Genomic DNA, 57,671 nt, shown 5'->3' with positions numbered 1-57,671 from the left:
TTCAGCAATTTAAGTGCAATCACTTAAAAGAATAGCACTTAGTGCAAAACAGACCCTTGATGCGATCGCCACTTCCCTGAAACTATAGCAGTTCCTAATCAGATAAAGTACATCATCATAGCCCCCTCCTCGCTTGCGGGGAGGGGGTTGGGGGTGGGGTTCTTATAACTTACAAAAACCGAGAAGCGCTATAGATTAACCTGAGAGCAACCCCTTTAAAACCTTTGCCAAATACTCATACTGCTCAAAAGTATTGTAAATCTGCGCCGAAATCCTTACCAACAGCCGAGGTTTTTCCTGCCCGGCATCACCTGCACTTGAATACCAAACTTATCAAACAACTCATCATGTAAAGCCAAAAAATCGCGGTTTTCCAATATCGTAGGCATTGGCACAACCGCCATTGAACCAATCATTTCCTTTGGACAAGGCGGTTGCACTTCCAGCCCTTCACAAAGTAGCCGTCTTCCCTGCAACACTAGCTGATGATTTTGCTGCATTAATTCTGTCCACCCACCAGGTAGCAACGAACCCATAAAAGCGATCGCTTCTGGCACACACATATAAGCTGTAGGATCGTCTGTACCTGTCCAGTCAAATTCCAACTGAAAGCGGCTTTTATCAGTGCGTGGCGAATTTGTCCCGTGGCTAATTGTCAGAGGACGAATTTCTGACTGTTTATCTCGTCGCACATACAAAAATGCTGCCCCCTTGGGCGCACACAGCCATTTATGACAATTCCCCGTGTAATAAGTTGCGTCAATCTCTCGCAAATCGAGAGAAATCATTCCAGGCGCATGTGCCCCATCGACCAATGTATCTACACCCCGTTGTTGCAACTCCTTCGCCAACTCTTGAATCGGGAAAATTAGCCCTGTCTGGCTGGTAACATGATCCAAAAGTGCTAATCGGGTTTTTGGTGAAACTCGCTCAATTACTGCTGCGATTACTTGCTGTGGCGAGTCAATAGGGAAAGGAACTTTTGCCACCACCACCCGCGCACCAGTGCGACTGGCAATAAAATCAAGTGCATTGCGGCAAGCATTATATTCGTGGTTAGTTGTAAGTATTTCGTCCTCTGGTGAAAACGTCAGCGACCTTAACACCGAATTAACGCCAGTCGTCGCATTGGGGACAAATACCAAATCCTGCACATCAGCACCTACAAAGGCCGCTAGCTTACTTCTGGCATCGTCTAGCAGAGGTTCCCATTCCCTAACAAAAAAGCGCAAAGGTTCATGTTCGAGTTGCGATCGCAAACGTTGTTGAAACTCCAGCACTTGTTTAGGACAAGCACCAAAAGACCCATGATTCAGAAACGTCACAGTCGAGTCAAGCGACCATAAGTCTCTCATGGATAATCTAGAATCCAAAATTTAAAATCCAAAATTGCTAAACTCCCCAGGCTGGATTCGAACCAGCGACCAATCGATTAACAGTCGATCGCTCTACCACTGAGCTACTGAGGAACGCTCACGATTTATAATCTTAGGGCTAAAAATAGTATTTGGCAAGTACTTTCGCCAATATTTTTTTTTAGATAGTTAATTTATAGAAATTTTGCAGCCAAAATCTATTCAAGAATTTAAGCAGAGACTCTTAGATACTAAATATCTACTACAATCCCATTCGTAATTCAGCCAGACGCTGCCGCGCCTTAGCATCAATGCCATTAGCTAAAAACCGACTCTTAGATTGTTTGCGCGTATGATACTTCTGTCGCATCCGGCAGACAGTGGCTTCCACTTCGCCACAGAGTTGTTGTGCTGACAACCATTCAGCCCCATACCCTTGTATCATCAACTGCTGTGCCCGATCTGATGTAGCAACAATCACACGAGAAATCAAAGATTGGGCTATTTGGTGGCGAAAAGAAGCGCAGGATTTTTCAATATAAGTATCTGCGGTTTGCCCAAAATCAGTGTAATAAACAGATAAAAGCTCAGTAATAATTTCTTTATTACTAGAGGTGTTTTGATATTGGGCATCAAAAACTATCTGAGTTGTGTAACCTTGAAACGCACTATAACCAGTCATTGCTTCCACAAGTTCGCCCCGTGCGGCCTCTAATCCAACGCTATCACGCGTTTTTTTAAGGCAAGGCCAAGCGCCTATTATATTGTAGCCGTCCACTAACAAAACGGCTTGGAGTAAGGAACGGGGCATGGTTTTTAATCACAATTTTCTAGAGTTAACAAAATTCATTCATAAGTTTTATAATAATTGATGCATAGTCTGTAACACTATGTTACATAAAACAAAAAATACGGCAGCCTCACAAAACTCAAACTTCAGATAGACGCACCAACTTAAAACGCGCCTTTATTTAAAAGGCGCGTTAGAGTTCTAGTTAGTATTATTCAGGAATGCGAAATGCAATGAATTTTACTTAGCACTCAGCACTTAATTAAGAGGCTTCGCTGTGTACCTCCATCAGACGTTGTTTGAGACGTTCGGCTTCACCACTATCTACCAGAGAGCCTTTTTCTAGCAAGAAAGCGCCGTCACAATAATTCAACTCATCTAATCGATGTGTCACCCATAGGGCTGTAATACCTCGACTTTTGACAAGGCGGCGGACACCAGCAACTAAATCCAGCTGGCTATCTGGATCTAGTAAGGCAGTGGGTTCATCTAATAATAAGACTTCACAGCGACGGGCGATCGCACCGGCGATCGCGACTCGCTGTTTTTGTCCCCCAGAGAGTGCATAAATAGGGCGTCGTTGCAATGTAAGCAAATTCACCGCTCCAAGCGCCTCCTCAACTCTTGCTCTGGTAGCAGCAGGCGGCAACTTTTCTTCCACCAATCCAAAAGCCACATCAGCACCAACAGTTGGCATCACCAGTTGATGATCTGGATTTTGGAAGACAAAGCCAACGGGTTGCAAAACCCGAATTTCGCCAGATTCAGGAGCTAATAACCCCGCCAGCAGTCTCAGTAAAGTAGATTTTCCGCTGCCATTTGTACCTAAGAGCATCCAAAACTCACCCTTGGGTACTTCTAAAGAGCAAGATTTGATAACTTTTTCTCCATTCGGCCAACTGAAATTTAAATCCTTGACCTCAATGCCCACTTGAGCCATTTGTCAACCTTGGTTACTCAGCAGCTACGGCAAAAAAGCCAGGTGGTCTGCCACCACCTGGGGTTGTACCATCTTTCTGAACAATCTGCACCCCAGAAATTTCACTAGCGCGGACAGCAATTTTTTTCTCTGTCTTGCCTTCGCATTTGAGTTCTACAATGTCAGGGTTCCCAGAACGGATTGCTGCCAAAATTAGCTGATAGACAGCCTCAGCATCCTCTGCTGACTTACGTTGTACTGAGATTGGGAAAGCAGTGTTTCTGATGCTTAAATCGATGGTAAACATTTAGCAATAATCAAATTTAACTGTGGACTCATTTTAGCGTCAGCTGAGTGATTCTAGGGAAATGAGGATTGGGCATCCCTTCTCTGCGAGACGCTACGCGAACGACTCCGCTTAGGACAAGTGGGCATTGGGCATTAGTTATTTCTTCGATCCATTGCTCCTTTGCCTCTCTGCCTCTCTGCTTCTGATTCCCTATTCCCTACTCCCCATTTATCACCTCATCTGAATCAAAAAATAAATTTTATGAGAAAACCCCTAGAAAAATTAGCAATTTACACCTAATATAATTAAAGGTGTGTAAAAAATTGTAAACTTGGTTAACAACCTGGTTAACTTTCTGCTTATGGAAGGCCTTAATATCGCCATCTATAATACAGATACAACCTGTACTTATAAACATTTGGAGATTTGCTCTAATGACCATCGCAGTTGGACGTGCGCCCAGTAGAGGGTGGTTTGACGTTCTAGACGACTGGCTCAAGCGCGATCGCTTCGTATTCGTAGGTTGGTCAGGGATACTATTATTCCCCTGCGCCTTCCTAGCACTAGGCGGTTGGCTGACCGGCACCACCTTCGTCACCTCTTGGTACACCCACGGATTAGCCTCTTCCTACTTAGAAGGCTGTAATTTCCTAACAGTAGCAGTATCCACCCCCGCCGACAGCATGGGACATTCCCTACTGCTGTTGTGGGGTCCAGAAGCCCAAGGCGACCTCACCCGTTGGTTCCAACTGGGTGGGTTGTGGCCATTCGTTGCCCTACACGGAGCCTTCGGTTTGATCGGCTTCATGTTGCGGCAATTTGAAATTGCCCGTTTAGTAGGAATACGTCCTTACAACGCTCTGGCTTTCTCAGCTCCGATTGCAGTATTCGTCAGCGTATTTCTGATGTACCCCTTGGGACAATCTAGCTGGTTCTTTGCACCCAGCTTTGGGGTGGCTGCAATTTTCCGGTTCCTACTATTCCTGCAAGGGTTCCACAACTGGACACTCAACCCCTTCCACATGATGGGTGTTGCGGGTGTATTGGGTGGTGCGCTACTGTGCGCCATTCACGGTGCCACAGTCGAAAATACCTTGTTTGAAGACGGTGATGGTGCTAACACCTTCCGCGCCTTCAATCCAACCCAGTCGGAAGAAACCTACTCAATGGTGACAGCAAACCGTTTCTGGTCACAGATTTTCGGGATTGCTTTCTCTAACAAGCGCTGGTTGCACTTCTTTATGTTGTTCGTGCCAGTTACAGGCTTGTGGATGAGTGCCGTCGGCATCGTCGGTTTAGCACTCAACCTGCGGGCTTACGATTTCGTCTCCCAAGAATTACGGGCGGCGGAAGACCCGGAGTTTGAAACCTTCTATACCAAAAACATTTTGCTCAACGAGGGTATCCGCGCTTGGATGGCTCCTCAAGATCAACCCCACGAACAATTTGTATTCCCTGAAGAAGTTCTACCTCGCGGTAACGCTCTCTAAGAATTCAAATTTGACCATGACCTCAGTTAAGGTTGTGGTTGGCGAAAATTGGCACACCCAGATAAAATAATCTCCTTGTAATCAACCAATAAAGTGTCAATTTTCACTATCTCTAGTAATCTCCCATCAAAAAGGTGGGAGATTTTTTATATATTGGTTAATATCTCTAAATTTATGTGTTATGTTAGATGAAGGTTATAAACCCAGAGTAAATTCTCTGCCCTTTTGAGACTAAGACCGCTTAGGCAACAAGGAGGTGATGCCCATGATAGAAAGTAGTATACGCATGGGTCATCAGGTTGCAGTTAGCCGGCTGTGTGCCGGGGCTGTTCTCTAAAAGTTAGCCTTAGTTATCTTTGAGATACTAAGTTAGCTCAAGTAGCTAGGCAAGCTCGGAGTTCCTTCCGGCAGTCTGGTTGCAACCTGAAGACCCGCTAGACCGCTCTGACTTAGATCACCCGATCTAAATCAGGGCGGATAGTTTTTTATAAGTGATTTTTGTTTTATCAATGCTTACTTTTAAAAGAGAGATAGGGATGGCTGCCACGAACAAAGCCAACCTATTTAAGTTTTCTTAAAAAGCATAAATATCTTGGTTAAACCTTGGAGTTTGACCAAATATGAGAAATAGCGTCTATCTGCCAAGTCTGATTGAAATCTAGACACACGAATTCTGACTGAATTTATTCTCCCATATTTTCTGTGTGGAGAATAAAGGAGTTTGTCTTTGTCAGATCCAAAATGTTGTAACAAATATAAAAGTAGGAATTTCTTGATATGGCACAACTACTCACCGAAGCCCAAATTCAAGAACAGGCAAAGATTTTGTCAGATTGGACTATTCAAGATTCCAAGTTGCAGATTACCCGTACATTTAAAGATTTTATTGAAGCAATGGAGTTTGTCAATAAACTAGTTGAACCGGCTGAGTCAGCCCGACATCATCCAGATATAGAGATTTCCTACAATAAAGTAAAGATTACACTTACAACACATGATGTAGGCGGATTGACGCAGCCAGACTTTGATGTAGCACGGGTGATTTCCCAGATTAACTAAGTGATTTCTTTTAATATCTTGTACCAAACTATAAGAAGTCACTACAATATACGGTTTATATAGCCGAGCCAGTATGTTTTAACTGGGGTGAGATTTATACTAGGAGCGAGTGGAAGAAGCGATTTTCGCTCGCAAACTCTAAGTGTCTAAAACTTCAGTAATTTAGCTTGTGTAGAGAGCGAATGACCCAAACTCTACTCCCTGCTTAGATATTTAGATAAGTATGTGTGACAGTTATTAAGGCGATCGCTCCAATATTGCCATCTAGATCGGATGTTTTATAATGTTATGATATAAAGATATGTTTTTGCATAAGTTAATCACATCAGTTTTTAACCCAAAGTTAATCGTTTATTAGCTTTGCAAAAACTAGAATTGTAGTAGAGACAACTATGCCTCATCCATAGGTTTCAATGAGATGTCGCATTTTCGAGAATTAGGTGTAACGAAACCAATTATCTAAACAAGGTGTGAGGAGTAAAGGAAAAATGTCTAATCTATTATGGAAATCCTTAGTGGTTAGCCCAGCAGTTTTGGGAGCAACATTGTTAGTTTCGGCAACAGCAATGGCGGCCCCAAGCAAAACCACAGAAGTATCACCAGCCAAGCAACTAGGTGTAACTGAAGTTGCCCAACAGCCAGAAATACTAGCTCAAACAACCATAGATCAAGTTAATCGCTACAGCAACGAAGGCAACCAAGGCAATTCTCAGTCTCAAGTAACATCGGTTTCTCAATTTTCCGATGTACAACCTACTGACTGGGCATTCCAAGCATTGCAGTCCTTGGTTGAGCGCTATGGTTGTATTGCAGGTTATCCGAATTCCACATATCGCGGTAATCGTGCTTTGACCCGTTATGAATTTGCTGCTGGTTTGAATGCCTGTTTGGATCGGGTTAACGAATTGATTGCCACAGCAACAGCTGACTTGGTGACAAAACAAGATTTAGCTACCTTACAACGGTTACAAGAAGAATTTTCCGCAGAATTGGCAACCCTACGCGGTCGCGTAGATTCCCTAGAAGCGCGGACTGCTGAATTGGAAGCAAACCAGTTCTCTACTACCACAAAACTAGTCGGTGAAGCCGTTTTCGCCGTTAGTGATGTATTTGGAGGTAACACTGGTGACGCTAACAATACTGTCTTCCAAGATCGGGTACGTTTAGACTTGCAAACCAGCTTCACTGGTAGAGATGTTTTGCATACACGTCTGGCAGCAGGTAATGCACAAGCCTTTTCAATAAGGGATGACGTTAATAATCCGATCGGTACTGCTGAAGGCACACAAACATATCAAGTTGGTATAGGCAATGGTAACAACAGTGTCAGAATTGACCGCTTGACTTATGAAGCTCCCATCGGGCCAGCCCAAGTTTACCTCGCAGCTAGTGGCGGTCGTCATAGCCAGTATGCTGCTGTCAACAATCCTTACTTTTTTGACAACACTGACGACGGTGGTAACGGCGCTTTATCTACCTTTGCTTCTGAAAGTCCTATCTATCGGATTGGTGGCGGTGCTGGTATAGCACTCAATGTACCCCTTGGTAAAGGTGGCGGTATCCTGGGAAATAGCTCAATCACTGCGGGTTACTTGGCATCACAAGCTAATAATCCTGGTCTTAGTACAGGCCTGACCAACGGTGACTATGCAGCTCTCGGACAGTTGAACTTTAGTGTTGGCGATCGCTTGGCTTTAGCTGCTACCTATGTCCACGCATATAGTGCCAGTGGTGCTTTATTTGACTCTGGTACAGACGGAACAACTGGAGCTTTTGATGTAGGTACTGGACAAGCTAACTTTTTAGGTAATGCAGCAGGTGTAACCCGATCTAACAGCAACTCCTACGGTGTGTCGGCTGCGTTTAGACCTAGCGACAAACTCTCCGTTAGTGGATTCGTCTCTTACCATGATGTTACAGGTGCAGGTGCAGGTGATGATTATCAAGCTTGGAGCTACGGTTTAGGGGTAGCCTTACCTGATTTCGGTAAAAAAGGTAACGTTTTAGGTGTTTTTGCTGGTGCAGAACCCTATTCCTTTAACCGCCCAGGTTTTGGTGGCAACAATGATATACCCTACCACTTTGAAGGCTTCTACAAGTATCGTGTGTCGGATAACATCTCTGTAACCCCTGGTGTCATCTGGTTGACCTCTCCTGGTCAAAATAGCGATAACGATGATGCTATTATCGGTACGCTCAGAACAACTTTCACCTTCTAGAGTGTTGATTATCTGCTGACAAATTTGAACTCTATTTATCCCCGCCATTAGGCGGGGTTTTTTGTTTTCGGTAATAATAATGGATAAACCCCAGTAGTTAACCGGAGTATAATAGAAAAGTTAGAAGTTATGAGTTATGGCGGGTTTGATATGAATAGACTAGAGTAATGCCTACTCTACAAGTGACTTACGCCGTGAGTAACTTTTTCTGAGCGAGCTTTTTGAGTAGAAGTTGGCGGTATAAAGCTACATATTGCGTAGTATCTTAACTCTACCAATTTGAGATTTTGAACTTTGGATTTGAGATTGAAGAAAAAATCTCAAATTCAAATTGAATGAGTTCTAACTCCTAACTCCTAATTCCTAACTAATTTTTACCCCTAACTTATTGCTGCTTGTGGAACTATCCTGTAAATCGGAATACGCAATTCTCGCCTTATTAGAGATGGCCGCTCATTACGAAAGCGGCGAACCTCTGCAAATTCGACAAATTGCAGCACAACAAAATATACCCGATCGCTATCTGGAACAGCTACTAGCAACCTTGAGGCGTGGCGGTATAGTTAAAAGTCAGCGTGGGTCAAAAGGTGGCTATCTGTTAACGCGAGAACCCCGAAAAATCATCCTTTTTGAGATTTTGGAATGTTTAGAAGGCTTAGAGGCGCGGGCTGGCGAAGAAAACGTTAATTCCAAAAGCATAGACAGTTCAGTTATAGAAGAAATTTGGCAAGAAGCAAGTCGCGCGGCAAATTCAGTCTTGCAAAAATATACGCTCCAGGATCTTTGTGAAAAACGAGATTCGCGGCAGCAATTAGATATCATGTACTACATTTAGTCAAGAGTCATTTGTCATTAGTCATTGGTCATTTGTTGATGACTAATGACCAATAACAAATAATTAATAATCAAGGACTAATTTATGCGAATAGCTCGTAACATTACAGAACTTGTTGGTCGTACACCCCTAGTGCAGTTGAACCGGATTCCTCAAACAGAAGGATGTGTTGCAGAAATTGTGGTGAAACTGGAAAGTATGAACCCATCGGCATCAGTTAAAGACCGGATTGGGGTAAGTATGATTAACGCTGCCCAAGAGGAGGGGCTAATTACTCCTGGGAAGACAGTATTGGTAGAACCCACTTCTGGAAACACTGGTATTGCCCTAGCAATGGCAGCAGCAGCAAAGGGTTATCGATTAATTTTGACAATGCCAGAGACCATGAGTGGAGAGCGTCGGGCAATGTTGCGAGCTTATGGAGCAGAACTGGAACTAACACCAGGAATGGAAGGTATGAGTGGGGCAATTCAACGAGCGCAGCAAATAGTTAATACTACACCAAATACCTACATGTTACAGCAGTTCCGCAATCCAGCTAATGCAAAAGTGCATCGGGAAACTACAGCGCTTGAAATCTGGGAAGATACCGATGGACAAGTCGATATCATTGTGGCAGGAGTGGGTACAGGTGGTACGATCGCTGGTGTAGCAGAAGTGATTAAAGCACGTAAGCCTAATTCTAAGGCGATCGCAGTTGAACCAGCCAATAGCCCCGTTTTATCTGGGGGACGACCAGGCCCCCACAAAATTCAGGGAATTGGTGCTGGGTTTATTCCCCAAGTACTCAAGATAAAATTAATTGATGAAGTGATTACCGTCACCGATGAAGATGCGATCGCCTACAGTCGGCGTTTGGCAAAAGAAGAAGGGCTACTATCTGGTATTTCCAGTGGAGCAGCTTTATGTGCAGCAATTCGCGTTGCTCAACGTCAAGAAAATCAGGGACGTTTAATTGTAATGATTCAGCCCAGTTTTGGTGAGAGGTATTTGAGTACACCGTTGTTCCAAGACCTAGAGGCAAGATTGGCCGCTAGCGTAAGTTAACGATACATTGAATCAATGGTCAATTATAACCGCGTTTCTAACCATTACGAAACTCTCAAAGTTAGTCCAAGTGCAAGCCTTGCGGAGATTAAACAAGCTTATCGCCGCTTGGTTAAATTGTTTCATCCTGACAGTAATCAGGAAAGTGCCGATCGCGAGCAAATTATCCGCATCAATGCAGCTTATGAAGTCTTAGGCGACAATCAAAATCGCCGCAATTATGACCAAGAACTGCAAGATGACTCCCAAAAATTAAATAGCGATCGCCAACAGCGTACAGCATCAGCCCAAAAGCATTACCAGACAACACGAAAAACTGGACGCGATGTTGACGAGCAAGTTGAAGAATGGCTGCGCCAAGTTTATCAACCAGTAAATCGCTTGCTTTGTACGATTCTTTATTCGTTAGAAGAACAAATGGAGCAATTAGCTGCCGATCCCTTTGATGATGAGTTGTTAGATGAATTTCAGGAATACTTAAAAACTTGTCGAGATGACCTCAAGCAGGCACAAACTACTTTTCGCTCCCTGCCAAATCCCCCTAGTTTAGCAAGAACAGCGGCTCACCTCTACTACAGCCTCGATCAAGTAGGAGATGGACTTGATGAATTAGGTTACTTTCCTTTGAACTACGATGAGCGTTATTTACACACAGGTCATGAACTATTCCGCATAGCTTCGAGATTACACTGTGAAGCACAAGCTTCTGTTACATAATTATTGGGCACTGGGCATTGGGCATTAGGTATAAGTCAATATCGCTAGATGTCAAAGGACAGATGACAAATGACTAATGATTAATGACACATAACTTAGGAATTAGTTTATGCTGGAAGCAGAAAAAGATTAAGAAATTTTAAATTCTGCTGATAGTGTACTCATGCAATGCATTGTTAATCGCCGCGCCCAGTTTGCAGCAAGTCATCGTTATTGGTTGCCAGAACTGAGTGAAGCCGAGAATATTGAGAAATTTGGTGCTGGTACTAGATTTCCGGGACACGGGCATAACTATGTCTTATTCATCTCCCTAGCTGGGGAATTAGATGACTATGGTATGGTGCTGAACTTGTCTGATGTGAAACACGTAATTCAACGGGAAGTTACCAGTCAATTGGACTTCTCTTATCTCAATGATGTGTGGGCAGAATTTCAACAAACTCTGCCTACCACTGAGAATATTGCACGGATTATCTGGCAGCGACTAGCACCGCACTTGCCTTTAGTCCGCGTGCAGTTATTTGAACATCCTGAACTTTGGGCAGATTATATGGGAAATGCAATGGAAGCCTACCTTACTATCAGTACTCACTTTAGCGCCGCGCATCGGCTAGCTCATCCTAAACTCAGTAACGAAGAAAACACGCTTGTTTATGGTAAGTGCGCTCGTCCCAACGGTCACGGACACAATTATCATCTAGAAGTTACCGTGAAAGGGGAAATTGATCCACGTACTGGGATGATTGTTGATTTAGGTGCCCTGAATAAAGTGGTAGAAGATTATGTGGTGGAGCCATTCGATCACACCTTTTTAAACAAAGATATTCCCTACTTTGCCGAAGTTGTGCCGACTGCTGAAAATATCGCACTTTACATTAGTAATTTACTGCGATCGCCTATTCAAGAATTGGGAGCTAAACTTTACAAAGTGAAACTGATTGAAAGTCCCAATAACTCCTGCGAAATCTACTGTACTGAATCTGAATCAAATTCAGTCAGCGCAGCCGCGAGTCAGCCAGTATTAACAAGCGTTTAGGTAATTGAAAATTTAGTTAGGCATAGGACATAGGGAACTGATATCATCCCAATGCCCAATGCCCAATACTTCGACTACGCTCAGTACAAGTGCCCAATGCCCACTTAAAAAAGTTTACTTACTAAGCAGTTAAAACCAGGTAGCAAAGGACTTGTCAATTCATCTTGATTAAATAAAGTAGCTGCTAACTTTAATACAGCCTGTTCGCGTCGATAAACCTCAACTTTTTTCTGTATAGAATCGCAAATCCAATATTCCTGAACTCCTTGCACCGAGTACAGCTTTAGCTTTGTTTCCTTGTCGCGTTTCTCGTTTTTTTCGCCGGGAGATAAAACTTCTACTACTAACTCTGGTGCGCCCGTGAGATGTCCAGCTTCATCTAGTAAGTTTTTTAAGCGTTCATGACTTGCCCATACCACATCAGGGATCACATTGTCCGAATCTGAGAAAATAATTCCAGGTGCGATCGCAGCTTTACCTAAACCAGTTTCATCTGACCAAATTTTGAGAACTGTACCAATATTGACACAACTTGATTGATGATCCCAGTGAGGTGCTTTGGTCACAAATAGTTCTCCATCAATAATCTCATAGCGATTTCTGCGATCGCTAGCAAATAGCTCTAGGTCAGCAGTCGTCCAACGCACTGGAGTTGTTTGCATAGAAACCCCCTAGCCTTTTCCTAAATCATATTTTAAAAATACCGACGGCGGGCAGAATGTCGCAAATAGCGATAAATGCCCCACGCTAAAACTCCAAAAAAGAGATTTAGTAAAAAGCGGCTAAATATAAACCATAAAATATAAGTGTCAAAAAGCTTTGACGGACTCAAAGGACTAATTTTCCTGATTAAGAGAAACAGCCCAAAAATAGCATTTCCACCCAGCACAAGGGCAAACAGCACTAAACTCCTCTGCCAGTAACGGCGCTGGATTGTACGGTCACAAATCAGGGTAATTACAGGTTTACCTTGTACTTTTCGCAGTAATTGTTCCAGGCGCCAAAACATCCATAACAGAAAAGGAAATAAACCATAACTCAGGAAACGTAGAGGTAATGAGTAACCCCAAGCACTAGATAGAACATTCACTAGGGCATGACAGTTGACAGAATTTAGCCAAGCCCTAAAAATAAACTTTTTGTCGCGATTTAACCGATTTTTAGAGGAAATATAGGTTCCTAATGCATATCCCCAAGGTGCAGAGAACATAGCATGGACTGGCGTGCCGATAGTACGTTCAAAAACTGATGCTGTACCGTGGAAAAAGTAAATCCAGTTCTCTTCAGCAGTGAATCCCAAGGAAACGGCGATCGCGAAGAGGAAAACTGTAGAGTTAAATAATCGATACTTGCGTTGCAGATAGGAGATTGGGATAACAACCGCAGCCAACTTGCAGCCTTCTTCAATTGGGCCTATTTCCACAAGCTGCCGCAAGGCTGTACCAGGAAGCCAACGTTTCATTTGCTGCCAGTCTACAAACCAGTTGGCTATAATTTCAAAAACCCATTCGAGGCTAAGGGCTAAAAAACCAGATATTGCCCCAATGATAAAGAACATGAGTAACTTTAACAGAGGTGGGGCAAATGGCACTCGACAGTAGTAGTAGCCAAGCAGCAGTAAGGGTGGTATTGCTGCCCACAACAATAGAGATAAATCAACCACTCACCTGAGCAATTACTGTACGGTGACGGTGGGTATTGTTGGTAATAGTGGGAGCTTGGAAACCCGCCTCAACAATAGCTTGCTCAATGTCCAAAGCAAAATATTCATCTAAATACGGTTCAGTACTTTTGAGCAAAGTCAAAATGTAGGCTGGCATTTTCTTGTAAACTTCAGATTTGGGATTCATATCCATAATTGCCAAGTAGCCACCCGGACGCAACAGACGCCGCATTTCAGTTAAAATCTGTCGGGTTGCTGATTGGGGTAATTCGTGGCACATCAGGAAAATGGAAACTAAATCAAACGAGGCATCAGGTAGCCCGGTAGATTCAGCTTGGGCATGAAGCCAGTTAATTTTAGCTTGACGTTGCCCAGCCCGGTAATTGGCAACGGCTAAAAAGTAGGGAGATAAGTCTAAGCCTGTAATTTTGGTATGGGGATAAATTTCTTGTAGGGCAAAACTACTCAAGCCCACACTACATCCTACATCTAAGATGTCTTGCGGCTCATTGGGGATTTGACTTTTCAGGATATTGTGGTAACTTTGGCGCAGCATTGGATCGCCTTGCGCTTCTTCAGCGCTCTGCCAAATCTTAGCGTGGACAGCGTAAGCAGCAGGTTCTACCTCAAAAGCCGCTTGCCAACTGAGATTTCCGGTTTCGTAGGCATGGAATGAGGTGACGTAGTAATCGGGGTAGGAAAGCTGAGGATTTTGTACTTGAGCGAGATCGTTCTTCCAATCACGCGCTTGTAGTGTTTCGACTTCTTGCGTCCAAGGCACACCAATTCTCTCGGCACGTTTAATCATCATTTGTCTAGCTTGATGCTTGGCTAAGTTAGCTAAAGGCTGAATTGCCAGTATGCCATTCACCAAGCGGGAAGCTAAACCAGGATTAGTGTTTACAGCAGCAGTCATAAATTAGTTTGGATTTAACAGCCTTTTCTACTTATGACATACTTGCTAGACAGCAGTCTAGAAATGAATTGAATTGTATAACGGTAGTCTTCCTCCTTTGGCTTGCCCCAAGCAACAAATATTATAGAAAGTTTACATTTTGAGAACAGCAAAGTTCCGAGAAACTGTGAATTATGCCAGTTTACAATTTATATTTTATTCAGAGAATTTTATTTAAGACTGGTAAAATTTTGATTCTTAGCAACATCTGTCTCAACAGAGATGGCAAAAAACTGAGTGGCATTTATGAAGAAAATTACAAAAATTTCAGCTTATTGAGAGTCAAGTATGGCCAGAGCAAGAAGAAGAGCAAGTGGCTTTTTAAAAGATTTTCAAGATTTTGCCCTTAAAGGCAATATAGTTGACTTGGCGATCGCTGTGATCGTTGCTGGTGCTTTTGGCAAGATTGTCACTTCCTTTGTTGAAGATGTAATCATGCCATTGATTAATCCCTTGGTTAGTTTTGCTGGCACAGACTGGAGAACAATCGCCATTGGCCCGGGAATCAAGATTGGTCACTTTCTTGGCGCAATAGTTGACTTTGTAATCATTGCCTTAGTTTTATTTGTGGCAATTCGAGCCTTACAAAAATTCAAGAGACAAGAAGAAGTCGCCGATGAACCCCTAGCAGACCGTAACCTTGTAGCCCAAGAAAGATTGACTGGCGCGTTGGATAGACTCAACCAAACCTTGGAAACTCGGAATAATCAAGTTTTGTAGTGGGGAGTGGGAGAGCAGGGGAGCAGGAAAGAATAATCAATACGCAATACCCAATGCCCAATGCCCCATGCCCAATGCCCCATACCCAATGCCCTACTTTGCAGCAGGCTTAAGAGCTAATAACATTTCTAATTCACTAGTAGATTTATCAGGGCTAATAGCGGTAAAACCAACACCGCGAATGGAATTCAAAATGGTGAGGGTATCGGCGTTAGATGATACCAAACTATTGATTAGGGGCACAGTTTTAGTTTTGTCCATATCTAGGTAGAAATAGCCACCGTTGGGCTTTTGCAAAGAACCAGTCACGGCTTTGAAAGCGTCGCTAGTGTCAAGAGATGGATTTTTGCGATCGCTAACTGCGTCAGCAATGGGGCCACCAAGAGCTACAAATACAGTATCTTGGTCTAGCCAACCATGTGCTAATAAAGCTCCTTGTCGGGGAATTTGCCACTCAGTTACGTCTTTACCACCAATATTTCTATTGGCGACGTTGATTTGTTGGGTTTTGGCAAGGGTATCCAATTTTGTTAAAGTGGCTTCGGCAGTTTTGCGATCGCTAGTATCAAATACTAAAGCACCTCCAAAACCAACACTCGCTAATACTCCTTGATTTGATGGAATCGCACCAAAGGCGAATTCCCCATTCATCCAACCAAAAACATCCTTATCCAGGTCTATATTGACAGTTTTCAACTGTCCTCGCGCTTGTTCCAGAGCTTGCTTCATTTCTGGATAATCTTTTGACTGCTCTACTAGCACTTCCCAACCACGGCTGATGCCATTTCCGCTAATCAGAGCAAAGGTATCAGCAGGAAATTGCCCGACTATATTCCCAGGACTTGATTGATACTGAAATTTATTTAATTGTGGATCTAAATTAGCGATCGCTTTTACCCGCACTCCCGCATCATCAACTCCAACACCCGCTACCACAGATTTTATCTGCTTCAGTTGTGTCAGGGTTTGTGGCGGTAACTGCTTTGCCTGCGGATTTCCAGCAGTTAATTGCTGTATCATCTCGGCATAGTCTGGTACATAAATTTGGGCGAGGCTGTTTTTAACATCCACTCCTTTAAGAATGCTGCTAGCACCTTCTTTACTGGCAAAAGAAGACTGTCCCTTAAAGGTGTCAATTGCTTTTTCTACAGCTTGCTTTTCAGGGGCTAATACCAACTGACTATCATTTAAAACTACGCTATACGTTGGCTTGCCATTTTGTGTAGTTTCGACAATTTTTTGACCTTGATAGTCAGATTCCTGTAATTTCACCCCTTTTTGTGACTTCAATTTGTTAGCAAAATTCAAGGCGCTGAGTTTGTCCTTGATTCCCACCACTATCAGGATATTTGATTCCTCCTGTAAATTTGTTGGTACATTAGGTGCCCCAGAGGGTACCTTTAACTGTGCTGGTTTGACGGGATTTGGTGGCAATACAGCAATCATCACACCACCAGCCCAAGGCTTTATGTCTTGTTCATAAGAAACGTTACTGTCACTGAACATTTGCTTATTGAAATCTTCCAGACCTTTTGCCACTAACTTTTGTGCTTCTGGAGTGCCAAACTGCTGTAATTTTGCCCAGGCTTGAGAGTCAGTAGTAATATAAGTTGCCATCAGTGCTGTTGAAGGTACTACTTTAGCACTACCTAGAGCGTCTGATGTACCTACTGGTGAGCCTTTAAAGTACGTATAAGCCGCTATACTTCCTACGACAACGACGGCAGCACCAACAGCAGGAATGAGAAATTTTGATTTACTTTCAGGCATTTTGTTATCCTCTTTTGCTCAGATTGTCACCGAGATTTATACAAGTGTCACTGTAGAGTTTTCGGATTTATAATAATTTCCGCTAATCCATCGCTAGACTAACCCATGACAAAAGGATTCAGCAGCACGCTGATTGACAAGCTGCACATCTATCTCCTACTTGCAGACAATTATTGCTTTTGACATCTATTATTAATCGGATATTAATTATAAAGATTCTCAGTTAAACGTGACGTCTCAATCAGCAAACATCCAACTTAAAAGTGATTTTTCACTACAAATGGGTTTTTGCAAATTAAATACATAGCAATCCTATCTGATTTGTAAAAATTGCAAAGGTAAGATTCCCGACAACTCTTATGAAGTTGAGAATCTCAATTGTTTACGAATGATTTCAGATTGCGATCGCACTTGGATCTCACAGTTCATCTATGCAGCAAACAAGCTAGCGATGTCTACGACGGGCTATTCGGCGTCGCCAATTTGTTAAAGAGGTTAACAGGATTTGGGAAGCGCAACGTCAATCTACAAGCGTTCTCTCTGAGCGACTTTTACGGGCACTCGCCAATACAAGAGTTTTTACGGAGACAGAAATCGGTTATTGTACTCTCGCACAACTGGTATCCTGCATTTATGGTATTTACTGATAAAATTAGTAATCCTACAAATTAGCGGTCTAAAATTACTCTCAAAAATACTTCAACCAGATGAGGAGCGAATCTGCAAATGATATGCTGTTCATTTTAAACAAAATAGCGTGTTTAGCAGCAAGCTATCCTAAAGTTATAAAAATAATTAGGAGTATTTGTACTTAATGAGAATCTATCGAGGTGCAAGAGACTCTTGACTCAATACCAAATGCAGAACATCAGCAAAAGTAAATGCGGCAGGGATATGGAAAAAATCCCACGATCGGTTGCCGATCTTTGGAAATTCGGGTGAGATTAATTTCAATCTCCCAATCCCAAGGTGAGAAGTCACCTCCATAATGCCCTGTTGAGGGAAATACATCAGATACCGCTATTTTACTTAACTACATCCAACCAAGCCAGACTTTTCAGGATTACAAGGTCAGTAAGCATCAATGTCGCAGTCTTATTTTGATACAGATAATAACGGACACAAACCTTTTGAGTTACCGGGAGCAAGACCACACTACAACCCCGATCGCCCCGGACAGGTAGAGCATATTTTTCTCGATCTCAGCCTGGATATCCCCAAGCAAAGCTATCAGGGCAGTTGTAGCATTCGCCTCTTGCCAATCCGTAATGGTATTGATCGTTTGACTTTGGATGCTGTCAATCTAAATATCAAGTCTGTGCAGGTGGACGAAGTGCCACAAAATTTTGACCATGACGGGGAACAGCTTTCTATTCAACTTTCTCAGGGAACCCAGATTGGTCAAGGCTTGCTGATTGCGATCGCTTACTCGGTGACAAAACCGCAACGCGGTATTTATTTTATTCAACCAGATAAGCACTACCCTAACAAACCTACTCAAGTGTGGACTCAAGGGGAAGACGAAGACTCTCGCTTTTGGTTCCCCTGCTTTGACTATCCAGGACAACTGTCTACTTCGGAAATTCGTATCCGCGTTCCCAACCCTCTCGTGGCGATTTCCAACGGCGAATTGATTAACACCACAGAAGATGGCGATCATAAAATCTACCATTGGTTACAGCAACAAGTTCATCCTACCTACTTGATGACTTTAGCAGTAGGTGATTTTGCTGAAATTCGAGATGAGTGGAACGGTAAAGCTGTCACCTACTATGTAGAAAAGGGACGGGAGGAAGATGCTAAACGCAGCATGGAAAAAACTCCCCGAATGATCGAATTTTTGAGCCAAAAGTATGGTTATCCATATCCTTTTCCGAAATACGCCCAAGTTTGCGTTGACGACTTCATCTTTGGCGGCATGGAAAACACTTCCACAACACTGTTAACAGACAGATGTTTGCTAGATGAACGTGCCGCCTTAGATAACCGCAACACTGAAAGTTTAGTCGTCCACGAACTCGCGCACCAGTGGTTTGGCGATCTGGTGGTGATTAAGCATTGGTCTCATGCTTGGATTAAAGAAGGGATGGCTTCTTACTCTGAGGTAATGTGGACAGAACAGGAATATAGTTTAGAAGAAGCAGCTTACTATCGTTTATTGGAAGCTCGTCGTTACTTAAGCGAAGATAGCAGTCGTTATCGCCGTCCAATGGTAACGCACGTTTACCGAGAAGCTATTGAACTTTACGATCGCCACATCTACGAAAAAGGATCTTGTGTCTATCACATGATTCGGGCCCAATTGGGAGATGAGTTATTTTGGCAGGCAATTCAAACATTTGTCCGAGATAATGCCCACAAAACTGTAGAAACAGTAGACTTACTTAGGGCGATTGAAAAGGCAACCGGACGTAATCTTTTGTTCCTGTTTGACCAATACGTTTATCGTGGTGGTCATCCCGATTTTAAAGTAGCTTACTCTTGGGATGGAGATGCTAATTTAGCAAAAATTACAGTCACTCAAACCCAAGCTGATGAAGGTAAAAATGGCAGTAAGGATTTGTTTGATTTAAAAATACCTATTGGTTTTGGCTATACCCAACAAGAAAAAGTGAGGAGTGAGGAGTTAGGAGTTAAAAATAATTCCAAACTCATAACTCCTAACTCACAACTCAAAAATTTTACTGTCCGGGTGAATGAACGCGAACAAAGCTTCTACTTTCCTCTAGAAAATAAGCCCCAATTTATCAGCTTTGATGTTGGAAATAATTACCTAAAAACAGTAGCTTTAGAATATCCAATCGCGGAGTTAAAAGCACAGTTAGAATTCGATCCCGACCCAATTTCGCGTAGTTATGCAGCAGCAGCTTTGGCGAAAAAAGGTGGATTAGAAGCGATCGTTGCACTGTCTGCATCGCTAAAAAATGACCCATTGTGGGGCGTGCGCGTGGAAGTGGCGAAACAACTAGCCCAAATCAATTTAGATCAAGCCTTTGATGGTTTAATTCCTGGGTTAAAAGATAAAAATGCTTACGTGCGACGAGCTGTAGTGGAAGCACTTACTCAATTCAAAACTGCTGAAAGCTATAAAGTTGTCAGAGGGTTAGTGCAAAAGGGCGATCCCAGTTATTACGTGGAAGCAGCAGCTTCTCGTGTTATCGGGGCGATCGCCTCATCAAACTTAGAAGAAAAACCCAAGGAAGACAAGGTGTTAAAGCTGCTGAAAGGCGTTTTAGAAGAAAAGGCGGGTTGGAATGAAGTCGTACGGAGTGGGGCTGTTGCTGGTTTAGCTGAATTCAAAACCTCGGAAGCAGCTTTAAATCTGCTGCTAGAATACACCAAACTCGGTGTGCCACAACCCCTACGTTTAGCCACAATTCGCGCTTTAGGAAAGATTTCTGTAGGTCAAAGTCCGGTTAATTTGGAACGGATTTTAGAAAAATTAACAGAACTAGCCAAAGAAAGCTTCTTCTTAACGCAAGTGTCGGTAGCAGCAGCATTAGGACAAATGGAAACACCTAAAGCAGCGGGGATTTTGCGATCGCTAGCTGAACAAACAGCTGATGGGCGTGTACGTCGCTCTGCTGAGGAAGAAATTTCCAAGGTGCAAAAGAACATTGGTTCGGAAAAAACCCTGCGTCAACTGCGTGAAGATTTCGACCAACTCAAACAACAAAATCAGGAATTGAGAAGCCGTTTAGAAAACTTGGAGGCCAAATCTAAATAGCATTACATGATAATTAAAAGTCGGTAATTGGTAATTGTGGCAAAACTACTACCAATTACCAATGTTTTAGTTGATGCTGTAATTTTATTTTCCACTTAAATCATAGGTATAAATAAACATAGTACTAAGATCCCCGACTTATGTTAAAAGTCGGGGATCTTTATATTGTAAGCGGTTACTGAGTTTCAATTTGCATATATAGGTACATATTTATATTTATATAAATTAAAGTTAAGAAAAGATAAAATCATCTAAAACTTGGATAAGTAGTTGTAGTTTTATAAAGTATAATTAAGAAAAAGATAAACAAATCTAGGCAGTAACAGATGCTAAAATCGCCTCGATCGCTACCCCAAAGGGTAGAGTTCTAGTTATTTTAGACAGAAGATTACCGCTATCCTGAACTTGCAACTAACTTGTAGGTCAGGAAAAAAACAATAATTGTAAATTTTTCAGTTGAAGAGGCAAAAAAAGGCGTGGGTCAGTATCAACCTGCTCAACTAAAACTCTATAATCCAGATGCGATCGCTCGCTACTATAGCTCCCGTCCTTGGCTAGCCTGGGGGCGACTGCTGAGAATTATCTCCTCTTTTGCAGGATTTATATTCAATCTGAAGTGGGACGAGTGGCAAGATAAAGTTGAGCAAAACAAGGGTAAACGAGCTATCCAGTTGCGAGAACTGCTCACCCGCCTCGGCCCGACTTTTATTAAAGTTGGTCAAGCCCTCTCCACCAGACCTGACCTGATACGCAAAGATTTCTTAGAAGAACTGATCAAGTTACAAGACCAGTTACCACCTTTCGATAATGCGATCGCTTACCAGATTATCGAAACAGAACTAGGTCGTCCAATTCACGAAAGTTTTAGCGAACTGTCACCTCACCCAGTCGCTGCTGCTAGCTTGGGTCAGGTGTACCGGGGTCGTCTGGTTAGTGGTGAAGAAGTCGCCGTAAAGGTGCAACGCCCTAACTTACATCCGGTAATTACACGCGACCTATATCTAATGCGTTGGGCAGCAGGTTGGCTAGCTCCTTGGTTGCCTTTAAATCTCGGTCACGACCTAACTTTAATTGTGGACGAGTTTGGCACGAAGTTATTTGAAGAAATTGACTATATTAATGAAGGCCGCAACGCCGAGAAATTTGCTACCAACTTCCGCAACGACCCACAAGTTAAAGTTCCAGGAATTTACTGGCGTTATACCAACACCCACGTTTTAACCTTGGAGTGGATTGACGGCTTCAAGCTGACGGATACTCAAAGCATCCGCGAAGCAGGTTTAGATCCAGAAGCAATCATCCAAATTGGCGTTACATCAGGATTGCAACAGCTTTTAGAATATGGCTTCTTCCATGCTGACCCTCATCCTGGCAATTTATTTGCTGTACCCGATGGTCGTATGGCTTATATTGACTTCGGCATGATGGATCAGTTGGAAGAAAGCACCAAAGAAACGCTGGTCGATGCACTAGTGCATTTGGTTAATAAAGACTATACCGACTTAGCCGAAGACTTTGTAAAATTAGGGTTTCTGACTCCAGACACGAATATTTGCCCGATAGTGCCAGCATTAGAAGCGGTGCTAGGAAACGCTATTGGTAAAAATGTCAAGGATTTTAACTTTAAAACTATTACTGATGAATTTTCGGAACTGATGTACGAATATCCTTTCCGAGTTCCGGCAAAGTTTGCTTTGATTATTCGTTCTCTAGTTACCCAAGAAGGTATTGCCCTTAGCCTTAACCCCGATTTCAAAATTGTGGAAGTGGGTTATCCCTATATAGCGCGGCGGTTGCTGACAGGGGAATCGCCGGAATTACGACGACGATTATTGAATGTGTTGTTCAAAGATGGTAAATTTCAGTGGCAGCGGTTAGAGAATTTAATTGCGATCGCTCGTACCGATAACAACTTTGATGTATTGCCCACAGCGCAGATGGGGTTCCAATACTTAATGTCGGCAGAAGGCAAGTTTCTAAGGCGACAGTTGGTGCTTGCTCTCACCGAAGATGACCGCCTCCATACCGAAGATGTCCAACGCCTGTGGAATCTGGTTAAAGATGACTTAAAACCGGATCGTTTATTAAATGTAGCGATCGGGATTTTAACAGAATTATCCAGAGAAGGTGCAGCCGCTATTCTGCCAAAAGCGACATTACTTGGGTCTTTTGCTGAGAACCAGTCAACAAATAAAAAGTAAAAAATCTTTAATATAAATTAGGAGTTTTCATGTATTATTTTCCTGAGCAACCGCCTTACTTTCTCTTAGTTGTTGGCTTTTTGATAGCATTAACATCTGGTTTGGCATTATCTGGCACTTTGAAAGTAATTGTGCAGAACTGGCCAAGCGAACGAGCAGAAAATACTCAGCCACGTTCCTCACTGAAACAATTACTTGTACCATTTATCGGCATAACAGGCGGTACTTGTCTATTTATGTCTTCAGGCTTAGAGATATTTGGCTTTCCCTCATCCTTGGCTTTAGGAGTCGGTTTACCAATTAGTCTATTTACTTGTTTGCTAGTTTGGTTGCAGTTGGGAAGTATGATGACCTTCATACAACGCGAAGGGATGCAATCTTTAGATTTAGATTCTTTTTCTTAGAAGAGGGTTAAATAGTAGGAAGCCTCACAAATATCTAAATTACCGTAAATACTCACCGCCAGCAATGATGCTCTACTAAAAATGAGATCGTTAACTAGTGGTGAATAATTATTTTTTACTGAAATTTCATCATTCCAATATTTAATTGCGTTAAAATTACCTTCCTAATTAGTGAGCAATGGGTAAGCTAGAAAATAAAAAACATTTTGTCCACTTTTGCTTAATTAGTTAGTCATTTTATCCTTGAAATTACGATAGTTAAGCTTAATATTGTTGACTTTTCGATTGAAAAAACTTGTAGTAGTCTTTTGCAAACGCATTAGCGGACTCTCACGCCTAAAGCTTTTGGGTCTTTGTTCTGGTGAGTTTAAATATCTATAATGCAAAAATATATCTCGATATGGAATATCGATATCTTCACCAGCGCAAAGTTGAGTAAAGTGTGGTGAACTTATACTCATATAGTGCAGATATGTCAGCCGCCGTCCTTGGTCGTAAAGGATGTTATCTACCACATCAAATTGAGAACTCCAATGGTTGCCAGTTGCCTGTTCGCAGTCATGAAAAGCAAAATTATAATAGGAAATTCCACTTCTCAATACCATGTAGTTAAATAAAGATTGGTCAGGGCCTCCAAGAGCCATGACATCAGCTTCACTAACCTGTAATTTGTCGAGTAGGTTTGCTAATGTAGCTTGAGAAAAAATATGTTTTTTAGTAGCAAACCAACCTGCACAAAATATATGAGAATGCAATTTTTCTTGGTCAAAAATTTGCTGTATAAGTTCTGGTGAACCATCAAAAATATATTTCAATTCAGATTTATATTGAAAATCATTTGTTACCCAATCATATTTATCTAATTTTTCATATATATAGTCTATAGGCCCCATAAGGAGCGTATCTGCATCAAAATAAATAAATTTATCAAAGGGACCATCTAAACCACAAAGCTTACGATGCATTGGTAGACGATAAAGTTCTGGAAGCCCCCATTTTCGCCAAGTTTTTTGTGCCCTTGAGTGATTTTGCCAGACCTGGGTTGCAAAGTTATCCCAATAAGCTATAGAATCAGAATCTTCAAATAAAGTAACATTATCTCTAGATGCAATCTCTGCCTTTACTTTGTCTAACTGCTCATTATATGGAATTATACAAATAGGAATTTTCCTACCAGCATTAGCTTCCATACTATTGAGTAACGCCACTAATTGGTCATAGACAACATCATTGGCTAGGATATAAATACCATCAATCATTGGGATACTCCTAATATTAAGTACGCGCAGAAACAAAGGGAAATAAACGGCGAGTCAGTTTGGGAATGAAGGCAAATTTACCCTCATGCAGATAACGATAGTGTTCCCACAATTGCCAATAGGGACTACCAGTTTTCATCCGCGTACCAGCCCAGTGAAGATATTTGAGTCGTTGTCCTCGGTCATACAAGGCGTAATCTTGCTGTTGGAAATTTCGCGAACCAGCCCAACTACCAGGCCCTCCCCCAGGAATTTTTACGAGATTTCCACGTTTGGAAATTAATTTAAGAACAAGATAATTTAAAATTGGTTGGTCTGTAACTCCTTCAGAAAAATCGAAATATTCACGATGTGCGGCACACTCGCGCAAAGCTTCATCCATTTGTTGTTCGGTAATAGCTCCTTTTCTCGAAGCCCAAAAACCGCTATTGAAAACATCTTGAAGTTGGGCATTGGAAAAAATTTGCTGCTCTTTCACAAATGGGGAAAAAATATTTCGCAGCTTTTCATTAGCATGATGGTAATCACAGCAGAAGAAATCGACTTCTGAAAGTTTGTCTAAATTGTCGGCAATTTTTTCAAAAACGACAATATCCGTATCAATATAAATAAATTCATCTAAAGGCCCAAACCACGCCACCAATTTACGCATTTTGTTGGGTAAGGCAAGGAAATCTCGGTCAAAAATTTCGCCGATGCGTTTGGTAAATGTATCAATAAGTTCTAAATCTGGGAAAATTTGGACGTTGTGTAAGGTAGCAAGCTGTTCTGCTACCTTGTGATAATTTTCATTAAAAGGTATGAGATAAATGGTAACTTCTGGGTCATAGTAACGAATGCTATTGAGTAAAGCAATAGCATTATCGATAACGCGGTCATTGGCAACTATATAAATGCCCCTACTCATAAATTATCCTTGTTTAATTAACTTAAATTTTTGCAAAGCTCTGGTAAGTAAATTTGGTACTGGAGCGTCATTATAATTTTTAGGAGGACTGGTAAATACTGGACGCTTTTCTGGTTCGTGTAAGTAACGATAATAGAGAAATAACTCTCGATAGGGAAACTCAATATTTTCTCCCGCACAGACTGCTTGATTAATATTAGGAGGAATCCCAATGTAATGGAGATAAGTTAGTTGATTACCGCGATCGTAAAGAATATGTTCTCGTTCCTCGAAGTGTTTGGAGCTAGCAGAGCATCCTGTTTTTTCATTATCTGGCAATTGGCGAGCAAAGTTATAAATAGAAAAATTAGACCTCATTACCATGTAGTTGATTAATGGTTGTTCGCCAGCACCACCATACAAAATTTCTGACTCGCCATTTTGTAAATGTGATATTAGCCAATCTCTTTTTTCTGAGTCAAATAGCCCTTGTTTTGCACCATAAAAGCCTGAGCAAAATATTTCGGAATCAATGCGTTTTTGCTCAAAAACTTTTAGTAATTTGGGAGAATTAACATTATATATTTTACTAACGTCTGTAAATTGGAAATCGTAGACGACAAAATCATAACTATCTAGCTTTTCAAACACTGCTGCAAGTGACTTCATTACCAATGTGTCTGCATCTAAATAGATAAACTTCTCAAATGGCCCATCAAAAGCGCAAAAACGACGATGAGCGCCATAAAGACGGGATTTACTCCGATTCAATCGTTCTGGGGCTGCTGCAAGCATAAATTGATCCCAGCGGTTGATTGATTCTTGGTCGTCGTAAAGAAATACATTGGGGCGTTTCGCTATTTCATCAGCAATTCGTTGTGTCCGATCGTCAAAAGGATAGATACAAACAGGAGTTTCTGGGCCTAAGATAACATCAATACTATTGAGCAAAGCCACCAGTTGATCGAAAACATAATCATTGCCAAGGGTACAAATACCATTCATAATTTATGAGTGTTGATCGACAAAGTTTGATAACCAGTTAAGCAGGTTTAATTTGTGTAAAATGATTTGACGCGCTTCTGCGATCGCATCCTTGGCAGCATACCAAGCATCAGGTGTAGCTGTCACTTCTTGGATGTAGGCAATACCTTTTTCATCTAAACTGGGCAACCGCAAAAAACTACCAGGCGGCAATAACTTATCAGCAGCCGGGCCGCCATAGTAAATTGGTAAACACCAAGCAAGTAAACTATCCCAAAGTTTCTCACTTACATACCAATTATTATCAGCATAATTTTCAATTGCCAGATTGTAATAATATGGTGCCATGCCATACCATTTGTTACCTAGTTCTCCTGAACTGTTCGCCCATTCTGGTAAGTTACGCCCATACAAATCAAATTTCATGCCACTAGATTGTAAAGATTGTAAAAAATCTAAACGCTGGCGATGATTGGCTGTGCGGCTAATTCCCGAAGTAATCCAACTACATGGGGCAACTTTTGGGGGTGGCGGCATTTCATTTAAATCTTGAAATGAATTTGAGTGATACCAAATAGCAGGCATATAGTCAGGAATGGGAGCAAAATCATCGGGGCCAGAAACGTAGCCACAATACTTCTGGGCTTCTTGATAATTATGATTAGTTATTTTTAGAACTTCATCTAAAGGCGGTTCTCTGAGCAAATAAATAATCCGCTCTTTGTTAACGCCACGCAGTAAAGATTCAACATTTACTACTGGTTTTTGCTGCTGTTTGCGAAAACTATCTAACCAAGATTTTTGTGGCGGTGCTTGAGGAAAATCAAATTGATATAGCAACATAAAGTCTGGCTTTTCTGCCATTTTCAACATTTGAATATTGTTCCAAACACCAAAGTAGTGCGGAGTTTGTTGCCATAACCAATCTTTATTTTTAGCAAGGCCTGAATAGCTGCTAATCATGCCAACAGTTTTAATAGTCATAAATCGTATTTATTCGGTTATTTTTGTACCGTTACCCTAAAATTGGTGGACGTTGATCCTCTTCTACGTAGCTTAATATTTTGGTAATTCTATTTTCCCAAGAAAATTGCTGGGCAAAATCTATACTAGCTGCATAACCCTCTAATTTTCTGGGATAAGTTTCTAAAGTATGTTGAATAGACTCGGCAAGTTTATGCGGGTTATCTGGTGTACACCAACTGGCAATCAAAGGTGATGTTTTGAATTCCATTAAAGGTGGAATCTCAGTTGCAACTATAGGAGTGCCAGCAGCCATGTACTGAAAAAACTTAACTGGATTCGTGAAATCTGCTGATTTTCCAGCGCAGTGAGGATGAACCAAAATATCAGCTGCTTGAAACAAGCTGACTAATCGTTCTCGTGGAAGTATCCAGCCTAAGAATTTAACGTTTTCGACATTTTTATCTCTGGCTATTTGTTGATATGCTTGTACTTGTGCTTCTGTTCCTCCTGTGATGACAAACTGAATTTCTGGTAATTCTTTGGCGGAATCAATTAAGAGATCGACTCCTTTGAAAGGATACAAAGCGCCTGAATAGACAACTAACTGCTTACGTCCATTTATAAGCAATTCTTGCCGCCACCTTTCGGCTGATTCGGGCTGTCTGATTAAAAATGATTGATTGAATCCGTTATGTAGCCAAACTACTTTTTCTGGTGGCATTCCATTTTCTATTAGGCTTTGCCGGATGGGTTCTGACTGAGTTATGGCTATTTTAAAATAGGGACTGTGGACAATTTCTTGCTCAAATTTTCGGTCTTGAAAGTAGTGACGTTCATAAATTGTCGGAACTTTATTTTTGACTGCGGCTTTGACAAAGTTCCAATCTCGCGTGTGGACAACTTTAGTATGAGGTAGGATATGAACTGGTAAATAATATTTAGTTACAACTGTACTAGAGTTAGTAAATTTACCACCGATTCGATCGATAGGCCAAGGCATTGGCAATGCGGCAATTTTGAGTTTTTCTTGCACATCGTAAAATTCGATAAATTCTTTTCCGGGTCTTTTAGGTTGATAAGGATAAATTAACGATAGTAGATTAACAGAAGAATTTTTTTTATCTGGATAAATTAAAACTGACGAGTAGCCTAAGTTAGCTGCGGCGTTAGCACAAAGAACATCATGAATTTCGTGTGCTGTGTCCGGCTTGAATGATAGCTCTCCGGTGTAGAAAATATATTGATTTTTCTTGGAAGAATTTACCATTTTTTTTGGGGATGATAAGTTTTTTAAGATTGGGGTATAAGTACTTTTGTTCCTGACATTAATTAAAATTAAACTTTATTTTCAAAAAGCTTTAAGACATCTAATAGGTAAATAGCAGATTGATAAGATTCTGCAATTAATATATTTTGTTTTTGGGGTTCGGATTCTAATTTATCGGCTAGCAAGTGTAGAGAGCTAATCAGAGGATAGAGACGCGTGCGAAACTCATCTGAGATATGACTAAAGTTTTGATACTGGTTATGTTCATCTTGATTTTGGTCTATATCTGACGATAACTGCCAGTTAATTTTCAGGTTAACTACATCGCTGAAGAGATCGATGGCGTTGAGAACTCTTAAGGCTGAGTTGTATGAGTGGTCAATTAATTCCTGGCGTTCTTGAGAATTGTCTACTAGATCGTCAACTAATAGTCCCAGGAAACCAATCATTGAATTAAGCCTTGTACGCAGTTCGTGAGAAATGCGATTAAAGCTGGGATTAGTTTTGGTGGAAACTTCAGTTTGAGCGGCAAATTGCATTGAGTAGAGGCGTGAGTAGTAACCCCCTTTTTGTAAAAGTGCTTCATGGGTTCCTACTTCTACCACCTGTCCTTGGTCTAATACGGCAATTTGATCGGCTTTTTGGACTGTGGAAAGGCGGTGAGCAATGACAAGGGTTGTCCGATCGCGACTTAAGTCGTCGAGTGCAGCTTGTACTAAACGTTCGGAAACAGTATCTAAAGCGCTGGTGGCTTCATCTAAAATCAAAATTTCTGGATTTTGCAGGAGGGCGCGAGCGATCGCTAATCTTTGCCTTTGTCCACCAGACAACATCACACCGCGATCGCCAATTTGACTGTCAAATCCTTGAGGTAATTTATCAATAAATTCATAAGCATTTGCTCGTTTGGCTGCTGAGATAATTTCATCTTCAGTAGCTTCCGGTCTTCCATAAGCAATGTTATTTCGCACCGAGTCATTAAAGAGAAATGTATCTTGACTGACAATTCCCATGTGCGATCTGAGAGATTTAATATCAAAATCACGCAGGTCTGTGCCATCGATAGAGATACTGCCAGATGTCGGATCGTAAAATCTGGGTAAGAGGTCAGCCAAGGTGGACTTACCTGCACCAGAACCACCTACCAAAGCAAGAGTTGTCGCACGGGGTAAAAATAAATTTACATCTTTGAGTACTAACTTTTCGTGACTGGGGTAGGCAAAGGAAAGTGAATTAAAACCTATTCCTTCTTTTAATTCTGTGTAGATTAGATTACCGTTTTTCATAAACGGCTTGCGATCGCGACTTAAAAACTCACTCACTATTTCTACGCTAGTAGCACTATTGGCAAAGCTACTACGAAGACTATTTAACTGAGAGACCAAAGGCAGCAGTCGCAGTAATACTAATAAATATGTCAGTAGTACCGTTGAAAGGAAAGAAACCTGGTTGGCAAAGAAAGTTTTACTCAAGAATACAATCAAAAGTAAGGCTATAACTCCCATCACCTCACTTATCGGCCCGATCGCTTGTGAGTTTACCTGAGATTGAAAATCTGCTTTTTCGCGATCGCGGATTAATTTAGTAATTTTTTGATATTCTCTGTCTTCATTGGCAGTTGACTTTACTAAACGAATTCCATTCAATGTTTCTAAAACACTGATGGAATAAGATGTAGACATTTCTGATAGTTGTTGACCAAATTTTTTTGCTCTACTAATTGTGTATTGATTGATTAATGTTATAAAACCCAATAAAATTGTTGCTGCGATAGTTAACTGCCAAGAAATTGCTAATAATAAACCAACGAAAACTAAAATTGTAATTATTAAAATAATTAAATTGATAATACTCCCGATAGCGCTAGAAGTGCGGGCAGTTTCCGAACCAAGGCGATTAATAATATCGCCTACTTTCGTTTTTGAATAATAGTCTATATCAATATCTAGCAATAGCTCTAAGCTAGCTTCGCGAATATCCGCATTTAATCTCCGAGTGAAAACACTCGATGTTAAAATACTAAAATAACTAGATAAGTTTTTTAAGAAAATTATAAATATAATTATTCCAGCCATTCCCAAATTCCGAGAATTTTCGGGAAGATTATCAAATGGAAACATCACAGCTTTGAGAATCGGAGGAAAACCAGTTAAATCTACTGGTTGTCCGACAATTCTCAAAATTACTGGCACAATCAAAGTTACACCGACACCATTAAATAAAGCACCAGAAAATCCCAACAGCATTGTTAGGATAATTAAACCTGGATAGGGTTTGGCGAATCTTAGTATTAGTTTTCTGGTAGACATTGGGTATTTTTATGCCAATTTAACTTAATTAATAATATTATTCACAACTGAGCAATTACTGATTTGAGCACAGAAGCCATAGCCTCGATGCTATAGTGTTCCACACATCTTTCTCTTGCCTTGATACCTTTCTGGTTTGCTGACTCTAAATTCTGAAAAATCAATTGAATTTGTTCAGCAATTTGTTCAGGACAACCAGGCTCGACTAAATAACCAGTATCACCTAAAAGTTGGGGAATATCTCCAACGCGTGTTGATAATACAGGTTTAGCCATTGCCATCCCATCTGTCAACTTCAAGGGAAATTGAGCGCGAGTTTCTGGAGTATCTCGCTGGGGAACAACTACAATGTGAGCAGCTGCTACCAAGTCAGGCATAACGTCGGCTGGATACTTAGGTAATTTGATAATCCAACGTCCCCACTTTTGTTGAAGTTGTTTATCATAATCATCATAAGGACTACCACCTACAATTACTAGTCTCAAGTCTGGTTGATTAAGTTTATCGAGCGCGATCAGAACATCTTCTAAACCTTTATAAGGTCTTGGCGCACCGGGAAACATTAAAATCCGATATTCAGATAAACCATAACGATTTCTACTAGACTCAGCATCATATTGAGCGGGATCGAATAAGGAAACATCTTTGCCATTTGGAACAAATGTACCACCAAAACGCTGCTGCAAAAATTTAGTATGCACTGTCACAGCATCAGCGTGACTTACCAAACCTTCCATCCATTTCACATATAAAGTATGATGAGGATTTTTGAGTGCGCCCTGTGGTTTCAACAAATCCCTAGCTAATTCTTTGGGTGTAGGATGATAATGCCAGTTATCACCGCCATGCCAGCTGAGTTCCCAATCATCTATATCTAAAATTAATGGCTTTCTAGTAAATATTTTCCTTAATAGTCCAACTCCAAAACTTGCTATTTGTGGTTTGATAGCATAAATTATATCGCCATTTATTTTTGGTAATAATTTTTGAATTTCTCCAAAAAACTCTGGAAAGTCTTTGCCTGGTAAGTTATAAACGTTGAATTTTGATGGTAAATTTAAATAGAAGTTATTTCCAAATAAAAAACCCATAATTTCAACTTCATATCCTAACTGATTAAGAGCTTTTGCTATCAAGTATGCACGCAGAATTGCTGCACTTGATAAATCGGAAACCAACAAGGATATTTTAGAAAATTTTTTCACTATTTTTATACTTATTTTTATTTAATTTTCCCAATATTTGTCAGATGTTGCTAAATCTGCAAATATTAATTTAATTTGTTTTGTCGGAGTTGAAGCAACTAAAGAAATTCGGTGTCAATCCATCAAGATATAAAGTTTTTCTGAGGAATTTTTAAGATTTCATGGTAAAGTGCCAACATCTCTGAAGCAACAGTATCCATTGTACGTACTGGCTGGATACCTTGACGTAACTTAGCTAGTAAATCGGCGTCTTTGGCTAAAGTTGCGATCGCTTGTGCCCATGCTTGGACATCTTTAGCTGGAACTAACCAACCATCGATGCCGTGACTGACTAACTCAGCAATCCCTCCTAAATTTGAACCTAGTACGGGAATGCCCATAGCTTGTGCTTCTAAGGCAACTATGGGGCCAGTTTCTAACCACTGCGACGGTATTGCTAGTATATCGAAACCTGCTAATGCGTCTGGTACTGCTTCGCGTGAAAGTGGTTCAGCAATCCGAATTCGGGGATCGCGAGCCGCGATCGCCATAACTTTTTCACGATTGGCAGCACCGTATTTTCCCGGATGAGTAGCATGAAGAATTAACTCTACAGGTATATCATTTGGTAGACTATGTACCGCTTCTACTAAAACTTGTACCCCTTTAGTTTCTTGCCAGCGACCCAAAAAGCCGATTTTTAATGTAGAGTTTTGTAGTTTATTTGATGTTACTTCACGTTTGAAAGTGTTAGCAACACCTTGCCGAGAGACAGTAAGTTTTTCGGGAGGAACATTGTTTGCAACAAAAGCATTGTATTGCCAATTACTTGTTACAACAATGCGATCGGCTAGTTTTGCTAGTTGCATCAAATTGCGTCTATGTTGAGACACTAGGGTAGGAATACCAAGAGTTTTACCAAGCAGGCGTAGCTTAAAACTTTTAGAAGTAAGTAATTTTGTTTCTGCTGCGATGCCAACATCCAAGGGAACTTCACCTAAAGCCTTAAGTATCCAAGGCGATACTTGTTTTGCTACTCCCAAACATTGACTACAATTAACAGAGTCAATCAGCCCATTGCAAGGTTCTTCACCCCAGCGCATCATCGTACCACGCAGACATATAGGTTCAGGTATGTGGACGGTGACTACAGTAGCCATCCCTAACTGGCGGGCGAGAGCAAGATGATGTAAACCGCAGTCAAATCGCCATGAATGTTGATGGTATATATCGGCTCGATTGTTTTCTAGCCAATTAGCAAAAGTTTTAAAGCCGCCGTGGGGTAGCTGTTTGTGTACCTGTATCTTGCTGGGGTTAGGAAAAACAGGATAACGATAAACACAGATGCCATTGTATTCGTAAGTATCTTCCTCTGTACCTTGTTTAGGAGCAGCGACAATACTTTCGAGTCCATGTACTTGTAAGCCATGCAGTAGTGAATCTAAGTATACTTCAGCACCGGCTGATGAATCTGGAAAATACCAGCTAGTTGTATGGATTAGCTTCATTTATGAACCTGCAAATGAAAAATTGGAAAGCTCATCTTTTTTTCACCACGATTGATTGCTCTATTTAGTTGTTATTAACATCTATCTTTTATAAATAATCCAAGGTGAATCTATAAAATCCCGTATTATCCGTATTAATAGTTAATATGTATAAATAAAAATTTTTCGATAACTGATTTGGTGTTTTTGAGTAAAAAAGACAATTTAGGACAAAAAGAACAGAATAAATCTAACTTAGCTTTTACACTTCCTCCCAGAGAAATTTTACTGATATACCCAAATCATAATTTATAGTTACTTATCATATTTTTAAGTATTATTACGGTTGTGTACTATCATAGTATTTATGGACTTTCTCAACCTTTTCTGACTGAGATATTTAAGATTGCTGAAAAGTTCCAAAGTATTTACTTGAAAGGGAGATATTAAGTAATGCAAGTAATCAGGCTTGAGGCACTCTCAGATAATTACATATTTTTGCTAGTGGATCGCCAGAAACAAATTGCTGCGGTTGTCGATCCAGCAGAGGCTGAACCAGTACTAAAGCAACTTGCACAGTTAAAAGTTGAATTGGTAGCGATTTTCAACACACACCACCACAATGACCATGTAGGTGGCAATCAGAAATTAATAGAACACTTCCCGCAACTAACAGTCTACGGTGGCGTCGAAGATCGCGGGCGAATTCCGGGACAGCAAGTGTTTTTGCAACAAGGCGATCGCGTCCAGTTTGCAGATCGCACAGCTGAAGTTATTTTTGTTCCCGGACATACCCGCGCTCACATCGCTTACTACTTTCCCCCCGAAAAATCTGGTGAGACAGGCGATTTATTTTGCGGTGATACCTTATTTTCTGGCGGTTGCGGTCGCTTATTTGAAGGAACACCAACCCAAATGGTAGATTCTTTAAGCAAACTACGCTCTTTACCAGATGATACGCGTATTTGGTGTGCCCACGAATACACTTTAGGAAATCTGCAATTTGCCCTCACTGTGGATGGCGACAATGCCGACTTACAAAAACGCTTCAATGAAGTGAAAACTTTCCGTAGTCGAGGAGAAGCTACCATACCCTCGCTGCTGGGAATGGAGAAGCAAACCAATCCCTTTTTACGTTGGGATCAACCATCATTACAATCAACCGTTAAGGGTAGCGATGGAGTGGAAACCTTTGCGCGGATACGGGAAATGAAAAATAACTTTTAGGTATTGGGCATTGGACGTTAGGAGTGCTGAGTGCTGAGTGCTGAGTGCTGAGTGCTGAGTTAGGAGTTAAGAGTTAAGAGTTTTGTTTATCTCCTTGTCCCTTTGTCTCCCTTGTCTCCCTTGTCTCCCCTGCTCCTCTGCTCCCCTGCCTCCACTCCTCAACTTTCTAGCGCTAATAGTTGCGATCGCCCCCTTCCTTTCGCTAGGATCTGTAAGCTTTAGGGTATGGGCAAAGCTACTTGGGACAATATACTCATTTCAGGAGTTCTAAGTTCTGAAAAAACACTCGTTATTTAGGACTGTTTACTCAGCACTGGCTCAACGCCCTGCTACAGCTAACAGCACTGTTTTAGTGAGCTATGCTGCTCAAACCCACCCAAATTAATCATATTTTACCGGAAAAACGAAAAACGATGGCGAAACGCGTGCAGTTAGTTTTAAATCAGGATATCAGCAAGCTGGGAAAATCTGGCGACTTAGTGGAAGTAGCTCCTGGCTACGCTCGTAACTATCTGATTCCCCAGAAATTGGCAACCAATGCCACTCCTGGTATTCTCAAGCAAGTAGAACGCCGTCGCGAGCAAGAGCGTCAACGGCAATTAGAACTCAGACAACAAGCTCTTGAGCAAAAAGAATCTTTAGAAAAAGTTGGCAGCTTGACAATTGCCAAACAAGTTGGTGAAAACGAAGCAATTTTCGGTACTATCACCACCCAAGATGTTGTAGATGCAATTAAGGCAGCCACCGGTCAAGAAATCGATCGGCGTGGAATTACCATCCCCGATATTAACCACCTTGGTACTTATCAAGCCGAAATTAAGCTGCATTCAGAAGTAGCGGCGCAAGTCGATATTCAAGTAGTAGCTAGTTAATCTCAAAAGAGGGACAAAGGGATAAGGGGGATGAGGGAGCAAGAGAAACTCCTAACTCTTGTACAGACGCGATTAATCGCGTCTCTAATCCTACACAAACGCGATTAATCGCGTCTCTAGCAAAATCTCAAAATAAAATCGTTTATGGCTGAAGAATTGAGTTTTCAAGGCGATGGTAGCGATGCCTACAGCGGTCAACTACGCCTTCCACCACAAAATATTGAGGCGGAAGAAGCGATTTTGGGGGGTATTTTGCTAGATCCAGAAGCGATTAGTCGAGTTAGCGATCGCCTTCTTCCCGAAGCTTTTTACATTAGCGCTCACAAAGATATTTATCAAGCAGCTGTGAGGCTCCACACCCAAGGTAAACCCACAGACTTACTCTCTGTGACAAGTTGGCTGACCGACCATGAAATGCTAGCCCGGATAGGTGGTAGAAATAAATTAGCAACTCTGGTAGACCGTACAGTGTCAGCCGTGAATATCGACGCCTTAGCAGGGTTAGTGATGGAAAAATACCTGCGGCGACAATTAATTAAAGCTGGCAATGAAATTGTACATCTTGGTTACGAAACAGAAACCGAGTTACCACAAGTTTTAGATCGGGCAGAACAGAAAGTTTTTGGTGTTACTCAAGAGCGTCCCCAATCGGGTTTAGTTCATATTTCTGATACTCTAATTAATAATTTCCAGGATATTGAAGATAGAAATCAAGGCATTGCTTTACCTGGAATTCCCTGCGGATTTTACGATTTAGATGCCATGACTAGCGGCTTTCAGCGTTCTGATTTAATTATTATTGCGGGCCGTCCATCGATGGGGAAATGTTTGCATGAAAATGTGGAAATACTTTTGAGTGACGGGAGTATCTCAACTATTAAAGAAATATATCATCGTCGGCAAGCTGAGTTAATAACTTTAGGAAATGATTGGAAGTTTCATTTAACTCAAGCTTCAGCCTTTGTTAATGACGGCATTAAACCAGTTTTTAGTGTTACTACTCGCTTAGGACGATATATTGAAAGTACTATCACCCATCCTTATTTAACCATCAATGGATGGCGACAACTTTCAGAATTAAGAGTAGGGGATAAAATTGCTGTAGCTCGTAAACTTAATGTATTTGGTACAGAAACTATCCGCGAGTGTGAAGTTAAATTATTGGCATATTTCATAGGTGATGGGTGCTTAACAGATTCAACACCAGAATTTACTAATATTAACTCTCGCATCCAAAATGATTTCACATACGCTGTTATCAGCTTTTCACCCAAGTTGAAAGTTAGGATAGAAATTAGGAGTGAACGCACCCCAATACTCTATGCAGCTATGTCTCAAGGGCAAAAGAATCCTTTAACAACATGGTTGGAAAACATAGGACTATGGGGCAAAAAAGCTGATGCCAAAATCATTCCGCAAGCTATTTTTAAATTGGAGCGATCGCAAGTTTCCTTATTCCTCAATCGTTTATTTGCAACCGATGGATGGGCTACAGTACTTACAAGCGGTCAATCGCAGTTAGGCTACTGTACTGTCAGCGAAAAATTAGCTAGACAAATACAACATTTGTTATTGCGATTTGGAATTATTGCCAGTCTGAAAGAACGCTCTGTGAAATATAAAGACACTCGCAGACAAGCTTGGCAATTAGATATTACTGATGCCCAGAGCATCAAAAATTTTATCTCAGAAATTGGTATTTTTGGCAAAGAAGAGGCATTAAATAAGGTCGCAGATGCAATAGCTAAAAAGAGATATCAAACAAATCGTGACCTCATTCCCATAGAAATTTGGGAACAGATAACAACAGCTAAAGGTAATGAACCTTGGACTCTTTTAGCTCAACGTGCCGGAATTCAAGGGTATTCAAATATCCATGTTGATAAACGTGCTTTAACACGAGAAAGGCTTTGGATATTAGCAAGTACTTTAGAAAATTCGCCACTTCAAGAGTTAGCAGCGAGTGATGTGTACTGGGATGAAATAGTTTCGATTAAATCGATGGGATGCAAACAAGTTTATGACTTAACAATCCCAGAAACACACAATTTTGTCGCCAATGATATCTGTGTTCACAATACCGCGTTCTGTCTGAATCTAGCTCATAATATCGCTGCTTCTTATAAGTTACCAGTTGCTTTTTTCAGCTTGGAAATGTCCAAAGAGCAACTGACGCAACGTCTATTAGCTAGTGAAGCGCAAATTGAAAGTAGTTATTTGCGAACTGGTCGCCTCAGTCAAACACAGTGGGAACCTTTAAGCCGTGCTATTGGTATTCTCTCTGAAATGCCAATTTATATTGATGACACGCCGAATATTACAGTTACACAAATGCGTAGTCAGTCAAGAAGACTGCAAGCTGAAATTGGAACTGAATTAGGATTAATTGTAATAGATTACTTGCAATTGATGGAAGGAGCAGGTGATAATCGCGTACAAGAATTATCAAAAATTACGCGACAACTCAAAGGTTTGGCGCGGGAATTATCTGTACCAGTTATTGCTTTATCTCAGTTGAGTCGAGGGGTGGAAGCACGTACTAACAAACGCCCGATGTTATCTGATTTGAGAGAATCAGGTTCGATCGAACAAGATGCGGATTTAGTAATAATGTTATACCGCGACGAGTACTACTCTCCCGATACTCCCGATCGCGGCATTGCAGAAGTAATTATAGCTAAACATCGCAACGGCCCTACAGGTACTGCGAAACTTTTGTTTAATCCACAATTTACAAAGTTTCAAAATTTAAAAATTTAGCCAGACTAAGTAGTTATTTGAGCAATGAATGAGCCTGATTTACTCATTAATGATGTATTTTTGCCGAATAGTCATTCTCTATTTAATAGTCTTGTATCCATAATTAACTGGGATGAGCGTATACAGGCACGAAAAACAGCTAGCTTTGGTTCACCATATAATTACTCAAACATTTCTTACGACTCATGCCCGATGCTGAATGAGTTAATTCCTATTATTGATAGGCTTGAAAAACACTTTGGGTTTCGACCAAACAATTGTTTAGTCAATTATTACACAAATGGTAACTCAACAATGGGATTTCACTCCGATTCAATTGATGAACTCATGGACGATACTGGTATCTCTATTATTTCGTTAGGGGCTGAAAGAATAATTACATTTCAAAATAAACTAGACAAAACCATTGAACATAGTTACTTACTCAAAAGTGGTTCTCTACTTTTTATGTCTCAAAAGACGCAGCAATACTGGAAGCATGGAATTCTCAAGCAACCAGAAACATTCGGGCGTATCAGTCTGACTTTTAGGTTGTTGGTATAGTTGCGGCAGTCCGATTAAAGTTACAGATACTTTTTCTCATCTTTTCTAGCTATACTTCTGTCCCATCTGTAGTTTGAAATACCTAATTTATCTGATAGGGTATTGGGCATTCAGAACACAGAGAATAGAAACTTATGTTAATAACTCCTCCTTGTTCCCAGTACCCAATCCCTAGTCCCCAATCCCTATTTAACTCCCAGCAATTCCACTTCAAAAATTAGAGTGGCATTGGGTGGAATCACGCCACCAGCACCACGAGCGCCATAGCCTAACTCAGAGGGGATGATTAACTGACGAAGACCGCCTACTTTCATAGTGCTAAGTCCTTCATCCCAACCTTTGATTACCTGTCCAGCACCAATTTTAAAGCTGAACGGTTGACCGCGATCGCGTGAACTATCAAACTTAGTACCATTTTCTAAAGTGCCGACATAGTGAACTTCAACCGTTTGTCCCGGTTTAGGAGTCGCCCCAGTCCCCTCTTTTAACTCCACATACTTTAATCCAGAGGGAGTGGTTACGGCATTAGCATCAGACATAGGATTACTCGCTATTAAGATATTGTTTTCAGTTACAGTTGTGGAGGCTGGCGGCGTTTGGGTTAACTCGGCAGCAATTGCAGTATTCTGTTTACTACTTACTTGCCCCACAATCAAAAGCGCAACACATACCAGCATGAAGGCCACGCTGAGGAAAATTGGTTTCAAAATCAGTTCTCCTTACTTAGGTATCCTGGCAAAAAGATTACCAACAGGACACATTTAGTTTAAATCAGAAAGGGCATTCTAACGCCAAAGCTTATTTTCTAAATCGCGTAATTGACGCTCTAAACGGTCAATTCTACCCCTCAGTTCGTCCACTTCTGACTGACGAGCCACCCCCAAATCCTGCATCATGTTTCGCATTTGCCGTTGCATTTGCACATCGAAGTTTCCCTGTTCCGACTTTAACTGCTGGGCAATATCATCTATTACCGCCTTGGCTTGCTCAGGATTGAGCTTACCGTCTTTGACTAAATCATCGCTGACTTGCCGCAGTTTTTCTGCGACTATAGACGTTGTGCCAAGACCCACCATCATTAGCTGTTGCAACCAGTTGTTGTTGTTGTCCATACTCCCTTCCTCTTATCTTATTAACCAGCCGACCCTTGCTCCTGAGTTTAGGCAATCAAGCTTCTTAAAGCGTAGTTATTCTAGCCTACAGCTCTATTTTGGCAAATTGGCAAGCACAAAGATAAGGATCAAAGGTCGTGATTATACAACTCCTCAAGTTTAAGGTTGCCCAGATTTATATATTTTGCAATGTCACAGGCAATTCCCTATAAATTACAAAGCTCACACTCACCCCTGGCGGTGAATGTGAGTAGTTCATGAGAAGATTTTATTTAGAAGGACGCACAAATTTGGATAACAGCGATCGCTAAATATCTGAGATTGATCGTTAAAGGAGAAGTTAAATTTGTGTACGCCATTTCTGAAAAGCGATCTCGTCATCCTCTGATTTACTCTGATAAACACTCCACCAATGAAAAAATAATCCTAACCCCCATCCTAATACTGGGAAAATAGCCCAAAAATAACTAGGACTAGTGATTAAATTTAAAAGAATGAGGAATAAATTCACCGCTACGAAAGAAACAAAGTGTGTCCAAAAGGCTCTGCGTCGGAAAGTATTAAATGTGTGTCGCGAACGTTCCTCTTCTTGTTGAACCAGCCACTTTTTTTCAGTTGCTTCCAAAATATTAGAAGAAATACCTAACTCAGATGCCATTTCTAAAAGCTGTTCTCGTGAAAATTCACCTTTGTCTTTACGAGTGAGTGCTTTTTGCAGGATTTGTTCTACATCTTCTGAATCGTAAGTCATTTTAATTACCTTATAAGTTTGTGTGTAAATGCGCCTTTGATTTCACGAAATTATCGATCGGCTTCGTTCAATTCAATTAGCAAATGCATCCACATTTTGCACCCAATACTTAGTGATATTCACAACACTATTATTTTCTCACAATTGATTTAGGGCTACTGTATTTGTCAATACCTCTATAATTGCTTTGGAGAGCGAGCTGTTACAGGATTAAGCCAAACTATTGTCATTATGGAGTAAAGGAGGCTGATAGCTCGATTCCAGGTAAAGAGCCAACTACATGTTACTGCCTCAATGAGTAAAAATCGCTGAAATCACTCTTTTGAATTTCTGAAAATATTAAATTTAATGGAAGATTTAAAATATCAGCAGAGGTGTACGCTACCTAGTAGTCTGTCAACCCAAAAATGCGCTTGTGAGGTTTGGAGAAAGGGGAAAGGGTAAGGGATTTAAAACATGAGTCCCTTTCCCCCTTACCCTTTACCCCGTTTGCGTCACGAAAGCAAACTACTAATGGGAATGCGTCAATAGAGGACTCAATCAATGGGATATGTAATTGCTACTGCCAATATGAAAGGTGGTGTTGGTAAAACCACCCTCACTGTCAACTTAGCTACTTGTTTAGCTAAAAATCATGGCAAGCGGGTGCTTGTCCTTGATTTAGACAGCCAAATTAGTGCCACACTCAGTTTGATGTCGCCTTTAGATTTTGCCAAGCTTCGTAAACAAAGTAAGACATTTAGGTATCTGATAGACGAAGTTATCAATCCAGATCCCCAAGCAAAGTTTACAATTCAGGATATCATTCAATCCCAGGTTTGTAATCTTCCCGGACTAGATTTATTGCCGGGAGATATCGATTTATATGATGAATTTGTTGTTTCAGAAATGCTGCATCAGCAAGCAACTGCTTTGGGCGAACAAGACTTTGAAACGATTTGGAATCGCTTTGAAAGGGTCTTAATTAATAATATTTTAAAACCAGTACATCAAGAATATGATTTTATCCTTCTCGATTGCGCACCGGGCTATAATCTCTTGACTCGTAGCGCTTTAGCTGCCAGTGATTTCTACATACTTCCTGCAAAACCAGAACCATTATCTGTAGTGGGTATTCAACTCCTAGAAAGACGGATTGCCCAATTAAAAGATAGTCACGGACATGAAACCAAAATAGATATAAAAATGTTGGGAATTGTATTTAGTATGTCCAGTGCTAACCTGCTCACTGGCAGATACTATAAACAAGTAATGCATCGCGTTGTCGAAGATTTTGGTGTCGAAAAAATTTGTAAGGTACAAATACCTGTTGATGTCAATGTTGCTAAGGCTGTTGATAGTTTTATGCCAGCTGTTTTAATTGCTCCCCAATCAGCAGGTTCAAAAGCTTTCTTGCAATTAACTCAGGAGTTGTTGCAAAAGCTATAGCTCTAGTTAATTATTGATGAACAACACGATTTCCGATTTATTAAATTAGAGATATCAATGTAAAGACGTAGTAATGCTACGTCTTTACAAGGGTTTCAGGCAATGAATAATTGATTTTTGGAGATGTCTATGTCTATTAGGTAGGTCACAAATCTGAACCTTTCAATTTTTTAACGGTCTAAAGAAAGAGAATTTATACTTACTCAGTGAGAAACAAGCTATATGGAATAAATCTCAAATAACCAATTGAAAATTCTCTATTCCAGAAAGCTCTTTAGGCATAAGGTCAATCTAAAATCTAAAATCCCCAATTCAGTAACAAATAAGTTATCCTTTTTTAAAGTTCAGCAGTTATACGGAAGCTATAATTGGTGAGATTCAGCTATTGAGTGAAAAGGTCAGTAAATCTCACTAAGAAACAATGGTTAGTAACGATTCTGCACGGGCACAGAACAATGAGCACTTGCTAATGCGCCTACCACGGACTCTAAGTTATCTCGAAACCTGGGGCTTTGGGTTAACTGGTCATGTTGGATGGATTGGTACTGCCCCTATCATTCATGCAGCGTTAGGGCCGAAAGCTATCTTAGTTTGGTTTTTTGGCACGATTATCTCCTTTTTGCTTAACTTGCAGGTACAAAGTCTAGGTAGGCATTGGTCAGATGTTGCCGGAGGAACACCAAACTATACCACAAGGCTATTAAAGAAGTTTCCTGGCTTAGGCCGTTACGTAGCATTAGGATACTTTTTTAGCTGGGCAGCAGCACCTGCACTGTATGCAATTATTCTCACCAACTTAATTAAAGTCAATTTTGAAACATTAGGTATTTCTTGTCCAGAAACTTTCTTAAAATTTTTATTTACAGCGATTCCATTTGTTTTAGCGTTCAGTGGCACCCGTGCTTTGGCGCTTCTACATTTATTTTTTGTATTTCCAGCGATTTTATTACTGTTATTGTTTTGTGTTCAAGGCGTATTATGGTTAGCCTTCTCATCTGCTAATTTTAATTTTCTCCCAACTAGCACCCATAGCCTGAGCTTTCAAGAATGGGCAAAATGGTTTTTTCTAGCTAGCTATTCAATTTATGCTTGTGAAACCACTTCTTCTTTTGTTGCTGATAGCCGCCACCCATATAAAACTTTAAAGTTTTTAACCGTAGCTGCTTGGTTAATTCCTCCGGTGTTTCTAGGTGGTTCTTGGGTATTAATGCGTTCGGCTCCAAATTCAACAATAGGTGAGGATGCGTTTTTAAATCTAGTAGAAGCTTCTAAACCTTTTTGGGGTGAATCTGCCCCTTTTCTAGTAACACTTCTAATTACTATATCTTGCCTTCTAAGTTCTGCTACAGCAGTTTCTAACTCTCCTCGGATATTATACCAGCTTGCCTTAGACAGACAGCTTTCTCCTATATTTGCATTAGTTTACCGTCAAGGTGTCCTTGTTCCTGCTATTTTAGTTACCTTTCTACTCAGTTTGCTTTGTCTAAATTTGGGAAATATATCTCAACTTGTCACAGTAGCAGGCACCTGTTATCTCATGTCTATTATGGGGCTACATCTGGGATTATGGATGTGTCGTGGCAAACCATACGTGTTATGGCCTTGGTGGTCACTTGGTTTTTTCATGGTCGAAGCGGTAGTTCTAATAGTGGGAGGTTTAGCTTGGAACTGGAGAGATTTCTTAGTGGGATTATTATTACCCATTATTTTGACAATTGGAGATTTAGTTCTAAGGCAGTTAAGATTTGCGCCATTACATCCAAATTGGTGGACACAGCGTTACGATACTAAGCCTAGTAGAAATAATCCAGATTTTGTAGTATTACAAGTGATTGTTTTAGTATCATTAATTTGTATTACTGCCACAATCAGTTGGGTTATTCGCGATTTTTTAGATAGATTTTCTAATCATCCTCAAAATTCCTTTCTAGCGATTTTATTAGTGACGCTTTCTTTTACAGGGGTTGCGATCGCTTGTTGGACAACCTTACCACAAATCATTGCTATTGATGAAGCACGCAAACAAGCAAGAAACCTATTTATCACTACTCTCGATACTGTTCCAGATACTGTTTTAGTATTAGATGAAGATGGGACAATTTCTCAGACAAATGCCGCTGCTGAAGAATTATTTCAAACAAGTGTTCAGCAGCTACTTGGGCGAAACTTAAATCAACTTCTAATATGCTATCGCGGCAAACCGGAGCAATGGTCTACTAGAAGCGAGCAAAGCTTGAAAATTAACCAAGGTTTGCGAATTGTTGAATCAACGATTTCCCAGCCATTTAATTCTTTGCTACGGGAGTATATTGTTATTGTCCGTGATATCACTAAGCGGAAGCTAGCAGAGAAAGAATTAATCCAGTATCGTTATCAACTTGAGCAGTTGGTGCTAGAACGCACTATTGAACTTATTAGGGTTAATAAACAACTTCAACAAGACATTGTTAAACGTCAAGAAGCACAAGAACAATTACTGCACAATAGTCTTCATGATGGGCTAACTGGATTACCTAATCAACGGTTATTTATGGAGCGGGTGCAGCAGGCAATAGAACAGTCTAAACAGCAAAATAATTATTTATTTGCCGTACTATTCTTAGACCTAGATCGCTTTAAAGTTGTTAATGACAGCCTTGGACATCTACTAGGAAATCAACTTCTGATTGCAATTTCTCATCGGCTCAAGTCAGTTCTGCGAGGCGGAGACATAGTAGCTCGTTTTGGTGGAGATGAGTTCACAATCTTAATTGAGGAAATTGAGGATATTAACACAGCGATACAGGTAGCCGAGCGAATTAAAAAGGTGCTAGCTTTGCCATTTCAATTAAATGAGCATCGGGTGTTTACTAATGTTAGTATTGGCATCGCTTTTAGTAGAGCAGATTATGAGCAAGCAGCACAGATTGTACGCGATGCTGATGTGGCAATGTATTGTGCCAAATCACTTGGTAAGGCACGTTATGAGGTTTTTGATCCAAAGATGCACGAGGGTGCAGCTTTGCTTTTAGAGTTAGAAACTGCTCTGCGAAATGCGCTGCTCAAGCAAGAAGAATTTCGCCTTAATTACCAACCAATTGTTTCTCTGACAACTGGCAAAATTATTGGATTTGAAGCACTGATACGTTGGTATCATCCAGAACGAGGACTTATTTCCCCTCAAGATTTTATTCCCCTAGCTGAGGAAACTGGAATGATTGTTAGTATCGGGCAATGGGTGCTTTATGAAGCCTGTCACCAAATGCAGAAATGGCATAAACAATTTCCTACCTCACAACCTTTGACGATGAGCGTAAATTTTTCTGGTAAACAAATCACACAACCCGATGTGTTTAAACAAGTTAAACATATTTTGCAGCAAACTGGACTGGAGCCATGCTGTTTGAAATTGGAGATTACTGAAAGCTTGTTGATGGATAATTTTGAATTAGCTACCACTGTGCTTTCCCAATTAACAGCACTGAATGTTGAAATGCACATGGATGATTTTGGGACTGGCTATTCATCCTTGAGTTATCTACATCGCCTACCAATCAAAACCATTAAGATTGACCGCTCTTTTGTTAGCAGTATAGGTAGTCGAGGAGAAAATTTAGAAATTATTCGAGCGATTGTGACATTAGCCCATAATTTAAATATGTCTGTAACAGCAGAAGGCATAGAAACTGTAGACCAATTAACACAATTGAAGGCTTTAGAATGTGATTATGGGCAAGGGTATTTTTTCTTACCACCTATGGAACGGTCTGAAGTAGAAATACTCCTTGCTGCTAACTTGTGCGGAAAAAACTTTTTAAAAAGATAAAATCTTGGGAGCAAATTCTTTTTAAAGAAACACTTTGTTAAACTGGGTGATTAATTTCACTTGGGAATCTATTCTTAGTGTAGTGTTGATTGTAGGTGGAAATTATCTACGTTATCAACTAATCCTTCTTCTAATAAAAGTTCGTTAACAAAAGTATCTATTTTGTGCCGATCGATATTTTGCATGACTATAATGTGTACCCAATTTTCATAAATCGCTAGCTGCCACTTTTTAATTAATCTTTGAGAAGGTTTTTGAAACACTACGGTATTGGAAAATTTATTGAGCATACATGGATATTCTCTGATTTTAAGTTGTTGGAAAAGATATTGAGCATTATCTATACAAGTCTTTGCTTCTTTGGCTAATCCATCATAACCTCTTGTTTTCATTGCATACCAAAGAATCAGAGGGGTATGACCGTTTCTAGAACCCAGAATGGTTGTATCTGATGAACCAATATATTCAATTGCTGTTTCAATTTTTTCTACCCATTTTTTCTTGGTTAAAACTACACCGCAAGGCAAGGGCGAACCAATAAATTTAGCAGAAATAGCTATACTATCTATCGGTTTTTGAAAGTTAACTTGTGGAGCGCCATCTAGAAAGGGTAATATTAATCCTGAAAGGGCGGCATCACAATGAATGTAGTAATCTTTAATTTGATTGCGTTCTAAAATTTCGAGAACTTTGTCTAAGTTATCAATTGCGCCTTTGACAGTAGTCCCAATATTCAAATTTACGATCGCAGGATAATTGCGATTTTCGCTAATCAGTTTTTCAAAATGTTCATAATTCATTTCTCCATTAATTTGTGAGTTAACAACATTGTGTTGAATGCGGAATAATTTTGCTGCTTTTGGTATGGAGTAATGAGAGTCTTGTGATGAGTAAAGAATACCATCAGGGTAGATTTCTCTTGCTAAGAACATTCCATATAAATTACCTTCAGTTCCGCCAGCAGTAACATAACCCCAAAACTGATTTTCTGGAATTTTATAAAGTTGAGCAAAAAAAGATAATACTTCTTGCTCAAACTTACGAGAATGGAGACCAAAATCTGGTTCAATATATGGATCTCCAGCATTATTTAATAGAAGATTGAAAAATTTGCCGATCGCACTGTAATCACAACTTAAATTATATGGATAGCCTGTATGAAACTGCGATCGCTGTTCTATTTGCACCAGAAAATCAGCCAATTCCTTAGCAATTTTGTTTGACATATCTCTCTATCTCTTAAATTTTGATCGAGTTAATGGATGTTTTAAACCAGATTACACGTATTAATCCATACCTTTATTTTTTTTTAATAATAACCTAATTCATGGCTTTCAGAGAAGATAATACAGTGAAAATACTGATAAATCTTCAGTAATAATACTCAATTCTTTGCTGCAAAAGTATATTACACTTGAAACTTCTGCATAATATGAAGTAACTAGAATACGTATTACGTAAAATATTCTTTCAGTTGCTGACTGTAACCTGATTTAATTACATATTTAACTTTGTGCCAGTTGCGTAATCTCTCGGCATGACTAGGCTATACAGCGAAGTCCGCTTATGCGGACTTCATCGTGTTAAAAAGAGATTTCTAGAAATTAAATATCGGTTATATAGAACGCTAAAAGGTTGTTTGAAAAGTAGTTATCCCTCTTCTGTCACTTTCCGGGAGGGCGATCGCTAGAAGCCTCATGAGGCAATCAATACAAGCTATACTATTAGAAAAAAATCGGTCTTGTATTTGTTATTAGAAAATAATCGCGCGATCGCAGGCTATACAAAAGCTCTAGAATTCAGAAATGGCAAAAGTTTTCGGAGAGTGACAGAAGAGGGATACCTATGATTTTAGGCACTTGTTGATCCCCCCTAACCCCTCGATAAATTGGGGGGAACCGGAATTAAAGTCCCCCAATAAATTGGGGGATTTAGGGGGATCTGGAACGTTTTGCTACCAACAAGAGGACTTTTCAAACATCCTCTAATAGAGACTTAGCACTGCTCGTCTCTATATTCTTGCAGTTTTCCAGTAGATGAGGCACAAAATGCAGGACTCAGGCATCAAACATCAAGAGTTTCTACTTGCTTGTTTCTGTCTTTTGCCTCAAATCCTGTAGTTTTGTACTTCACGTAAAAGAAAACTGCTGTCAGTGCATTTAGCCATTTTTAGTTTGCTAGTGCCGTGGAATTTTTGCTTTTAAAACTCTCCAGCTAAGGCTGCAACACACCGTTCGCAAATTAAGGGATGTTCTGCTGATTCTCCCACATGAATAGAGTAGTTCCAACAGCGATCGCATTTTTGCCCGTCTGCATTCGTTACTCCAATTCCCCAGTCTTCCGTCTGCGCTGTATATTTCAATCCTTGCAATCCTTCAGCAGAATCTAATAATTCCACCTGGGAAGTCAGCAATAAATACCGCAGTTCGTCAATCCCGTTACCCTTAACCGGGTTAAAGGCTTTGATAGCATCGCCTAATTGTTTGTTAGGTATATGAATCAAAGCTTTCGCCTCCAGAGAAGAACCAATGAGTTTTTCTATCCTGGCTTGTTCCAACACTTTATTCACATCGGTGCGGAGTTGTCGCAGCGTTTCCCAAAATTCTGCTAACTCTGGATTACGCCATTTTTCCTCAACCTGCACCCAACCGGCTTCAAATACCGATTTGTAAGGTGTTTTGTATGGGAGATATTGCCAGATATCTTCGGCAGTGTGAGATAACACTGGTGCGATCGCTCGTGCTAAATTATCTATTGCTATCTTCAGCACCGTTTGACAACTGCGACGGCGGAAAGCATTCTTAGCACTGATGTACAGCCTGTCTTTGGCCACATCTAAATAAAAGTTGGATAAATCCACCACGCAGAAATTCTGCACTGTTTGGAAGAAGCGGAAGAATTGGAAACTTTCAAAGGCAACGGTTACTTCTTCAAACACTTCGGTGATGCGGTGCAGCATATAACGGTCAAGTTCTGGCAATTCTTCAAAAGGAACTGCATCTTTTTCCGGGTCAAAATCATCCAAGCTACCCAACAAAAACCGCGCTGTATTGCGAATTTTACCTCTAACATCATTCATCTGCTTAATGATGTTTTTGCCAATGCGAACATCGCCGGAGTAGTCAACCGATGATACCCACAATCGCAATACATCTGCACCGTAAGGCGGTTCTACTTTTTGATTTTTTCCGCCTTCAATGATTGTATTTGGATCGACCACATTTCCTTCAGACTTACTCATCTTTCGCCCTTGTTCGTCCAAAGCGAAGCCGTGAGTTAGTACAGTTTTATAAGGCGCAATATCATTTACCGCTACACTAGTGAGCAAGCTGGATTGAAACCAACCGCGATGTTGGTCAGAACCTTCCAAATATATATCAGCAGGGTAGCGTAATGGACGCTGTTGGACGACGGCTGCCCAAGATGACCCAGAATCAAACCATACATCCATTGTGTCTGTACCCCGGCGGTAAGACTTGCCATTATTACGATAAGATTCTGGTAATAATTCCTCAACTGAAAGTTCCCACCAAGCATCGGAACCTTTTTCTGCGATGATTCCTTGGACATGGTTGATTGTTTCTTCGTTCAGCAGTGGTTCTCCCGTGGCTTCGTCGTAGAAAACGGGAATGGGTACACCCCAAACGCGTTGACGAGAGATACACCAATCGGAACGTTCTGCCACCATTGGCGTGATGCGATTTTCACCTTGGGCTGGAATCCATTTTACCGTGGCGATCGCCTTTAATGCTTCTTCCCGAAATCCTTCCACAGAGGCAAACCATTGTTCCGTGGCGCGGAAAATCGTTGGCTTCTTCGTCCGCCAATCATAAGGATATTTGTGGGGATATGGTTCTTCCTTCAACAAAGAACCAGCCGCAGCCAGTGCATCAATTACCGCTTGATTGCCATCACCCAGAACATTCAACCCTGCAAATTCTCCCGCTTCTTCGGTAAAATTGCCATTGTCATCCACTGGTGCAAGGATGGGCAAACCGTAACGCTGACCAACAATGTAATCTTCTTGACCATGACCGGGAGCAGTATGTACCAACCCCGTACCCGATTCAGTTGTGATGTAATCGCCGCCGACAACAATCGGACTTTCGCGGTCATATAGAGGATGACGATAAGTAGTATGTTCTAAATCATTCCCCTTGAAGGTGGCTTTTACAGTTAACTCAACTCCTAAGGTTGAAGATAAACGTTCCACTAAATCAGCAGCAACGATGAGATAGCGGAACCTCACCGTTAACGGAGAGGGGGAAGAAACTTCCTCACTCCCCCTCCCTGCTTGCGGGGAGGGGGTTAGAGGGTGGGGTTCCACTTCCACCACTGCATAATTCAAATCTGCATTCACCGCCACAGCCAAATTCCCTGGAATTGTCCAAGGTGTAGTCGTCCAGATAGCCACACCCAAATCTGACTGATATTCCGCCAACAGTGGTTTTACAGTTTCCGCCAAACTTGTGATTGCAAAAGCTGCATAGATACTGCGGGAAACGTGACCTTCAGGATATTCCAACTCAGCTTCCGCCAAAGCGGTATGAGAACTCGGACTCCAGTGAACCGGCTTTAAACCGCGATAGATGTAGCCTTTTAAGAACATCTGACCAAACACGCCAATTTGAGCCGCTTCATATTCCGGCTTTAGAGTTAGATAAGGATTATCCCAATCACCCCAAATACCGTAACGTTTAAAATTTTGGCGCTGGTCGTTTACCGTCGCTAGACCAAATTCTTTCGCTTTTTGCCGCAGTTGTAAAGACGTTAAATTTTGCCGTTCTGCTGACTTCATGTTCTGCAAAACTTTTAACTCAATCGGCAATCCGTGACAATCCCAACCAGGAACGTAGCGAACTTTACGCCCTTGTAACATTTGGTAGCGGTTAATAATATCTTTGAGAATTTTATTTAAGGCATGACCAATATGGAGTGAGCCATTAGCGTAGGGAGGCCCATCGTGGAGTATAAATAATTCGCCGGGGTTATTTTCAAAGAGGCGATCGTAAATTTTATTTTCTTCCCAAAATTTTTGGATTTCAGGCTCACGCTTGATCGCGTTTGCCCGCATATCAAAATTAGTCTTGGGTAGGTTTACAGTATCTTTGTAACTTCCTGATTCGGTCACAGTCTCATGCCTAAAATTAGGTGTGCAGGTTTTATTAATTATAGAAGATGGTATGAAAACCAAAATTCGCTATTTTAACCTGAGTTTGATAAGTATTATTTGACCTTCCCCCAGCCCCTCTCAGCTTCGGCTACCGTGCATACACAAGTCGAATTACCCCCCTTAATCCCCCCTTGGAAAGGCTACGGTGTACACACAAGTCGAATTACCCCCCTTAATCCCCCCTTGTAAAGGGGGGAAATAGAAAATTTAGTTCCCTCCCCTTTATAAGGGGAGGGTTAGGGTGGGGTAAAACTGTCTCTTTGACGAACGAGAGGGACGGTTTTGGGTAGTAAAACCAGGGAGAAGTTTCTAGGCGATAAGGAGACTAATCAGGAATTTTGCGGAGATTGAGAGTTAACCAACAGAAAGTAGTATACTTTTCTGGGTTCGCCTAAAGCTATCAAAAAGTTTCGTCTTCAGGAAACACCTGTGTTTGCGCTACAGGTGATGAAAAGTTACTCAGAGCGTCTGAGTCGCTTGCAACGTATGGTGTGAGGCAGAGGGCAGGAGGATGCAGTAAGTAGCAAAGTGTTTTTCCAAGTAGCTTCTTTAACTTCTGCCTTTTTTAGTGTCAAGATGCAAGATTTACCGGAGTTAGCAATGGCGCGTAAACGCTTGATTATCGAAATGGGGATGGGAATCGATCAACACGGACAAGAACCAACAGTAGCAGCATCTAGGGCAGTACGTAATGCGATCGCTCACAATGCCTTACCTGGTGTTTGGGAAGTCGCAGGTTTAAATCATCCCAATCAAATGATTATAGAAGTTCAGGTGGCAGTGCCATATCCCGAACAAGTTAGAGAAGAAGAAGTACTCGCTGTATTACCATTTGGGCGAAAAACCCTCACCGTAGAATCTGGGGGGATGATAGTTCAAGGGCGGGCGATTCCCGAACTCAACGATAAAAATGACGAAATGTTGATTGCGATCGCTGCTGTTACAGTTCTAATCGAAGATGAGTAGCTGAGGCAATCCTTCTAGAAATCAGAAACTTATAAAAAAGTTATTAAGTGATTTGAGCGCCTACTTTATTTGTGCTGGCGCTATTTTTCATTGTCAAGTATATTTGCTGATTACTTTATCAAAAAGCCTTATTTCTTGCTAAAAATACCCGTTTACTTGCTCAAAATACTTAAATACTTTCTCAAAATGACCTTTGACTTACTCAAAATGCTTGAATGCTTTCTCATTTCGGTATTTTCAGCAAGCAAAATGACCTTTGACTTACTCAAAATGCTTAAATGCTTTCTCATTTCGGTATTTTCAGCAAGCAAAATGACCTTTGACTTACTCAAAATGCTTAAATGCTTTCTCATTTCGGTATTTTCAGCAAGCAAAATGACTTTTGACTTACTCAAACCCCAGTTTGCTTTCTCATTTGGGTGTTTTCCGCAAGCAAAACGATCTTTGATTTTCTCAAAATGCTTGAATGCTTTCTCATGGTTAATTTTTTAATTACCCTAGAAATGTTCTATCTATAGGACTAAAAATTTACTAATCCAAAAGTATAAAATAATAGAAACCTGGAGAAAACTATGTCATTAGAAACAGAAACACTACAGGCGATACCACCAACTTCTACTTTTGAGAAACTAGAGGAAAAGCAAGAATTTAACTGGAGGCAATGCTGGTATCCCGTCACCTTCGTCAAAGACTTACCTGCCAACCGCCCTCATAGCTTTTCCTTGTACGATGAACCTTTGGTTTTGTTCAAAGACCAAAATGGACAGCTTATCTGTTTAACAGATCGTTGTCCTCACCGTACAGCCAAACTTTCTGAAGGACAAATTATTGACGGCAAAATTGAGTGTTTATATCACGGTTGGCAGTTTGGCAGTGATGGTGAATGTCTGCACATTCCCCAATTAGCAGCAGATGCAAAAATTCCAGTCAATGCTTGCGTGCCATCTTTTAAGGTTGTGGAACGTCAAGGCATGATTTGGGTGTGGGCTGGCGAAAAAGAAACTGCTGTTGATGAAATTATTCCAATTTTGCCAGATTTAGACAAGCCAGGATTTGTGTGTGCAGACTTTATATTGGATCTGCCTTATGACCAAACATATCTAGTAGAAAACGTCATCGATCCTGCTCATGTTGCTATTAGCCATAGTGGCACTAGGGGTGGTGGTAATCGTAAAAATGCCCAACCATTAGAAATGGAAGTGCTAGAGAATTCGGCTCAGGGGGTTAAAGGCAGGTGGCGGGGAGCTAACAAATCAAATGAAGCCTGGAAATATATTGATTTTGTTGCTCCAAGTCTTGTGTTAAATACTGCTTATATTGAAAAAAAAGATTGGACATTTGGACTAGCTTTGTATTCAATTCCTTTAGGTAAAGGGCGATGTCGTCTTTTAGCTAGAGGTTATCGTAATTTCATGACTTGGGGAGTCAAGCTGAGGCCGCGCTGGCTCGATCACTTGAATACGAACAAAATATTGGAGCAGGATTTGCCTCTGATTGCGGGACAACAAGCAGAAATTGAACGCTTGGGAAGAAGTCTCAAAGAATTATATTTGCCGCTGAAAACATCTGACACATTAGTGATTGAGTTCCGTAAGTGGTTAGATAAATTTGGCTCATCTTTGCCTTTTTATCAAGGCTATTCTACATTTAAAAATGTTGAGAATAACGAGTTGAATTCAAAATCAATTTTGCTAGACAGATTTTCACGACACACACTTATTTGTAATTCTTGCAATCGAGCTTATAAGCTGACAAATAGGGTCAAACAAGGTTGTATTGGGGTAGCGATCGCTCTAGCTGCTGTAGCAATGCTTGCAGATGATTCTAGAATCAAAATCGCAGCAATATCGGTTTCTATAGCAGCAATTGTCATCTCTGTTATGGCTCATACACTCAAAACTCACTTTGAGCATTCCTACACTCGTCATTAAAATATGTACTGGGAACAGTTCGTAGTAAGGACTTTAGTCGAATGGCACGCTTGTAAAGCCCAAAGACTTATTGTATCCTTGTTCCCAGCCTGGAGGCTGGGAACGAGTTCCGAGAGGCTCTGCCTCTTGTCAAGCTATGGAGGCGGAGCCTCCGAGAATGGTCTCCCAGCCTCCAGGCTGGGAACCAGTTGGGGCAAGGGCTGTATCTTAACTTAGTGCCATTCGACTAAAGTCCTTATTTTCTAAGCACTTTAATGCTTACTACAAACTTTTCATTACTAACTTAGACATTGTACTGCTATATGTGTGGTAAATTTTATCACCTCAAACGATTTACTTAAACCCCTTGTGTGGTTAAGTCGCGATCGAGTTAGTGGCTCTGCGCTAAAGTAAAAATATTGGGATAAAAATCTCTGGCAGTAAATTCAACTGAATCACTAATCTTTACCACTGCGGCGATCATGTCTCAAGAGCATAACGAATCACTCCAAATTCAGGAAATTACCAAACTCAAACCGAAACACTTTGCTGATTTAATCAGATCGGCACAATTGGTTTTCGACCCCACAGCCGGAGTTTCGGGAAGACATATCACAGTTGACTGGGAACAATTTGGAATTCCCCGTGATGTAGCGGACAATCTTAAATCACTTGGTCAGCATTATCAGTATGCATCTCCTCACATCCCGGTTGAAGACATTTGGAGTAAATTAACTCCAGAAACTCGTATTTGGTTCGTTGAAAATAAAGATCGGTTGTGGCAGCTTGAGGAAGCTTTCCCAGCCCTTGACGAAGATTAAACGGCTGAACCATTGAAAGCAATACAAATTATTTGTAGGAGTACAGCATTGCTTAATCTGTCAACTTAGGCAATAAACCATAAGATGTAATCTAAGAACAACTTGATTGATGTTCTTAGATATACATCATAGCCAGAAACTCTCCCGAAGTAGAGATCCATAAAGTATTGTAGATATCGTTAGTCTGCAATCCCTGGCTCTGGATATTGAAAAAATGTTACGACTTTATCATTTATTACTAGGTTCTATTTTGCTGGTGTCAATACCAGTGGTAGCCAAATTTTTTTTACCCCAATTTTCTTCACCCAATGTAGTAAAACCTCCTACCGTTGCCAAACTTCCTAACTCTAATCAGGGAAATATCTGGCAGAAAATTCTGGGAAGTACTGCTGCTCCAACTAATTGGCAAGTTGCTCCCTGTGAAGGAAATGCACCTCTGTTGTGTGTCTCCTCCAAAGGAAAACGTTTGGGTACAGTTGAGATTAACATTTATCCACTAGCAAACAATGAGGATTTCCGAAAGAAACTCTTGGCAGCTCGTATTCCAACTGCTTCTCTAGTAGACTACCAAAGTCCCAAGTACCAAACCCAGTTATTACCAGTACTTAAGACTTGGGTTCTAGAGCATTATGCTGCGTTTGCCAAAGATCGTCAGGATAAATATGGAAAACAGATTATTTTCTCAGCCTACCCACCGCAACCAGTAACCATTGGTAAGCTTCAGGGAATTCGTTATGGGTTCGTCGGAATTAAGCAGCAAGGTGAAGTACAAGAGGAACATATCGGTCATGTTGCCTTTGATGGCACTCAACTTTACGTAATTACTACTGCATTTGACACAGGTACGCAAACAGGTAAGTTTGATAAACTAGAAAACTTGGCTATTTTTCAACCTTACTTGTATGCGATCGCAGCAGATTTGCATTTACCCCAATAGGAATTGGAGATTGGGAAATCTTCCCAGTCCCCACTTCCCATCAACCTAAATCTCAGCTACCGCGCGTTCAATCAAGCGATGTGCTAAAGTTTGCGTGCCAGTGTGCTCATAATAATTTGTTGCTACATCCAGGAATGCTGCGAGGTAGTCCAACTTGTCATCAGCAATATCGGTAAAACTTTGCAAGTTGTGGACAACCTTTTGCGGCGTTAAATTATTGGCGCTAACTAACCCACTCATCCAACCTTTCACAGAGTCAAAGCTTTCACCAATAAAGTTAAGTTTACTGCCAGCATTGCTCCCTGGAATCACATCTTTGATATTTTGGAAAGTTGAGTTTTGTTCTAACTCCTGTGGATTTGTTTGATTCAGCCCAGATATCGCTTTGCTGATAAAATCTGGGCCCAAAGGTATCAAACCATCAACGCAAACTAATGCCACCATGCGGATCAGCGACTCACCACTGTACTCTCCTAAAGAGGCGACAAAATCCCCAATACTGTCTCCCGGAATGCCGTTAATTTGACAGAAGGCTACTAACTCAGCCACTAATTTTAATGTCAGATCGATAGTTTGGGCTTTATCAGGTTTGGGAGTAACAGAGTTTAAAAAACCCAACAAAGGAATTTTTTCGCCGACTTTGTTAGCTAAAGCTGCTGCACCAAGCGCTTTATCTGTATTATCAACAGTTTGATATAACCACAAAGCTGTTTGGTATCCTTGGGATTTATCATTGAATAGATAAATCGCTCTTTCGCCAATTTGCTGAATTAAATCTTCGTCGTCTTCGCCAGTGACTTTCTTAATAGTGTTGACAAAGCCAACGGTATTTTGCCACTCTCCAGGAGCAACAAAATCGAGAGACTTCAACATAGAAACAGTCAAGCCGCCAGTTGGCAATTGATCGACTAACTCAACAATCGATTTACTCACAAAAATCTCCTTATTTAGGTTTTATTATCTGAATGTTAGGAGTGCAAATCATTTCAGTCTAGCCAAACCATTAAGATTAAACTTCTCTAGCCAATCTTCGCGATCGCTAGCTGTAAATGACGAATCGCGAGAAAGTGCTTTTACTTGGTACTTGCCTACCAAAATTGCAGTTTGCGTTTTACCAACTTCTATTGCGGGATAACCGCCAATTTTTTTAGTGCTTTTCGAGAACTTTGCTGCTGCATTGGGTGTGCTAGTGGTATCAGAAATAGACAGCAACGCTATATCTTTACCGCCTTTTTTCAACTTCGCTTCCGCAAAGCCTTTTTTCTCTTGGGTATAGACGCGTTGGTAGCCATCACCAGCTTTTGGAAAAAGTTGATTAAATTCGCTACCCTGAGTTGCGGTTTTAGCTACCGATTGACCGCTTTTTTGTTGAGTGCTTTCTTTTTGTGCCTGGTCAAAACGCCCAGGTGCTTTTGGACTACAGGCTGTTGTCAGTAGTACCACCGACAGCAACAAAGCGGCTACTACCCTATGCCCACGGTGTAAAATCATTTTTGGCTTCTCCTTATACTTTAGCTTTCAGGCAATTATCTGCGCTGCTAGCAATTATTACCCGTAAAATTTACTTTTTGATAATTATTTCCTAAGTTCTCACCGATAAAGGCCATTTTGCGCTTCAAAAAAGTAGGGGCGCAAGCCTTGCGCCCCTACCGCGTTGTCTATTTATCTGAAAATAGCTGTAACGTAGCAATTAACCCAATGCAAAAACGCCCCCCCTTTCGGGAGAGCGTCTTTTATTTATAGAGAATCGTGAAGAGCGTATCTCAGATTATGATTAACCGTTGATAGCAGGAGCACTAAGAGCTACAGGAGCAGAATCGCCAGCAGC

At 40.9% G+C, this 57,671-nt stretch carries 44 protein-coding genes, 1 tRNA gene and 1 pseudogene; 22 read left to right on the top strand and 24 right to left on the bottom strand.

The genetic code is table 11. From position 1 onward, the window contains the following. Positions 1–195: 195 nt before the first annotated feature. The 5 genes and pseudogenes from RMY64_RS00230 to RMY64_RS00210 form a co-directional block, all read right to left on the bottom strand. Positions 196–1,355: pseudogene (locus tag RMY64_RS00230) on the bottom strand (aminotransferase class V-fold PLP-dependent enzyme). Between the two features lie 42 nt (positions 1,356–1,397). Continuing rightward, positions 1,398–1,469, bottom strand: a tRNA-Asn gene (locus RMY64_RS00225). Positions 1,470–1,617: 148 nt separating this feature from the next. After that, positions 1,618–2,166: an NYN domain-containing protein gene (locus RMY64_RS00220; RefSeq protein WP_322669865.1), complete on the bottom strand. Its 549-nt coding sequence runs from the start codon at positions 2,164–2,166 to the stop codon at positions 1,618–1,620. Positions 2,167–2,407: 241 nt separating this feature from the next. Continuing rightward, positions 2,408–3,085, bottom strand: coding sequence for an ABC transporter ATP-binding protein (locus RMY64_RS00215; protein ID WP_094352150.1), 678 nt, complete (start codon positions 3,083–3,085; stop codon positions 2,408–2,410). Positions 3,086–3,098: 13 nt separating this feature from the next. Next, positions 3,099–3,371 carry a hypothetical protein gene (locus RMY64_RS00210; RefSeq protein WP_012410874.1) on the bottom strand — a complete coding sequence of 91 codons (273 nt, stop codon included), beginning with the start codon at positions 3,369–3,371 and terminating at the stop codon, positions 3,099–3,101. A 416-nt stretch (positions 3,372–3,787) separates the two neighbouring features. Between RMY64_RS00210 and psbD the strand changes: the two genes are divergently transcribed. The 7 genes from psbD to RMY64_RS00175 all read left to right on the top strand — a co-directional run bounded on the left by psbD (position 3,788) and on the right by RMY64_RS00175 (position 11,756). Beyond that, entirely contained in the window at positions 3,788–4,843 is a 1,056-nt protein-coding gene (gene psbD / locus RMY64_RS00205; RefSeq protein WP_322694081.1) for a photosystem II D2 protein (photosystem q(a) protein), read from the top strand. A gap of 777 nt (positions 4,844–5,620) precedes the next feature. Next, positions 5,621–5,902 (top strand): 4a-hydroxytetrahydrobiopterin dehydratase, encoded by a 282-nt coding sequence (locus tag RMY64_RS00200; protein WP_322674022.1) that lies wholly within the window; start codon positions 5,621–5,623, stop codon positions 5,900–5,902. Between the two features lie 488 nt (positions 5,903–6,390). Continuing rightward, positions 6,391–8,121, top strand: a complete 1,731-nt coding sequence (locus RMY64_RS00195) for an iron uptake porin (RefSeq protein WP_322674021.1) — start codon at positions 6,391–6,393, stop codon at positions 8,119–8,121. A gap of 397 nt (positions 8,122–8,518) precedes the next feature. Continuing rightward, positions 8,519–8,956 carry an Rrf2 family transcriptional regulator gene (locus tag RMY64_RS00190; protein WP_322685871.1) on the top strand — a complete coding sequence of 146 codons (438 nt, stop codon included), beginning with the start codon at positions 8,519–8,521 and terminating at the stop codon, positions 8,954–8,956. Between the two features lie 84 nt (positions 8,957–9,040). Continuing rightward, entirely contained in the window at positions 9,041–10,003 is a 963-nt protein-coding gene (gene cysK / locus RMY64_RS00185; protein WP_322698984.1) for a cysteine synthase A, read from the top strand. Between the two features lie 15 nt (positions 10,004–10,018). Next, positions 10,019–10,720, top strand: a complete 702-nt coding sequence (locus RMY64_RS00180) for a J domain-containing protein (RefSeq protein WP_322698983.1) — start codon at positions 10,019–10,021, stop codon at positions 10,718–10,720. A 163-nt stretch (positions 10,721–10,883) separates the two neighbouring features. Then, on the top strand, positions 10,884–11,756 hold the full coding sequence (locus tag RMY64_RS00175) for a 6-carboxytetrahydropterin synthase (RefSeq protein WP_322698982.1): 873 nt from the start codon (positions 10,884–10,886) through the stop codon (positions 11,754–11,756). A 104-nt stretch (positions 11,757–11,860) separates the two neighbouring features. Here RMY64_RS00175 and RMY64_RS00170 read toward each other — a convergent pair whose 3' ends face one another. Genes RMY64_RS00170 through RMY64_RS00160 form a run of 3 tightly spaced genes read right to left on the bottom strand, consistent with a single transcriptional unit; the run spans position 11,861 to position 14,335 of the window. Next, a complete protein-coding gene (locus tag RMY64_RS00170) occupies positions 11,861–12,418 on the bottom strand; it encodes a Uma2 family endonuclease (protein WP_322698981.1) in 558 nt (185 codons plus the stop codon). A gap of 32 nt (positions 12,419–12,450) precedes the next feature. Further along, positions 12,451–13,419: a PrsW family intramembrane metalloprotease gene (locus tag RMY64_RS00165; protein WP_322685867.1), complete on the bottom strand. Its 969-nt coding sequence runs from the start codon at positions 13,417–13,419 to the stop codon at positions 12,451–12,453. After that, positions 13,412–14,335 carry a class I SAM-dependent methyltransferase gene (locus RMY64_RS00160; protein ID WP_322698980.1) on the bottom strand — a complete coding sequence of 308 codons (924 nt, stop codon included), beginning with the start codon at positions 14,333–14,335 and terminating at the stop codon, positions 13,412–13,414. Before RMY64_RS00160 ends, RMY64_RS00165 begins: the two co-directional genes overlap by 8 nt. A gap of 327 nt (positions 14,336–14,662) precedes the next feature. Between RMY64_RS00160 and mscL the strand changes: the two genes are divergently transcribed. Beyond that, entirely contained in the window at positions 14,663–15,094 is a 432-nt protein-coding gene (gene mscL, locus RMY64_RS00155) for a large conductance mechanosensitive channel protein MscL (protein WP_322698979.1), read from the top strand. A 93-nt stretch (positions 15,095–15,187) separates the two neighbouring features. Here mscL and RMY64_RS00150 read toward each other — a convergent pair whose 3' ends face one another. After that, the gene (locus RMY64_RS00150) at positions 15,188–16,864 is read right to left on the bottom strand and encodes a DUF3352 domain-containing protein (RefSeq protein WP_322698978.1); all 1,677 of its coding nucleotides are present in this window, start codon (positions 16,862–16,864) and stop codon (positions 15,188–15,190) included. A 378-nt stretch (positions 16,865–17,242) separates the two neighbouring features. On the opposite strand from RMY64_RS00150, the gene RMY64_RS00145 reads away from it, so the two are divergent. The 4 genes from RMY64_RS00145 to RMY64_RS00130 all read left to right on the top strand — a co-directional run bounded on the left by RMY64_RS00145 (position 17,243) and on the right by RMY64_RS00130 (position 23,196). Next, the gene (locus RMY64_RS00145) at positions 17,243–17,536 is read left to right on the top strand and encodes a hypothetical protein (RefSeq protein ID WP_322691238.1); all 294 of its coding nucleotides are present in this window, start codon (positions 17,243–17,245) and stop codon (positions 17,534–17,536) included. 412 nt (positions 17,537–17,948) lie between these two features. Continuing rightward, positions 17,949–20,591, top strand: a complete 2,643-nt coding sequence (locus RMY64_RS00140) for a M1 family metallopeptidase (RefSeq protein WP_322698977.1) — start codon at positions 17,949–17,951, stop codon at positions 20,589–20,591. A gap of 476 nt (positions 20,592–21,067) precedes the next feature. After that, positions 21,068–22,792 (top strand): AarF/ABC1/UbiB kinase family protein, encoded by a 1,725-nt coding sequence (locus tag RMY64_RS00135; RefSeq protein WP_322698976.1) that lies wholly within the window; start codon positions 21,068–21,070, stop codon positions 22,790–22,792. Between the two features lie 29 nt (positions 22,793–22,821). Next, a complete protein-coding gene (locus RMY64_RS00130) occupies positions 22,822–23,196 on the top strand; it encodes a hypothetical protein (protein ID WP_322674009.1) in 375 nt (124 codons plus the stop codon). A gap of 224 nt (positions 23,197–23,420) precedes the next feature. On the opposite strand, the gene RMY64_RS00125 is transcribed toward RMY64_RS00130, so the two are convergent. From RMY64_RS00125 to RMY64_RS00090, 8 genes are all read right to left on the bottom strand, one after another. Then, positions 23,421–24,455, bottom strand: coding sequence for an Npun_R2821/Npun_R2822 family protein (locus RMY64_RS00125; RefSeq protein WP_322698975.1), 1,035 nt, complete (start codon positions 24,453–24,455; stop codon positions 23,421–23,423). A 16-nt stretch (positions 24,456–24,471) separates the two neighbouring features. Next, positions 24,472–25,362: an Npun_R2821/Npun_R2822 family protein gene (locus RMY64_RS00120; RefSeq protein ID WP_322698974.1), complete on the bottom strand. Its 891-nt coding sequence runs from the start codon at positions 25,360–25,362 to the stop codon at positions 24,472–24,474. A 3-nt stretch (positions 25,363–25,365) separates the two neighbouring features. After that, positions 25,366–26,346, bottom strand: a complete 981-nt coding sequence (locus tag RMY64_RS00115) for an Npun_R2821/Npun_R2822 family protein (RefSeq protein WP_322698973.1) — start codon at positions 26,344–26,346, stop codon at positions 25,366–25,368. A gap of 3 nt (positions 26,347–26,349) precedes the next feature. Then, a complete protein-coding gene (locus RMY64_RS00110) occupies positions 26,350–27,309 on the bottom strand; it encodes a glycosyltransferase family 10 domain-containing protein (RefSeq protein WP_322674005.1) in 960 nt (319 codons plus the stop codon). A 31-nt stretch (positions 27,310–27,340) separates the two neighbouring features. After that, entirely contained in the window at positions 27,341–28,558 is a 1,218-nt protein-coding gene (locus RMY64_RS00105; protein WP_322698972.1) for a glycosyltransferase, read from the bottom strand. A gap of 68 nt (positions 28,559–28,626) precedes the next feature. Then, positions 28,627–30,867 carry an ATP-binding cassette domain-containing protein gene (locus tag RMY64_RS00100; protein WP_322698971.1) on the bottom strand — a complete coding sequence of 747 codons (2,241 nt, stop codon included), beginning with the start codon at positions 30,865–30,867 and terminating at the stop codon, positions 28,627–28,629. A 41-nt stretch (positions 30,868–30,908) separates the two neighbouring features. Further along, positions 30,909–32,072, bottom strand: coding sequence for a glycosyltransferase family 4 protein (locus RMY64_RS00095; RefSeq protein WP_322674002.1), 1,164 nt, complete (start codon positions 32,070–32,072; stop codon positions 30,909–30,911). A 122-nt stretch (positions 32,073–32,194) separates the two neighbouring features. Continuing rightward, a complete protein-coding gene (locus RMY64_RS00090; RefSeq protein ID WP_322698970.1) occupies positions 32,195–33,559 on the bottom strand; it encodes a glycosyltransferase in 1,365 nt (454 codons plus the stop codon). Positions 33,560–33,991: 432 nt separating this feature from the next. On the opposite strand from RMY64_RS00090, the gene gloB reads away from it, so the two are divergent. The 4 genes from gloB (at position 33,992) to RMY64_RS00070 (ending at position 38,940) form a co-directional block, all read left to right on the top strand. Beyond that, on the top strand, positions 33,992–34,765 hold the full coding sequence (gloB, locus tag RMY64_RS00085) for a hydroxyacylglutathione hydrolase (RefSeq protein ID WP_322698969.1): 774 nt from the start codon (positions 33,992–33,994) through the stop codon (positions 34,763–34,765). Between the two features lie 413 nt (positions 34,766–35,178). After that, entirely contained in the window at positions 35,179–35,637 is a 459-nt protein-coding gene (gene rplI, locus RMY64_RS00080; protein ID WP_322674026.1) for a 50S ribosomal protein L9, read from the top strand. Positions 35,638–35,781: 144 nt separating this feature from the next. Next, positions 35,782–38,397, top strand: a complete 2,616-nt coding sequence (gene dnaB, locus RMY64_RS00075; RefSeq protein ID WP_322698968.1) for a replicative DNA helicase — start codon at positions 35,782–35,784, stop codon at positions 38,395–38,397. 24 nt (positions 38,398–38,421) lie between these two features. Further along, on the top strand, positions 38,422–38,940 hold the full coding sequence (locus RMY64_RS00070) for an alpha-ketoglutarate-dependent dioxygenase AlkB (RefSeq protein ID WP_322698967.1): 519 nt from the start codon (positions 38,422–38,424) through the stop codon (positions 38,938–38,940). A gap of 185 nt (positions 38,941–39,125) precedes the next feature. Here RMY64_RS00070 and RMY64_RS00065 read toward each other — a convergent pair whose 3' ends face one another. From RMY64_RS00065 to RMY64_RS00055, 3 genes are all read right to left on the bottom strand, one after another. Then, positions 39,126–39,647: an FKBP-type peptidyl-prolyl cis-trans isomerase gene (locus tag RMY64_RS00065; protein ID WP_322673998.1), complete on the bottom strand. Its 522-nt coding sequence runs from the start codon at positions 39,645–39,647 to the stop codon at positions 39,126–39,128. A gap of 78 nt (positions 39,648–39,725) precedes the next feature. Continuing rightward, positions 39,726–40,052 (bottom strand): phasin family protein, encoded by a 327-nt coding sequence (locus tag RMY64_RS00060; RefSeq protein WP_190941652.1) that lies wholly within the window; start codon positions 40,050–40,052, stop codon positions 39,726–39,728. Positions 40,053–40,392: 340 nt separating this feature from the next. Continuing rightward, entirely contained in the window at positions 40,393–40,803 is a 411-nt protein-coding gene (locus tag RMY64_RS00055; protein WP_322673997.1) for a 2TM domain-containing protein, read from the bottom strand. A gap of 543 nt (positions 40,804–41,346) precedes the next feature. Here RMY64_RS00055 and RMY64_RS00050 point away from each other — a divergent pair. After that, a complete protein-coding gene (locus RMY64_RS00050; protein WP_322673996.1) occupies positions 41,347–42,231 on the top strand; it encodes a ParA family protein in 885 nt (294 codons plus the stop codon). Between the two features lie 421 nt (positions 42,232–42,652). Beyond that, entirely contained in the window at positions 42,653–46,036 is a 3,384-nt protein-coding gene (locus tag RMY64_RS00045) for an EAL domain-containing protein (RefSeq protein WP_322698966.1), read from the top strand. A gap of 74 nt (positions 46,037–46,110) precedes the next feature. Here RMY64_RS00045 and RMY64_RS00040 read toward each other — a convergent pair whose 3' ends face one another. Together RMY64_RS00040 and ileS are read right to left on the bottom strand one after the other, a co-directional pair. Next, a complete protein-coding gene (locus RMY64_RS00040) occupies positions 46,111–47,262 on the bottom strand; it encodes a histidine decarboxylase (RefSeq protein WP_322698965.1) in 1,152 nt (383 codons plus the stop codon). A gap of 974 nt (positions 47,263–48,236) precedes the next feature. Then, on the bottom strand, positions 48,237–51,167 hold the full coding sequence (gene ileS, locus RMY64_RS00035; protein WP_322698964.1) for an isoleucine--tRNA ligase: 2,931 nt from the start codon (positions 51,165–51,167) through the stop codon (positions 48,237–48,239). Positions 51,168–51,809: 642 nt separating this feature from the next. Between ileS and RMY64_RS00030 the strand changes: the two genes are divergently transcribed. The 4 genes from RMY64_RS00030 to RMY64_RS00015 all read left to right on the top strand — a co-directional run bounded on the left by RMY64_RS00030 (position 51,810) and on the right by RMY64_RS00015 (position 55,843). Then, complete coding sequence (locus RMY64_RS00030; protein ID WP_322685873.1) at positions 51,810–52,175, top strand: Lin0512 family protein; 366 nt, start codon at positions 51,810–51,812, stop codon at positions 52,173–52,175. 572 nt (positions 52,176–52,747) lie between these two features. Then, entirely contained in the window at positions 52,748–54,106 is a 1,359-nt protein-coding gene (locus tag RMY64_RS00025; RefSeq protein WP_322698963.1) for a Rieske 2Fe-2S domain-containing protein, read from the top strand. A gap of 461 nt (positions 54,107–54,567) precedes the next feature. Continuing rightward, positions 54,568–54,906, top strand: a complete 339-nt coding sequence (locus RMY64_RS00020) for a hypothetical protein (protein ID WP_322698962.1) — start codon at positions 54,568–54,570, stop codon at positions 54,904–54,906. Between the two features lie 214 nt (positions 54,907–55,120). Continuing rightward, positions 55,121–55,843, top strand: a complete 723-nt coding sequence (locus tag RMY64_RS00015; RefSeq protein ID WP_322698961.1) for a hypothetical protein — start codon at positions 55,121–55,123, stop codon at positions 55,841–55,843. A 45-nt stretch (positions 55,844–55,888) separates the two neighbouring features. On the opposite strand, the gene RMY64_RS00010 is transcribed toward RMY64_RS00015, so the two are convergent. Both RMY64_RS00010 and RMY64_RS00005 read right to left on the bottom strand, forming a co-directional pair. Continuing rightward, entirely contained in the window at positions 55,889–56,776 is an 888-nt protein-coding gene (locus tag RMY64_RS00010) for a hypothetical protein (RefSeq protein WP_322673989.1), read from the bottom strand. 48 nt (positions 56,777–56,824) lie between these two features. Beyond that, positions 56,825–57,334 (bottom strand): hypothetical protein, encoded by a 510-nt coding sequence (locus RMY64_RS00005; protein ID WP_322698960.1) that lies wholly within the window; start codon positions 57,332–57,334, stop codon positions 56,825–56,827. Positions 57,335–57,671: the final 337 nt, after the last annotated feature.

This window comes from Nostoc sp. DedQUE08 (assembly GCF_034530895.1).
GTDB lineage: Bacteria > Cyanobacteriota > Cyanobacteriia > Cyanobacteriales > Nostocaceae > Nostoc.
This window is presented reverse-complemented; position numbering and strand designations above follow the sequence as displayed.

Bases quoted from the DNA above. Each gene is read 5' to 3' on its own strand.
- RMY64_RS00220 (WP_322669865.1), bottom strand. From the start codon at position 2,166: ATGCCCCGTTCCTTACTCCAAGCCGTTTTGTTAGTGGACGGCTACAAT.
- RMY64_RS00215 (WP_094352150.1), bottom strand. From the start codon at position 3,085: ATGGCTCAAGTGGGCATTGAGGTCAAGGATTTAAATTTCAGTTGGCCG.
- RMY64_RS00210 (WP_012410874.1), bottom strand. From the start codon at position 3,371: ATGTTTACCATCGATTTAAGCATCAGAAACACTGCTTTCCCAATCTCA.
- psbD (WP_322694081.1), top strand. From the start codon at position 3,788: ATGACCATCGCAGTTGGACGTGCGCCCAGTAGAGGGTGGTTTGACGTT.
- RMY64_RS00200 (WP_322674022.1), top strand. From the start codon at position 5,621: ATGGCACAACTACTCACCGAAGCCCAAATTCAAGAACAGGCAAAGATT.
- RMY64_RS00195 (WP_322674021.1), top strand. From the start codon at position 6,391: ATGTCTAATCTATTATGGAAATCCTTAGTGGTTAGCCCAGCAGTTTTG.
- cysK (WP_322698984.1), top strand. From the start codon at position 9,041: ATGCGAATAGCTCGTAACATTACAGAACTTGTTGGTCGTACACCCCTA.
- RMY64_RS00180 (WP_322698983.1), top strand. From the start codon at position 10,019: ATGGTCAATTATAACCGCGTTTCTAACCATTACGAAACTCTCAAAGTT.
- RMY64_RS00175 (WP_322698982.1), top strand. From the start codon at position 10,884: ATGCAATGCATTGTTAATCGCCGCGCCCAGTTTGCAGCAAGTCATCGT.
- RMY64_RS00170 (WP_322698981.1), bottom strand. From the start codon at position 12,418: ATGCAAACAACTCCAGTGCGTTGGACGACTGCTGACCTAGAGCTATTT.
- RMY64_RS00160 (WP_322698980.1), bottom strand. From the start codon at position 14,335: ATGACTGCTGCTGTAAACACTAATCCTGGTTTAGCTTCCCGCTTGGTG.
- mscL (WP_322698979.1), top strand. From the start codon at position 14,663: ATGGCCAGAGCAAGAAGAAGAGCAAGTGGCTTTTTAAAAGATTTTCAA.
- RMY64_RS00150 (WP_322698978.1), bottom strand. From the start codon at position 16,864: ATGCCTGAAAGTAAATCAAAATTTCTCATTCCTGCTGTTGGTGCTGCC.
- RMY64_RS00140 (WP_322698977.1), top strand. From the start codon at position 17,949: ATGTCGCAGTCTTATTTTGATACAGATAATAACGGACACAAACCTTTT.
- RMY64_RS00130 (WP_322674009.1), top strand. From the start codon at position 22,822: ATGTATTATTTTCCTGAGCAACCGCCTTACTTTCTCTTAGTTGTTGGC.
- RMY64_RS00125 (WP_322698975.1), bottom strand. From the start codon at position 24,455: ATGATTGATGGTATTTATATCCTAGCCAATGATGTTGTCTATGACCAA.
- RMY64_RS00120 (WP_322698974.1), bottom strand. From the start codon at position 25,362: ATGAGTAGGGGCATTTATATAGTTGCCAATGACCGCGTTATCGATAAT.
- RMY64_RS00115 (WP_322698973.1), bottom strand. From the start codon at position 26,346: ATGAATGGTATTTGTACCCTTGGCAATGATTATGTTTTCGATCAACTG.
- RMY64_RS00110 (WP_322674005.1), bottom strand. From the start codon at position 27,309: ATGACTATTAAAACTGTTGGCATGATTAGCAGCTATTCAGGCCTTGCT.
- RMY64_RS00105 (WP_322698972.1), bottom strand. From the start codon at position 28,558: ATGGTAAATTCTTCCAAGAAAAATCAATATATTTTCTACACCGGAGAG.
- RMY64_RS00100 (WP_322698971.1), bottom strand. From the start codon at position 30,867: ATGTCTACCAGAAAACTAATACTAAGATTCGCCAAACCCTATCCAGGT.
- RMY64_RS00090 (WP_322698970.1), bottom strand. From the start codon at position 33,559: ATGAAGCTAATCCATACAACTAGCTGGTATTTTCCAGATTCATCAGCC.
- gloB (WP_322698969.1), top strand. From the start codon at position 33,992: ATGCAAGTAATCAGGCTTGAGGCACTCTCAGATAATTACATATTTTTG.
- rplI (WP_322674026.1), top strand. From the start codon at position 35,179: ATGGCGAAACGCGTGCAGTTAGTTTTAAATCAGGATATCAGCAAGCTG.
- dnaB (WP_322698968.1), top strand. From the start codon at position 35,782: ATGGCTGAAGAATTGAGTTTTCAAGGCGATGGTAGCGATGCCTACAGC.
- RMY64_RS00070 (WP_322698967.1), top strand. From the start codon at position 38,422: ATGAATGAGCCTGATTTACTCATTAATGATGTATTTTTGCCGAATAGT.
- RMY64_RS00060 (WP_190941652.1), bottom strand. From the start codon at position 40,052: ATGGACAACAACAACAACTGGTTGCAACAGCTAATGATGGTGGGTCTT.
- RMY64_RS00055 (WP_322673997.1), bottom strand. From the start codon at position 40,803: ATGACTTACGATTCAGAAGATGTAGAACAAATCCTGCAAAAAGCACTC.
- RMY64_RS00050 (WP_322673996.1), top strand. From the start codon at position 41,347: ATGGGATATGTAATTGCTACTGCCAATATGAAAGGTGGTGTTGGTAAA.
- RMY64_RS00045 (WP_322698966.1), top strand. From the start codon at position 42,653: ATGGTTAGTAACGATTCTGCACGGGCACAGAACAATGAGCACTTGCTA.
- RMY64_RS00040 (WP_322698965.1), bottom strand. From the start codon at position 47,262: ATGTCAAACAAAATTGCTAAGGAATTGGCTGATTTTCTGGTGCAAATA.
- RMY64_RS00030 (WP_322685873.1), top strand. From the start codon at position 51,810: ATGGCGCGTAAACGCTTGATTATCGAAATGGGGATGGGAATCGATCAA.
- RMY64_RS00025 (WP_322698963.1), top strand. From the start codon at position 52,748: ATGTCATTAGAAACAGAAACACTACAGGCGATACCACCAACTTCTACT.
- RMY64_RS00020 (WP_322698962.1), top strand. From the start codon at position 54,568: ATGTCTCAAGAGCATAACGAATCACTCCAAATTCAGGAAATTACCAAA.
- RMY64_RS00015 (WP_322698961.1), top strand. From the start codon at position 55,121: ATGTTACGACTTTATCATTTATTACTAGGTTCTATTTTGCTGGTGTCA.
- RMY64_RS00005 (WP_322698960.1), bottom strand. From the start codon at position 57,334: ATGATTTTACACCGTGGGCATAGGGTAGTAGCCGCTTTGTTGCTGTCG.